Below are 57,671 nucleotides of genomic sequence, written 5' to 3'. Positions count from 1 at the left end.
CATAACCATATCGTTGACCAAAGAAGAAGGGGCAATTTCTAAACCTTTATCAGCGTAAATAAAGCATACAGATCATGAATATTTATATAGTAGAAGATGATATATTTCATTTAGAAGATATTAAAATCTCTCTAGAAGAGTTAGGGTATTTCTGTGTTGGTAGTTCAGATGATCCATTCGAAGCTCAAGAACAAATTGGAGAATTAAGGCCAGATGCAGTAATCTTAGATATTCATTTAAATGGTAAAGAGTCAGGTATTGCGCTAGGGTATAAAATTAAAACCTTGTATGAAATCCCAGTGTTTTTTGCTACTTCTGATAATGATAAGGATGTAATGAGTAAAGCTGCAACTATAAATCCGGCAGCTTATCTAACAAAACCTATAAATAAAGATGATTTACAAGCTGCATTGATTTTGGCTCAGAAACAAGAGATTAATTCAGAAAAGAACGGAACTAGTGAACCGGAGAATATATTTGTAAAGAGCGGAAATAAACTAATAAAAGTAAATTTAAACTCGATACTTTTTGCGCATACTGATTCTAAAAATTATTGTTCTATTGTTACTACAGATCATAAGAAATTATCTGTACGATACTCTATTTTAAAATTAAGTAAGAAACTACAAAGCTTAGAATTTGTACAAACACATAGATCTTATATCATAAATTGGAATAAGATAGACTCATTACATGAGTATGATCAAACCATAGAGATACAAGGTCATCATATTCCCATAGGGAGAACGTTTAAGGAGTATATTTATAAACGTTTAAAGGTGATCTAACCTCTCTACTATTATAAAGAATATTTCTTTTTTTCTTGTTAGTTAAATTGTTAAACAATGGATATCACCACTTAAAGCAATAGTTTTAGTAGAAACATTACAATCTCCCTGAGTTTTACAAACTATTGGTTTTGTAAAACAAGCGTCTCCAGTAGTAACTTGATCTGTTGTGTCTTGTGATCCTCCATTAAATTTATCAAGATGGTCTAATCTAGCGATCTTTATTTTATCCAGACTTATTTTTTTTCTTTGACTATTTTTCATTTCCCCAAAAAGTTAAAGTATATAATCCATCCTATTAATGGATATTTATTAATAAAAAAACCTCCAAATTTTATTTCAAATATTAGTGCCAATTGCGGTAGTACTGATACTACCAGCACCTGTTTTTGTAGAAGTTGTTTTTGTATCTCCAATTGTCGTTAAATCATTTGGATCGATAGGTACTGTACCATCTTGTAAATCGTGAAATGATCCTCCAACAATGTATCGTAGGTTATTTAGTTTAGCGATTTTAACTTTATCTAAGCTTAATTTATTTCTGTTTTTCATAGTATAGATATAAAAATTTTACTCGACACAGATAGAAATACTACTCCCAGCAGCTGTTTTAGTAGAAGTATGCGTGCCAATTTCATCACACATTTTGGTATGAGTTCCAGTAAGTTCCGTGATAGTTGGAATTTCAGTTGAAGTCGGAGGTAAAGAGCCACCCCAAATTACATGTGTATTATTTAATTGAGCAATTTTGACTTTGGCTAAACTCAATTTTTTAAGTTTTCCCCTTTTCATGTTGTTTTGATTTGTGTTTTCACAATCTACAATTTTAGTCATAATAATACACGTAAATATTCTTGAAATTTATAAATTTCAAGATAATAAAAAGTGTTTTACGTATTGACTATTAGGATTTTATGTGCTTTATGAAATAGGACGGATATATGCCTGTTTTTTTATGAAAAGCAGAAGAAAATGATTGCGCATTTTTAAAACCAACTTCTTCTGCAATAGCTTGTATAGTGTAAGATCGTAATGACTTATTAGTGCTAAGTTGATCAACAGCAAAATCAATTCTTAAATTATTCAGGTAATTTGCAAAATTTACATTTTTATAGACATTGATAATTTTGGATAAATATGCACTATTGGTTTGTAGTTCTTTCGCTAAAGAATTAAGTGTATAATGCTTTTTTGCAAATTGTTTTTTATCTTCAAAATCATGAAGTTTTTTTAAAATTGCTTCTATTACATCCGTGGGAATATCTATGTCAGGTCTTTTGCTTAAGTCTTCATTAATAAGCTCTGATTGATCTGTTTTAGGTTGTTTTTGTTCTTTTAATAATTTCTGAAAACGTATTTTGTTTAGATAACTTTTTCTAAAACCATAAATAGCAATTAATACTAAGATTATAGATAATGTAATTAAGAAATTGATTGTGTTATTTTTTAAAAAAGTATCTTTTTCAAATTGTTTTATGAGTTTTTCTTTTTCAGATTTTAGTTCTGCAGCATCGTATTTTTTTGTGATATTTCTTGTCAGGTTTACTTGATTTGCGTGTCTAATACTATCAAGCTCTAATTGTGTATTAATGTATTCTAGTTGTAACTCAAAATTATTTTCAGATTTTGCATAGACTCTTAAATAATCATAAACATTAATAATATCAGGGATTACATCTTTTGTTTTTCTTAGTATCGTATCCGCTTTTTTAAAATGAAAAATACTTTTTTCTTCATCTCCTAAATCCTTATAACTTCTACCAATATAGTAATCACAGGTTGCAATTCTTGTTTCTGAATCATCAAACTTGAGAATCAATTTTTTTCCTTTTTGTAGGCTATCTATGGCTTTACTATAATTGTTTAGTAAGTATTGATGTATTCCTGAGGTTACTAAAATATATGAGTAAACTGTAGAATCATTTGTTTTTAAGGTTTCATTTATTCCTTTATCTATAGTTGTTTTTGCAAGCTCTAATTCTTTGGTATGGATATAAGAATCTGCCAGTGCAAATAACACCCGATTGTAATTGAATTGATCGTGATGTTCGGGCTTTTGTTCTATGAAGTTTATATATTCATTAAAAATAGTTAGTGCTTCTTTACGATCACCAGACATATTTTTTAGTAATCCTATATTAAATTTAGCTAACAAATATATTTTATCATTACCACTTTTTTTAGCGGCTTCAGATGCTTTTATATATAGTTCTAGAGCTTCTATATATTGTCCTAGTTCATACTTAACTACACCTTTTTGTAAATAACTTACAGATGGGAATCTGAAATAATTTTTATCCTTGGTAATACTAATGACGCTATCTATATAGGCCACATTCTTACTAGGCTGATAAAGAGATAAGAATAGGTAAGCATTAGCCATATTTAATGTGTCAGACTTATAAATAGCACTATTAAGATGTGTTTGCGCAATTTTTATTTTTAAAGAGTCTACTTTTTCTTTTCTTATAAGATTTATGAGCTCTATATAATTATCTTGCGCAATCACAAATTCACCTGTCAATAACAATATGATTACATAAATTATAGATAGATTTTTGATCTTCATTAGTAGAACCCTTTTCAACAATGTTTTTTCGACAATAAATTATATCATACGAATGTAAAGATTTAATAGTGATCTAAAGAAATAATTATAGTGTTTTATAGATAGTTGAAATTTATAAATTTCAACTCTTAATTTATAAATGCCAATAATAAGTATTTGTATTCTAGCTTATATCCTGATTAGATTTGATAAAGTGAACATCGAAAAAAGCAAATACTATGAAACCCTATAACGTAGAGTCGGATGATGCTTATTTAAAAGATTTAGATATTGATCTTAAGGATTTGAAAAACACATCGCTAAGTAATCTTAATGCATCACTTACCATACAAAAACAGATAATTAAACATACCGATGACGGCATTGTCATTGGATTTTATATTAAATCCAAACACGCAGGTTTAGGATTAACCAAAAAAGTAAATTCTTTTTATAAAAATTCATTAACGTTTCCTGAACCACAAGAAACAAGACAGGTAAAAGAAAATAAAAAGGAACCGTCGACTCATTTATTTATTAAATGCGGAAATAAGTTAGTTAAAGTAGCAATTGATACTATTATTTTTGCTCATACAGATTCTAAAAACTATTGTTCTATTATCACTACGGATCATAAAAAATTGTCAGTGCGTCATTCCATAACTAGTTTATTAAAAGCATTAAACCGTAGTTTTTTTGTTCAAACTCATAGATCTTATATTATAAATTGGAATAAGATTGATTCGTTTTATGAGCAAGATCAAACTATAGAAATTCAAAATCATCATATTCCAATTGGTAGAACATATAAAGAAGAGCTCTATAAAAGAATAAGAATTATATAAAACTATAAAAAGATTCGTCAAACAGATGATTTTAGTTTGGCGAATCTTTTTCAATACACAAACAAGAGTTTTTTATTAATAGTAAGAAAAGCTTTCAGTTTCACTTCTTATTTTAAGATTAACTTTACTCCTAAACCAGCATAAGGAGTAAGCTCACCAATTTCGCTATTGATATGATAGATTTCATTTAACTTTACGTTTAAAGTAATTACAGGAGAAAGAAAAATATCAGCATCTATACCCGCATATGCTCCATAAATAATATTTTTTGTTTCTATAGTTAGTATTTGATTATTTTCTATAGAACTATCACCATCATTTATGATTTCATATCCAACTGTACCTCCAGCACCTAGAGAAAATGCAAAGGTTCTTGAATTATTTCTTAGGATATCAAAAAAGAATCCTGCATTAAATGAATATGTATTTACAGGAATATCTATATTGTTCTGTTCCAAAGTTGTAAAACTACCTTGTAAATTGAATTGGATATAATCAAACTCATTAACTTTGTAATCTCCCGAAATCATTCCGCTAAAACCATCTTGGACAATACCTCCATTTATAGAAAAAGCTACTTTATGACTCTGAGCTGATAATGAACTTGAATATGACCATAATACAAGAGGTAATAATAGTGTATACAGAAATTGTTTCTTAATTTTTCTCTGATTATTCATTCGTGTTATTTTGTTTTTCAAAATTTAAGGAAGCATTCAGAAAAACGAATTAAAAACTTATTGTAATGTCATGTATTGTTTTGAGGATTTTGGTTTAGATTTTATGGATTAATGTATAGTTTTTAGGGTTTTGTGTTTTAGATGTTTTGCTGTTAGATATCGATATTTCTATGTTTAAAAAAAAGAATCGTTCATCCACAAAATCGTGTCATTAGACCACTAACTAAAATAAATGATCAATTTTTCAAACATATTTGTACTTAAGAAGGAGTCTTTAAACTAAATATTGATTTATGAGAAATTTATATTTGAGAGTTTTTACAATATGTACGTGTTTGATTATTTCATGTACTAAAGAAATTGAAGCAGACCTAATTACAACTATCATAGAAGATGATTTCGAGGATGTAAATAATGTGTTATTAAAAATATTAGAAGAGAATCCTGATAACACTCTTAATTGGAGTAATAGTTTAGATAATATTAATAACTGGGAAGGACTTGTTATTGAGAATAATAAACTTATCGGACTTGATATAGAAAACAAAGGGATTAAGGTACTTACTCCAACAATTAATTTATTAGAAAATCTAACAGTTTTAAAACTTAAAAATAATGAGTTAAGCAATATTCCAAATGAGTTGTTTGACCTAAAAAGACTGGAAAATTTATCACTATCAGGAGGAACTAATTTGACAGTACAAGCGGATGATTTTTTACCGGGTTTATTTTCTTTATCTAATTTAAAGGAGCTTAGCTTAGATCGAATTGGTATTAACGAAATTGAAGGTATAGGATCTTTGAACCAATTAGAAAAGTTGATTTTAGAAGATATTCCTTTAGATGTTATTCCTAGCGATATAGGGCAACTTACACTTTTAGAGGAACTAAACTTTACAAATAATAATTTTTTCGAAATACCTGAAGGTTTTTTTAGATTAATAAATTTGAAAAGTATTTCTATTGTTAATAATAATAACCTTACTACGATACCGGAAGGATTTGGAGTTTTTACAAAATTAGATTCATTGACAATAACGGGAAGTGAAGGAATACAAAAATTTGTTAGTAGTATTTCTGAAGCTACGACACTTAAAAAACTAGATTTATCCAATAACAATATAGGTTTTTTAACTAATGAAGACGGTATTATTCCTGATGAAATAGGGATGTTATCTCAACTAACGGATTTAAATTTGGAGAATAACGATATTAATTCAATTAGTGCTAGAATAGGTGAGTTGGTAAATCTAAAAACAATTAATCTTCGTAATAATAAGATTATTGATATCCCTATGGAACTAGGCGCATTAACGATTTTGGATATATTGGATGTGTCTGGAAATTTAATGCTTAACGAAATTCCTGAGGAGGTTTGTAAATTACAAGATCTAGGAGCTATCATTATTAGCGAGGGAGAATGTGGAGATCTTAGAGTAAGTTCTGAATACGGTTTTAATACCACAGAAGTAGGTGTTAGTTCTCTATTTTTTATAGATGTTGTTTTGGATGCGGTTATTGATCCCATTTTTGTTGATGGTGACGGCCCGTTTGATTTAGATTTTGGAGAAATAGGTTTTGAAATCCATGAAGTGAATATTGAAGATGTTTTAAATAGAGAAGATACTCCAGATCAGGTTCTTGTTAACCAGACTGCGACACAGCAATTCATTAATGGAACTAATAATTTATCGTATGAACTTATATCACCTTCGGTACCAAATATAGATTTACCAGAAGGAAGAACATATCGTGTAAGATTATTTAATACAGAGTTTAGTAATGTAAAAACCTATTTACCTGCATATGAGCTAATGGTTTTAGAATAATATAATATTTTAATTTGATATCATCAGTCAATTATAAAAAACCCTCGTTAATTTTAAAATTAATGAGGGTTTTACATTTCTATTTGATCAAAAAACAACGTTTTTAGTTACAATTTCTATGTGGACAAAAGAATGGCATATTAGTGACCACTCCACAATAGCGTCCATCGTATCCACCACGTACTGTCTTCTGAGTTTCTTTGTTGAGTATTTTTACTCCTTCTAAGTTTAATATGTTTTTTTCATTATCTTAAAATACATAATTTACCAAATGGCGAACTAGGAACAGAAACACATTGGTAATTATAACTAGCAGTAAGATCTATACAATCATTATTATTATGGCATGGTAATAATCCTCCGTTAATTGTTTTTTGTTGTTCTTTAGTTAAAGATGTTCCTAAGTTTGATAAGTTATTTATCATGATGTAAAATATTAAGTTAGTTTATTACACGATGTAATAAGTGTATTTAATATATTAGTTAGAAAAGTGATATTATCTTAATAGTGGGTTTTTAGTTCGAACTTGTGGACGAACTACCATATAATGTGGAGTTTTCTAAAAGAATGGAATTGTAGTTATAAGTTTGATAAGTGTATCCGAAAACTTTAAGTAATCTTAGAATAAAAAAGAGAATTATTATTAGCTTTTAAAAATATAATTTGAAATAGGATATATAAAACTATTTAGATACTAAATAGGCTATTGTCATTACTCGTTGGTTTATTTTTATCAACTGTATTGGGTTTTGTTTTTACTTTGGGTGGAGTAGGAGGGTTATGCTTTTTTCGATCCTTACCAATTTGTTCTCCCATTACTAAAGAAGGTTTATTATCTTTTTTAGGTTTTGTAGTTTTTCCAAGATTTAGAAGACTGGTATGATTAGTTTTATCTTTGATTGGTTTAGGTTTAGGAACTTTTTTAGTTACTGGTGTTATAGGAACTTTAGTTGTACTAGGTTGTTGTTTTTCTTTTTTTAATTGTTCTGTAGATTCCTTAAACTGTTTTAAAGGTGATATTTTTTTCTTTTTTTTAGTAGAAACCCTAGTAATAGATTTGGTTCTGAGTTCTTGTTTGGGAATTTCAATATCGCCCAGAATTTTAGAAGGTTTAGAAACTTTTTTAGTATTGTTGATTTTGATTTTATTTGTAGTAGGAGTAATCGTTTTTTTTGCAGGAAACTCTTCTTCTTTTAATAAAGCTTCATCTTCTGCTTTGAACTCTAGCATTTCATCTAATGAAAAACCCTCTACAGGGACTTCAATGAAACCTTCGAAATTATCAAAATTCTCACTTGCATCAACCTGATGTATTAATTCCAGACATTGCGTTTCATTTGCATATCGCTGTTGATGAATTTGATTTGTAATAATAGGAAATTCCACTAACCATTTTTGTTCAGCTACCCAAGAGAATCTTAAAACATCATTATTATCATTGATGATACTAATAAATGAGTTTTCATCAGGTGATAAATCATTGAAATATCCAATTACTTCACCTTTATTAGCAGAGATGCCATTAAGGTGCTGTTTTTTTACGATATCTTTTAGATAGGTTTTCATGAAAATTATACTATTGTTTATAATTTTAATATTTCATTAATTTCTCTTGAAATAGTTCGCAAATGTTCATTTCCATTTAATGTGATTTTCTCGAGTGTATTTAAAGTTAAAAAGTCGTTAGTATCTATAATAGCATTTTTACTTTTTAAAATACATGTTTTAAGTTTGGTCAGTTTTGATACTACCTTGAAGTCTCTAACTTTATTTGCTTCTAGAAATAGGTACTCCAGATTTTTAAGAGAATTCAAAAAGTCTATATTCTCCAATTTTGACATAGACCTAAGATCTAATCTTTTTAAATTTTGGGCTCTTTTAATAAAGGATAAATCTTCTACAGGTGTTTTTACTAATCGAAGTTTTTCAATTGAATCAAGAGCATAACCATCTACGAAATCCTGTTTTTTAAGTCCAGCTAAGGCTAAATCTTTAATACCTTTTATATTCCATACATTTTTAATGTTCTTTCTGGACCAAGAGAAAAGTTTTTCTAGATTTGGAAAACTATTGAAATCTATTTTAGTTTTATCTCCATTATCCAAGGTAAGTATCCTAACATCAGTACAACTTTGAATTGGAGATATATCATCTATTTCTGTCCAAATCACTTTCAATTCATTAATAAAATTGAATTTTTCCATGTTTGGTAGGCTTTTAGCTTTCCAAAACCTTCCATCAATTAAAAGATTATAAAGTTCATTATCTTTCATATGATAAGAAAGATCTTTGAAATTAGTTTCGTTTAAAACACTGTAAACTGTTTCGTCAAGCTTGAATTTATAAATAGGAAATTTTTCGTTCATTATAAAAAAATATTAACAAGGTTTTTTAGCAGTATTACCTGTGTTTGGAGGTCTTTTGCTGTTCGCTACATTTTCGTTTCCAATACCTCCATTTTCTCTAATTGTTTCTGCCTCTCTATTCCAAACTTGCTGATCCGAAGCATTATTCATTTCTTGAATTGACAGACTATTCATATCATTAGCTTTCAAATAATCTTTTCTCATATGAGTCATAAGTCTAACTCTTAATGGACTTGTTCCTCCTTTAGTACCTGCGGAACCAGTATAATTTAGCCCATCGGCATCAGTAAAATTATAAACTCCTTTTAGAGAATTTGCATGCCCATTATTTTTGAGCCAATTATCTAGTGCTTCTATTTCCCACTTAGCAAGACGTCTTAAACCTAATGGATCTACCCAACTATTGCTATCATGAGTATATGCATACATCGTTGGATTATTTCCGGCCAATCTAATAGGATCTTGGGAAATATAAACGCCTTCTTCGGGATTGTAATAACGAAATCTGTTATAAAACAAATCTATTTCCAGATCTTCATATTGACCCTGAAAACGGAACGGACAATCCTGCAATGAACCTGTTACAAGGTTACGAATTTTTCCATAGATGTCATATTCTGCATGCCATGTTTTTTCTCCATTACTATTGTACATTTCTATAGGAGTCCCGAGATGATCTGTAATAATAGAATAGGTGTCATTTTCTGTTATTTTCGCCGCAGGTTTAAATCCACCTTGATCAAAAACCCAAGTAATAAGATTTTCTATAGGTTCTTTTTTATCTTTTGATAATAAACCAGATGCATCAATACTTAATTTAGGTTTGTTCTTAAGATTATAGTGCCATTCATGTAAGAGGACATTCCCATTCCATATAAAACGAGTAATTAAGTCAGGATTGTTTTCTGTTTTCTTTGATGGATGCTGTTTACTAATTTTTGTTGTTCTTCTTCCCAGTGCATCATATTCCATTTCAACAACACTTCGATCTGGACGATAGATACTTTTAAGCATTCCATTACCGTTCCAATCATATTTCCAAGTTCCTTTGGGAGAGGATTTCTTAATTAAGTTTCCTTCATCATCATATTCGTAGGTTTTATTTCCAGAGGTTAATAGTTGACCATTGGCACCATATGTACGATCTTTTTGAGTTTTTGTTCGGTATAGATTACCAACTTCATCTGGTAATTTATAATCATAGGATTTGTCTTCATATTGAGTCCAAGCCAAGTTATTGAAATCATCGTAATCAAAATTGACAATTCCTTGAGCTAGGTTATCTACAATTTTCTTTAGTTTATGATTGACATCCCAAGTGTAAGTTCTTCGTCTAGTTTCGACCTCTCGTTTTTGAACAATCTGTTGTTTGTGTCGTCCTGCCTGATCATAACTCCAATTAGTTTTTATTCCGCCTGGTAAAGAACGTTCAGTTTCCATACCCAGACTATTGTATTTAAAATTAGCTTTCCATATGTTATTATCGTGATTTTTAGCTTTTACGGATGAAACTTCTCCGAGTTCTGTATATTTAAGACGTATGGAAGCACCTAAACTACTTTGTGTTTTAGATTGCTGTCCTTTGTCATTATAGCTAAAGGATATCGTATGCCCATCCTGTTCTTCGGAAATAACTCTTCCGGCTTCATCTCTATTGATTTTTACTATTGAGTTTGGATTGACCGCTTGTGTTAATAATCCATCTTTATTATAATCAAATGTAGCCCAGGAATCATCATGATATTCAATTCTAGAAACACGGCCACCTTTATCATATTCATAGACACTAAACTTATGATTAGATTTTTCTTCTTTAATAATCTTTCCAGCCTTATCTCGTATAAAATTTCTAGTAATTTGATCAAAACCTTCTTCTCTAATAATATTTCCTAATGCATCTCTAGTAAAATGATAGGATTCTTTATGTTCATTGATTAGACCTATTAGTTTTTCTTCTTTATCATATCTAAACAAAACTTTTCGACCATCTTGTTCTCTTGATTTTATATTTCCCAATATGGTGTATTCGTAGTTTAGTGTACGATTGTTATCTATAGCTTGTAAAATTCTACCATAGCTGTCATAAGTAAGTTGAATATTTCCTTTGTCTGGAAGTCTTATTTTAAATACGTTGTCTAGGTCATCATACGAAAATTGCTGTTGATGTTTTGCAGGGTTGATCGTTTTAATACATCGTCCCCAAGCATCGTATTCCCAGAAAGATTCTTCTCCGTTTGGAGAAATCATGCGATTTAAGTTATGATCATTATCATAAAAAAGCTGCACTAGATTTTCATTTGCATCTGCAATTTTGGAAATTAAACCATGCTCATTATATTCAAAAGTTTGCATAGTTTGATCTGGATACATAATAGTATTCAACTTATTGTTTTTGAAGAACCTTGAAAAGATGCCTCCTTCTGGTGATGTTTGTAAAAGTAAATTCCCTTTATCATCATAAGAAGATTCTACTTCAGCTCCATCTGGGTAACGGACTGATGTTTGGTTGCCATGAGTATCATATGTGTATTGCGTTTGTAATCCTTCCTGATCTATTGTTTTTATTAGTTCGCCAAATTGATTATACTCATTGATAGTAATACCATCTAATGGATCAATAATTTTTACAGGAATGTTGTTTTCATGATGATAAATGGTTCTATTTCCATAAGAATCCCTTACCTCATTGTGTTTTTCATAATATTTAAATTTGTAGTCTAAAGTTCCTCCTTCTAACCAAGTACGAGTACACCTAGCACCAGTTTGATATGATTCATATTCCCAATAACAAGTAGCACCTTCACGATGCGTTTTAGAAACCATTAAATGATTCTTGTAAACTGCGATTACCGATTTACCAGAAGCATCTGTAATTTTCGCTAGATCTCCAGCTTCATTATATCCATAAGTTACCAGAGTTCGTTTTTCAGATCGATGATGTTGGGTGATTTCTATTATTCTTTGTGCTGTATCATAATGAATCTTGATTTTCCTATTAGCAGTGTCTACGATTTCATCGAGATAATCATCTTGATAATTAAATTGGATATTGGTTTGCCCATCCTTTATGATTTTGGAAATCTTATAAGTTCTCGAGTGATCAGTTAATACATAAGTAAGTTGATCGTTATAATCATAAAGGTGATAAGTAGAGGAGTTAATATAGGTTAGTTGAAGTTTTTCTGTTCTATTGAATTCTGATTTTTTTTCATTGTTAAGTAAAGAGAAAAAAGCAAGTCTTCCATCACCAAGGGTGAGTAGTATATCTTCTGGTCTTGTGGTAAGATGTATATCATAATTATGATGTACACCATGACCTAGAGGACCTTTATAAGCAGAGTCTGAGTACCAAATTCTTTTCCAGCTGATGGGAATATTTCCAGGGATTTCAAAATCAACATAATCGTAGATGTTTACACCGGTAATTACATCTACCGGATCGCCTTTACATACACTGTTTTTATTTGTATTCTGTGAACCGTTTTGAGAATTTTCAGGATTATTTGCCTTACCGTCTGTAGTCTCTTCTGGCTTTTGTTTAGGGGTTTCAGGAGAAGCGTTTGTTTTATGTATTTGAGTTGGATCTTTACCTTCATTAAAGGCTTTCATAACCTCTCTCATTTGTTGGTATCTTTCCTTAGAAGTTTTTGCTGTATTCCAAACGTGTTTTAGTTCTTTTGCATAGGGTAATGTACCATAAATGTTTCCGGTTACTTGGTTGAAAATTTCACCTTTAACACCAGACCACGCAGTTTTTAGATTAAGATTTTTTAAAAATTCAGGGTCGAATAATTTAGCTCCTTTTTTTAAAACTCCAGAGATAGGAACAATAGTTTTTACAACCATTTGACCAGCAGCCTCTCCAGCAGCAAAGTCATCTCCTGTGACCATTACGTCATTGAGTTTTGTATAATCATCAACATATTTTTGTTTTATGTCACTAGGTAGATTTTTTATCTGTTCTTTGATGAGTTGATTTTGTAATTCATTTTGTGCTAATCGATCATAAAATGCATCAGTATCTTTCCAATTCAAATATGCAAGATATCTGGGGTCTCTATAAAAAGCAAAAGCTGCCATATCATCAACAGATGTAGCTACTCCAACAACAAGTTTAGCTCCACCAACAACTGGTTCATAAAATCCTTCTTTTGCAGCTCCCCAGCCATACCCTCCTAATCTTTTAAAATAACCTTCTACGCTTTCTCCTGCTTCCAGATACACCGATTTTTGAGGCATTCCAGCTTCAAGATCTCTAGCCCATTGTGCTCTTGATGATGGATCTGGATTTTCACTTTTATTATCTAAAGCTTGAGCACTCGTTCTTTGACGATTTATTTCCTTTCCAGCGTTATCCCAAAAAGCTTCTTGTTCTTTTTTACTCTCATCAGTGATTACTTCTTCTCCATTATCTATAGCTTTTTGAGCTGGTCTTACAAAGTCTTCTGTTGAGTATTCATCAAGACTTTTTTTCTTCTTATCCGTTTCTGAAGGTTTTTGGACATCTGTTTGTTCTGAATCTTCAGGATTTTTATTTGCGAAATTATCATGTTTTTCTGATTCAGAGATATCTTCTAGATCGATTTGGACAATACCTTCCGGATAGGTTTTACAAGTAGTTTGACTAGAACTAAGTAAAAACCCTGAACTGCCATTCTTTACATTTTCTGTAACAGTATTGGTTTTCCATTTGTTCAATAGAGGGACACATTGACGTAATGTGTTTTTCGGACAGGTACAAGTACCAAAACGTTCGAAGATAACATCTTTATCAGTGGCAGCAATAGCGCCTGATATTTTTATGTTTTTTGGGTTAGCTATTAAATTAGCGGGTCCTTTTCCGAAAGAACATTTAATCTTTTGACCATTATAAACATATTGTCTAGCCATATATTTTAATTTATAGAAACTTCTCCGCCATCTACGGAACATTTTGATTTTCCAACTACTTTAGTTTTTCCACCAATAACACCAATTCCTAGAGCAGTTAGTGTTAAACCAATGGTTGCTTGTATATTTGCCATGACCGAGGCAGTAATAGAAACATGTTTACCGGTTACCCTTGCAGATTTACCACTTAGAGAGGCTGTAGACTTAGCTTTAGCTCTTAGACTACTTCCTGCGTTAAGAAGAATACTGGAAGTAGCACTAGCACTAAAATTACTACCGGCGCTAGCGGCAACATTGCTACCCGCATTCATCGTTAAATTATTACTAGCTTCTATGGCAATGTCAGTAGAGGAGAAGGTAATTTTATTAGGTGCATTAATGGTAATTTCACCATTACCACCCATCACAATGGTATTCCCGCTCGGATCAGCAATGGTAACACTACCATTTGCATCATTAAGTGTTACTTGATTACCACTTCGCGTTTTGATGGCTTTTAGATGATTATTACCACTTTTAAAACTTTCTGGAACAGAAGAAGCATTAGTCACACTACCTTTTACAATAGGTAGTTCTGCATTGTCGCCTTCGTGATCTACGATTACTTCATCTCCTTTTTCAGGTACAAAATACATTCCTTGCCCTGGTCCACCAGCTAGACTAGCTTGTCTAATCCAAGGAGAAGTTTCTCCTGTTTCTTTTTGCCAAGCATATTGTATTTTTACACGACCCATTCCTTCTGGATCCACGTTGTCCACTACAACAGCTGTCTGTGATTTACTTTTTGGATATGCTTTAATAGAAGTTTTTGGATATACATCCGTTTCTGCAGTGATAGCTTCAAAACTATTCTCATATCTGCCATTTTCTCCACAATTATGTGTTATTTTGGTGATTCTATAGCCTCCATATGAAGAGGTTTCTCCATCTATTAATATTTTGCTGCCAAGAGAAATACTTGGATTACTACTTTTTCCGGATACTTTTATTTGATTTACTTCATTAGCCTGTTTTTGATGTAATATTTGATCATCTATACGTGATTTCATCTGTGGATCATCATGAGCACTCACAAAAATCTGGGTTTCTTTTTGAAATAGTTTATTGCTTTTTTGATTAATTGTAGAAATAAAACCTTTAGAACTAGAATTCAATTCTGCGGTTTTTACTTCGTGAAAATTATCTGTTAGGTAATCATTGGTGAAATATTTAAAGTTGTTAGGTATAGCTTCTAATTTCATAGATAACTCTAATAGATCATAACCATATCGAAGTTTTATAGGTTCTTTGTTTTCAGGTTTTCCAAAAACTAACTTAGATCCATCATAATAAAACCATTCTCCATACTGTGCAGCTAGTCTACTCGCATACTGGAAAGCACTTTCTTCTTTTTGAACACTATAATGTATTGGAGTAACTTTTTTTGGAGAAATGTTATACTGTAGAATTCCTTTATCATATCCAGTAAACGTTTTTTCTAAAATCTCTGAAATTCCTATATCTTGATGAGATGCATAATGAGGACCATCATCCGTAATTATACTACAACTTTTGCCTAGTATATGGATGAGATCACCGGTTTTCTGATAGAATCCTTTTACGGTATTAATGGATGTAACGATACCTTTAAATTCTAATATCTCATTTTCAGAAAAGCCATTAACGGATTGTATTTTTAATAGAAAAATAGCGCCCAAAAAATTAATGCTCTCTCCAGAGATATGATCTGTAACTTCTTCTAGCACATCTTTTCTACAGACTAATTCAAAACTATGATGTGCATCTATTTCTTGAGAAAGAGAGAGTTTTTTAAATGCGGGAATGGGATCACCATCTATAAATATTTGTACTTGTGTGTCAGTTGCCATAATTATATTGATATCGGAATTATCCAGTTTACTAGTTTAATTTAAGATTATTAGAGGGAAATAATTTTGGAATGAGGATGAATGGTTACTAAAGCAGGACGTTTGTAGTAAATTTTGTGGTTTTAAAGAAATACTTTGTAATTATCTCATAGATAATAAATAATGATGTGTTTTTAAATAATATACTGAACACTTAGGATAAAGTATATAGTGAGATAACAATGTTCCTTTAAGATTTACTGTTGGTCAACAAAATCTCTTCAAATGTCCACAGCTTAATTTTATTAGATAAGAATAAAATTAAGTTTACCTCAGGTTTAATAATTATTTAAAATTAAAAGCAATGAAAACTCAAAACAATTTTTTGAAAAACTTAAGTAAAGTAGTATTAGTATTATCTGTTTTATTCATTTCATCTTGTGGTAGTGATGATGATGGAACACCTGCGGAGGAATTTGTTACACTTCCTGCACAAGTACTAACATCTTATACAGGTAACTTAGTATATACTCCTAGTGATGGTTCAGGTCCAATTATTAATACAAGTGGTACTGCTACTGTTGCGGTATCTGGTAATACATATACAATTAGTTTTAGTGATGGGGTACCTTCAATTAGTGGACTTGTTTTTTTAGCCGGTTCTGGAAATAATTTTGTGTCTGCCTCTGCAGGTCAATCTACAACTGGTATTTCAGTAGAAGATGGAGATTTAGCCGTAGGAGCGACCAATAATGGGAATACCTGGGCATTTTCTACAAATTAATAGTTTATTTTAATATCTCTAGGGAAAGGGTGGTTTTGGGGAAAACCACTCTTTCCATTTTTTGTATTTCTTATTGATGCTATATGTCTAACTCATAATTTACTTAAAAATGAAAAATATACTCACATCTAAAATTATTATCTCAACTTTAGTTTTACTTATTAGTGTTGGCTGTGGAAGTAAAAAGTCATTAAAGACAGAGGTCATAAAACCTCCAATTGTTACGTTGGATCCATCTGTTAAAAAAATAGGAATACTTAATAGAAGCATACCTTCTGACGATAATGTAGGATTAGATCAATTAGATAAAATATTATCTATTGAAGGAGCAAAACTCGATGAGGATGGAGCTAAGCAAGCCATTATTTCTTTAAAAACAGCATTACTTCAAAATCCTAGGTTTACAGAAGTAACGATCTTACCGATGTCATTAAAAGAAAATCCTGGAGGAGGTATTTTTCCATCACCCATAAGTTGGGACCAAATTGATAAACTTTGTAAAACGAATAATGTAGATGCGATTTTTACTTTAGCCATATATGATACTGATGCTAAAGCTTCATACACCGTAGAAAACAAGAAGATTGAAGGACCATTAGGACTAGAACTTCCTGGTGTAGAACATCAAGTAAATATAGATACTAAGATAAAAACGGGATGGCGTATATATGATCCTATTCGAAAAAAAATCAGTGATCAACTATCAGTTAATGAGAAAACGAAATCTGTAGGAAAAGGAATTAATCCAATAAAAGCAATTGAGGCTGCTACGAATAGAAAACAATCAGTCCTACAAATTAGTCAGAAAATTGGTAGTGATTATGCGTTGAGATTATTACCCTATAAGGATAATGTATATAGAGATTATTATGTGAAAGCGACGCCGAATTTTGAAATTGCAAAACGAAAAGTAGAAACAGGGCAATGGGATGGAGCAGCTGAATTGTGGGAAAAAGAAACTAGTAATTCAGATCCAGAAATTGCCGGACAGGCTTGCTTTAACATGGCTTTCTACAATGAAATAAAAGGAGATTATACCAAGGCTATTGAATGGGCTACAAGAGCCTATACAGATTACGAAAATAAAAATGCATTAAAATATATTAGTGACCTGAAAGAGAGGATCGAGAATAATAAAATTGTAGGAGGTTACTAACCTTTTTTTGATAATTAAAGTTTAACTATTATGGATTCTATTTTTTACCAAAAATAGAATCCATAATAGTTTTTAATCCTCTAAATGCCATGAATATAGCGAATGCAGCCCCAACTAATCCCAAAATTAATATGGGATAATAATAGGAATGATCTTGGTTTTTAAAAGCAGAGTGAATAATCACTGGACTAATAAACATAAAAATCAACGCAATTGCCATACGTTGTATACCTTTACCTAATAATTCTTTATCTGTTCTTTTAGGCTCCATAATTATCAATTGCGTTTCTAACAGTTCCATGTTTCTTTAATAATTCTGTAGCTAATGTTCTTTCTATTTTTAGCTCATCCATAATCATTCGTGTACCTCGATCTACTAGTTTATTATTACTAAGTTGCATATCTACCATTTTATTACCTTTTACTTTTCCTAGTTGTATCATAGTAGCTGTAGATATCATGTTTAATACTAATTTTTGTGCAGTTCCTGCTTTCATCCTAGAACTTCCAGTTACAAATTCTGGACCAACGGTTACTACAATTGGATATTGGGCTGTCTTGTCTAAAGGACTTCCTTCATTACAAGTAATACAACCAGTAATAATATTTGCGGCATTACATTGTTCTAAAGCTCCTATTACATAAGGTGTAGTTCCTGATGCTGCAATACCAATAACAACATCTTTTTCTGAGATTTTATTTGCTTCTAAATCCTTCCATCCTTGCTCTGTATCATCTTCTGCAAATTCTACAGCCTTTCTGATAGCCGGATCTCCACCAGCAATTAACCCAATAACTAAATCATATGAGACTCCGAAAGTAGGAGGGCACTCACTTGCATCCACAACACCTAATCGACCACTAGTTCCAGCTCCCATATAGAAGAGTCTTCCTCCGTTTTTTAGTTTTTCAACAATTTTAGAAACTAAACTTTCAATTTGCGGGATCGCATTTTTTACAGCATCTGGTACCGTTTTATCTTCTTTATTGATATTTGATAACAAATCAGAAATACTCATCTTTTCCAGATGGTTGTAGTTTGAAGCCTGTTCGGTTGTTTTAGTAAAACTCATGCTTCAAAAATACTGATTTTCCTGATCACTCTTCAATTGTAAATTGAAAACGATTTGCCTCAGATAGATTAAAATATCCTAAAGCAAAATTATCCGGATTCGTGGTGTTTATAATATTTCCTCGTATTTGCGCAGGAGGTGTTTGGAACGGATTTCCTCCATCTTGTTCACTTTGTTCGATTAGTATATTAGAATAGTTGTAGTATCGTTCGTCTATTCCAAGAATTTTTATAGTTACTTGTTCTCCGCCAACCATATCCTCATAGAAATAGGAAAAATTAAAAGATTCACCTTGATAGAAACGATCTTCGCTCGGAAGATATAAATTAAAATCAAAATCAAATAGATAGAAATCTTCTCTATTCCCTTCATCAGTAAAGAAAACAATAACTTCAGTTTCATCACCGTCGAATAAAGTTCCATCTCCTTGCTCCACATTATCAATCGCAACTGTCGGTATTAATTGTGTAGTGGCTTTATAGGTTTCTCCCTCATAGATCACCGTAAGTTCGTAATCTATATCAAATTCTGGTATTAAATTTGGGTCTTCTGGAATAAAGAATCCTGGTTCATTTAATGATTCTATAAAATTAACAACAGAATTGTCTGATAGATTGGTAATAAATACCGTTGCGTTACTTACGGTAGGAACACCGTCATTAAAGAAAGGAGCTGATAATGTAAGTCGCACTCCACCTAAGGCATCAACAGGAGTTTCATCTAAATAAATTTCAAAAGATGCGTCTATAACTAATTTTGGTTCTCCATTTGGAACATCAACATCAATAACATCTTCACAACTTGTGATTATAGAAAGTCCGATTATAAGATATAATAACTTTTTCATTGTGTTAAAATTTAAAATTATAGGTGATAGCTGGTACGATTCCAAATATGGAGGTTCTTACAGCCTCGTTTACCCGAGTTTCTGTATTTTGACTAAAGGCTATAGATGCAGCATTTCTGCGATTGTATAGGTTATAAATACTAAATACCCATTCACCTTGCCATTTACGAGTTTTATTTTTTCGTGGTGTTAAGGTAGCAGAAATATCCATTCGGTGATAAGATGGAAGTCGTTGATCATTTCTTAATCCATCATAAATTGGTACTACTAACCCTTGAAACTCAAACTGTCCAGATGGGTAATTAGTAGGTTGCCCTGTTTGGAATAAAAAATTAGCATTAAACGTCCATTTTTTGTTTAACTCATAACTCCCATTAAAAGAAATATCGTGTGTTTTATCAAAAGGTGTGTTATACCATTGGCCATTATTAATACCTGTTTCGACAGGAGTTCTTCCAACTGTCCGCTGTTCTGATTTAGACAATGTGTAGGCCAACCATCCTTTGAACTTGCCTTCATTTTTTCTTAATAAAAGTTCTAAACCATAAGCTCTAGCCTCACCATTAAGTATTTCTTGTTCAATGGCATCATTGGCGATTAGTTCTGCGCCGTCAATATAATCAATCCTGTTTTTGATGTCTTTATAGAAGACTTCTGTTTCTATAGAGTATGCATCATTTTTAATACTTTTAAAAAAACCTAAAGCATATTGATTGAGCAATTGCGGTTTTACATATTTCCCACTAGGAGTCCATACATCAAGCGGAGTAGGGGAACTAGTATTCGATAATAAATGTAGATACTGAGCCATTTTGTTATAACTAGCTTTTATCGAAGTATTATCGTTAAATATATACGCTAAGGCTAAACGAGGTTCTAGATTAGTGAAGTTTTTAATTTGATCACTTCTACTAATTCTTTCTGTGCCTATCGGATTAGCGGCTTCGTAAATTTGTAATTCTTCATTAAATAACAGAGGATTATCATTCTCATAAATATTTAATTCATCTTGACCCAACCTTGTAAAGTTACTAAGACGGATACCGTATTGTAATGATAACTTATTAGAGATCTTGTGTTCTGCATCAATATATACGCCTAATTCATTAGCGTATTTATCAATTAATTTATCTCTGATAATTCCAGAGTCATCTCTATTAGGCTTTATCTCACCAGGATTGAATCGATAGTATATATTATTGATTCCATAATTAAGTTGAAAATTATCGCTTAAATAATGTTTTAAATCATACTTTAAATTAAAATTTCTGATCCCAGAATCCCATTCAAAACCAACAAAGTCAAGTTCTAATCCATAAAAATAATCTGAATAGATAAGTGATAAATTAGAAAATAATTTATCCGAGAATAAGTGATTCCATCTTAGGTTTAAAACGGTATTCCCATATGTGTTTCTAAAACTTTCACTTATAGCAAAGACGTCCCTACCAAAGTATCCTGAGAGAAATAGATTATTATTTTCATTTATTTTGTAGTTCAGTTTAGTGTTGAGGTCATAGAAGTATGCAACATTATCATTACCGTCATCTACTAGTGGTAAGAAAAGATGTGCATATGATGCTCTTCCTCCAACTAAGAAAGCTCCTTTGTTTTTTACAATAGGACCTTCTGCTAATAACCTACTGGAAACAAGTCCAAGTCCACCATTAATATGATATTCTTTACTGTTTCCTTCTTTTTGATAAATATCTAAAACAGAAGAAACTCGTCCTCCATATTTTGCGGGAATTCCTCCTTTATAGAGTTTAATATCTTTAATTGCATCTGGATTAAATACGGAGAAAAATCCAAATAAGTGTGATGAATTAAAAATAGTGGCCTCATCTAATAAAATTAAGTTTTGATCCGCAGCACCACCACGAACATTAAAACCAGAAGCACCTTCACCACCACTAGTTACTCCTGGAAGGAGTACAATCGATTTAATTACATCTGCTTCACCGAGTACAACTGGGATTTGTTTGATCGTTCCTGCGGTTAGTTTATTAAGACTCATCTGAGGATTCTTAATATTTACTTTTTCAATATTTTCTGTTATTACTATTTCATCCAACATTTCGGAAGCTTCCGCTAGTTGAAAATTGAGTTTTTTATCTTCATTTAGTACAATTTCTTGTACAATATCTTTAAAGCCTAGGTAGCTGATTTGTAGTTTATAGGTTCCTTCTGGCAAAGTGATAGAGTAAAATCCATATTCATTGGTTACCACGCCTTTTCCCATTTCTGGAAAAAGTACATTAACACCAATTAATGTTTCATTACTAGATTGTTCCGAAATAGTACCGTTAATCGTAAATTTTTCTTGAGCTATCAAGGTACTATTAGCTAGTAAACATAGTAGTACCAGCCATATATTAAGAGTGAGATATTTTTTCAAAAGAAAGTTTTTTCAGTAGCATTTATAGAGTAGACGCTCTAATCTAAAATATGTTACGTATTTAGAGAATATAAATATATTGTAATATGTCGCTTCTAGTTAAGATTTCCAGCAAAAACTAATGGGAAACCATTCTTCGGTGTATAAAGTATTACTATTTGTGGATTTAATACTTGATTTGCGTTTAAGATATACTTGGTTGTTTTCTGAAAATACATAGTTAGTATCTATTTTTTTGGTTCTTAGAATAACTTTATTTTTCATTTGGGGCTTTGGTAACATTTCTTTCTTATATAAAATCATTGTATCAATTTTTGTGCCTAATTATGTTTGTAATCTTTTTTGTGCCTAAAAAAACCGGATGTATAGAATCTATTTTTGGTATTTGTATATTCTTGATATAGTAATTATTTTGGTTTAAATAGCTGTTATCTAGTAATATGGTTTTTGGTTTTTAGAGTCTATAACCTAATCCTATTTTTAAAAGATTTGCATTTCTATTAAATGCAATATCTGGTACATTATCTTCTTCAGAAAGCCTAATGAAATCATATTGAATTTGAGCAAAAAACTTTTTAGTGATATTATACGCCATTCCGACATTGAGATTAAATCCATTTAAAGTTTCAGTATCATTTAATTCTCCAGTATTTGTTGTGATTGATGAATCTAATATCATTACGGTGTATCCTATTCCAACTGAAGGGCGAAGTTTTTTAATTGATTCTATAGTTAACTCTCCAAATATTCTGGGTTGTAATATGTATGCCGTAGTTTCAGAGGTTTCGAACTTATCATTTATTAATATGTTACCATTTAGTGAAGCTCCTATCTTTACAGGTGTTAATTTAACAAACCTATAATCCGCACCAACATCAATAATTCCAACGTAATTGTCGCCAAGAAAGTTGTCGCCAAATGGAATTGGATAGTTGAGTTCAAAACTAATTTTAGAGTCTTGAGAAAATAATTGACAACAGGAAATTAGGATTACTACTAATAATGCGCTTTTTTTCATTGGAATAAAATTTATATTAATACTTTAAAGTCAATACGGAGCCTAATCAATAGGGATTATCTATTGATTTAATGTCTCTTTTTGAATGTTTTTTTGTTTAGTTAATTTATAGGAGGTTGTTTTTTATATCTGTTTTTATTTAGATTGAATACTCCAATTTTAGAGCCAATATTTATAGAAAATCCATTAATATTATCTAAAATGTTTGGTATTGGGTCGATTGGTGTTGAAAATCGATACTTAATTCCTGCTTCGAATTGTATAAATCTAGAGAGGTTATATAATATATTTACACCTGGTTCTACAATCAATGTTATATCTGTACTTTTGAATAAAGGCCCTGAACCTTCTACATATCCCATACCTATTAAAAAAGGAAACGAAAAATTGAATTTTGAAGTACTAAGTAAGATATTTTCTGAATGTAGCCCTCCATAGATAACTAATAAATCAAAATCTCCTCCAAAAGAACGATCTACAGAACTTAAATCAGAGAATAAAGCTTTTGCCGTTATTCCTAGTTCCATTTTTTTGTTAGCTACATAAGCTAATTTAATTCCGGCTGAGGTAGTCTCATTTTTTTTAATTTGACCATATCCCACGTCAACTCCTAGATATACACCGTGTACGATGTTTTTTCGATCGTTAAATTCTATATAATCTTTGTTGTCAGTTTCTTGACTCCTTGTTTGATTTGTTATTAGTATAATTAAAGCTACTAAAAATCTTCTTATATGTTTCATAAACAATGGTTTCATAGATTATATTTAAATTTTGGGATACTCATTTGGATGAGTTTTGATCCTAAGATGCATTGAGACTAGGTTATTCTATTCTTTAGGAGCATTTTTTCTGTATCTATTCTTACCTAGATTAAATACGCCAACTTTTACACCTATTCCTGCAGAAAATCCATTGATTCGATCTATACCATTAGGATGGATATTAAATTTACTAGAGAATCTATATTTTACACCTGCTTCTAGTTGTACAAACCTAGAAACATTAAATAGTAGATTTATTCCTGGTTCAGCTACAAAAACAGCATCCCAGTCATACTCATTCTCGTTAAATTCATCATCTTCATCTAATTGACCGTCTATATAACCAACACCTCCAACTCCAATTAGTAAAGGGAATGATAAATTTACTCTTGATTTACTGAAGAATATAGGTTCTAAGTGCATTCCTGCATATCCTCCAATTAGGTCTTCATCGTTAGAAATGGATATTCCTGGTAGATTTTGTTGAGAGTAAAAACCTTTCATACCAAAACCTACTTCGAATTTTCTGTTAGCTACATAAGCTAATTTAAGTCCTATTAACCCAGTGTCTTCTCCATCAATTTCTCCATAACTAGCACTAAAACCAAGGTAGACTCCATGGACAATATTTTTACGGTCATTAAATTCTAAATAATTGCCATCGTTTTTTTCTTGTGAATACGTATTAACTATATTAATTAATAAAAAGGTAATAAGTATTTTGATTGTTTTTTTCATGAGTATTGATTTGTTTTTTTATTAGATTGATAAATGATTTTGGTTATTCTTTTAATATGATTACTCCTTTTCTACCAGTTATTTGAAAAGTTCCTTTGTTTGTTTCTATGCCATATGTTGCTTGGATTTCTCGTAGTCTTTTTTTACTGTCAATTACTTTGTTTTTTATATTCTTGAATGTTTTAGGAATTCGTAATAAACCTTGCTCTAAAGAAGCATTAAAATCAAAATTAAGTTCTGAAATATTGATGTTAACTTCTGAAGATTTTTGATCTATAGTTATATCTGCATTCGATTTTACGATTTGTTCTACTCTAAAGTCTGCCACATCCATCGTAAGATTAATATTATCAAACAACTTTTCAATTATAATATTAGTAAATTCCAATTCACCTTTAATCGTTTCAATAGCATCTACTGAAACTTTGTCTTTACTAGAGTATATTTCTAGATCATTAACTTTTTTTATAGCGATTGTTGATCCGCTGCTTATTACTCTAAGGTTTTTAGAAGTTTCGTGATCAAATTCACTATTTTTTAGATCAATCTTACCGTAGGTAATGGATTTTGTATGTAGTTTGCCAAATTTCATTTTAATATTAGCATTCACAACATCATTATTAATCCACATATCTCCATGTTGTAAATCAGTCTTTAATTTTCCATTCCAATCACTGATAATAATATCTCCGAATTTATTGGTTAATTGTATCTCTGCATTTATTGGAAGATTAATTTGATAATCAATTTGTATATTTCCTTTGTCAAAATCAAAGGGATTAACACGATTAAATATTTTAGAAAAAAAACTGTCGCTTTTTTCCTCAATATTTGAAAATATGGTTAGGAAATCATCAGATGTGTTTATAAAGGGTTGTATTCTTTCTAAAAGCTCCTCTGCATCTTCTTTATCTTTTTTAGTAACCGTAATATCAATAGTAATTTTGATTTTATTTTGGTTCCATCCGTTGATTATGATATTCCCATATTTGTTTTCTAATTGTAATTCTCCGGCATTTGAAAAATCGTAGGTTTTTTCTATTGATTTAGATAACTTTTCCTGACCATTTATATAATGCCCGGCAAAAAGTATTAAGACTAATATGGTTAGTTTCTTATAAAATATATCCTTCATTTTCATCGGATTTTTTCGAATCTTTAATTTGTTCTAGAAGATTCTCTATTAATTCAATTCTTTTTTTGTAGTTCTGAACTATGGCTTCAAGGATATACTCGTTATTTAGATTCTCTTTCATTTCTTCTTTTAGCAATAGATATTCTTTATCTAATTCATCCATGAAAGAAAGAAAATCTTCTTTATCGCTTTCTGTTAGTTTCGAATTCTTTTTTACTAACTCAACCTGAAATGAAACAAGTCCTTTATAATAGGTGTCAATATCCTGTAGTTCTTGATTAACTGCTTGATTTTGCTTTGTTATGCTGTTTGTAGAACTTGTATATAGATTCATTAAAGAAAACACTCCAAGAACGATAAGAATACTTGCCGCTATTTTCAGAAAAGGAGAATTCCAATGTTTTAAGGTTTTTATCTTTTTAGTTTTAGAAGTAGTATCCAGCTCTAATTCGATACGTTCCCAAAGTTTAGCTTTATCTGCTTTATGTTCATCAAACTGAAGTTTGTTTTCTCTTATATGTTTTTCAAAATCATCCATTTTATGCTTGTGTATTTATGATTTGAATTAATTTTTTCTTCGCTCTATGATATTGTGATTTAGAAGTAGAGCTAGAAATCTCTAATATCTCTGAAATCTCAATATGGTCATATCCCTCTATTAAGTACAGATTAATAATCTGTTTGTACCCATCTGGCAATTTTGTAATACCCTTTTTTATTTTTTCTATATCCCTAGTGTTAATAGATTCTTTAACTTCTTCTGTAATATGATATTCATGCTTATCTATTGGAGTAATTGGTATCTTTTTTAATTTTAAATGATTAATACTTTTATTAATTACTATTCTTTTTAACCAAGAACCAAAGGTGCTTTCGTATCTAAAAGATGTCAAGTTTTTAAAAGCATCAACAAAACTATCTTGTATAATATCTTCTGCATCTTCTCTTATACTTACTATTCTCATACTTACATTGTACATGGCATCTACATATAACTCATATAGCTTATACTGCGAATTTCGATCACCAGATTTGCTTTTTTCTATCAAATCTTTATGTGTATAAAGAATATTAGTTTTCAATTAATTAGAGTTGATTGTAAGTTTCTTTAAAGTTACTTTTCTTTTCTAGTTATTACTATTGACAAGACAAAAAGTAAAGGGTTGCATCTTTTTTATTTTTTTATTTTAAAAAATTAAAAAAGCCTGTAAAACATTTGTTTTACAGGCTTTTTAGATTATAAGATTGATTTATATATTATCCTATGATTTTGTTTAATGTATTACTAGGTCTCATTGCATTAGAAACCTTAGTAACATCTGGCCAATAATAACCACCCATATCAACAGCGCTTCCTTGAGCATCATTTAATTCTTGAATAATTATTGATTCATTCTCTCCTAATTCCTTGGCGATAGAAGCAAATTCATCTTTTAGATCATTATCTTTTGTTTGTTCAGCAAGTGCTTGTGCCCAATATAAAGCAAGATAAAAGTGACTACCACGATTGTCAAGTTCGTTTACTTTTCTTGATGGAGATTTTTTATTCTCTAAAAACTCTTCTGTTGCTTTATCTAATGCCTCAGCAATTATGAGCGATTTTGGATTGTTATTAACTTCTCCTAAGTGTTCTAAAGAAACCGCTAATGCTAAAAACTCACCTAGAGAATCCCAACGTAAGTGTCCTTCTTTATTGAATTGTTGGACGTGTTTAGGAGCAGATCCACCCGCACCAGTCTCAAATAAACCTCCACCATTCATCAACGGAACGATAGAAAGCATTTTTGCACTAGTTCCAAGTTCTAAAATAGGGAAGAGGTCCGTATTATAGTCACGTAATACATTTCCGGTAACAGAAATAGTATCTTTACCATCTTTTATTCTTTCTAAAGAGAACTTTGTAGCTTCTACTGGAGACATAATTCTAATGTCTAATCCTTCTGTATTGTGTTCTGGTAAGTAAGTATTTACCTTTTCGATCAGACTAGCATCGTGAGCTCTTGTTTTATCCAACCAAAATATTGCAGGAGTGTTTGTTGCTCTTGCTCTACTTACTGCTAATTTTACCCAATCTTTTACAGGAGCATCTTTGGTCTGACACATTCTCCAGATATCTCCTTGTTCTACAGGGTGTTCTATTAAAACAGTACCTGCACCATCTACAACACGAACGGTACCCGTTCCTTTTATTTCGAATGTTTTATCATGAGATCCGTATTCTTCGGCTTTTTTAGCCATTAAACCAACGTTAGGGACAGTTCCCATAGTTGTAGGATCGAAAGCTCCATGTTTTTTACAGAAATCTATAGTTTCTTGATATATTCCCGCGTAACTACTATCAGGTATAACAGCTTTAGTATCTTGAGTATTACCTTTTGCGTCCCACATTTGTCCAGAGTTACGGATCATTGCAGGCATGGAAGCATCGATAATAACATCACTTGGTACATGGAGATTGGTAATACCTTGATCAGAGTTAACCATCGCTAGTTGAGGACCATTTTCATAACAAGCTTTGATATCCTCCTCTATTTCTGCTCTCTTGCTAGCATCTGATATTTTCTTTAGTTTATTAACAAGGTCGCCAAAACCATTATTGACTTCAACACCTATTTCTTCTAGAATTTCACTATGCTTTTCGAATACATCTTTAAAGAATACTTCAACCGCATGACCAAAAATAATGGGATCTGACACCTTCATCATAGTCGCTTTCATATGTAATGAAAATAAGACATTTTTCTGCTTGGCATCAGCAATCTGTTCTTCTAGAAAAGAAATCAGTGCTTTTTTATTCATTACTGTAGCATCAATAATTTCTCCTGCAAGTAATGTTGTCTGTTCTTTTAATACTGTCGTATTACCATTATCATCAACGAATTCAATTTTAACATCTCCAGCATTAGAAATTGTAACTGACTTTTCATTAGACCTAAAATCACCATTGGCCATAGTGGCTACGTGTGTTTTGGAATCACTACTCCATTCACCCATCGAATGCGGGTTTTTTCTTGCATATTGTTTTACTGGTTTAGGGGCTCTACGATCAGAATTTCCTTCTCTTAATACTGGGTTTACAGCACTTCCTTTAATTTTATCATATTTAGCTTTTGTCTCCTTTTCAGTATCACTTTCTGGTTCTTCAGGATAACTAGGGATATCAAAACCTTGTAATTGTAACTCTGCTATAGCTGCCTTTAATTGAGGAACTGAAGCACTAATATTGGGTAACTTGATGATATTAGCTTCTGATTTTAAAGCTAATTCGCCAAGTTCAGCTAATGCATTTGCTTGTTTTTGTTTATCCGAAAGGTTCTCAGGAAAAATAGCTAGAATTCTTGCTGCAAGAGATATATCTTTAGTCTCAACTTCGATATTTGCGGCTTTGGTGAACTTTTTTACGATAGGTAAAAAAGAATAGGTAGCTAACGCAGGTGCTTCATCAGTTTTTGTGTAAACAATTTTTGAGGATTCAATTCCCATATTTTTTGATTTTGAATAAGATATTTATCAGAACTTTTGGTAAAATACCTTATGTATTATACTATCTATTAAGGAAACAATTAGTCGTTTAATTTTTCTTGGACAAATAATATTAACCTTTCTAAAAATATTCGAGGAACACTACGTGTATAAAAATATTATTCGCTGTAAGATTTTCCGAGCGCGAAGATACAAATATAGGGTAGTAAATGCAACCGGTACATTGTTAGTTTTGAGTTAAAGAGATTGAATTAGAAATCTTTGAAAAAGAATGGGGGTAAAAAATGGTTGTCGTAAAAAAAGTAGTTTAATTTGAGAATAATTTTAAATATAAAAAGCCATATCATAATACGAATATCTTGATATGGCTTTCGTTCAGAAATAATAATTTAGTTAGCTGTTTTACCCGCTATTAAATAATAACTTGCGTTAATTTATACCAAAACTGTTACCTCTGTTTTTGAGTAGTTTTAATTTACGAAAGAAAATACAATCATACTAGAAAATACTACTCAAGTGACTATTGCGAACGCTGTTGTATCTAAATTACTTATGTAATTTTTTAGTTTCTCATCCGAATAGTCTAATGCCACTTAAAATTAAAAAGGTGTCAAAACTTAATTTTTTCTTATGAATTTCATTCTGAAATGATTTTAAAGAGAATCCTTAAAGTGATTTCAACGATGTACTCAAAAAAATAACTTTCGTTTTATATTTATCCTAATCTTAAGATGGTTTATGTAAAATGTTCAAAGAACGAGTTTAGAAAAATATATTAAGAATCCTTGTGTCATCTCTTTATACTATATTATTTCTATATACTAAAGTTAAGAAAAAAGATTCAAGTGATTGGCATCTTGTATCTTTTTAGTTATCAACTGGTTATGAACCTAGTTTATTAACTTTTGTTCATAAAAAAAGGTTGCCATATGACAACCTTTAATATTATATAAGATGAAAGAATTAGCTTCTTTTTTCTTTAATACGAGCTTTCTTACCTGTAAGTTCTCTAAAGTAAAAGATACGTGCTCTACGAACTTTACCTCTTTTATTAATTTCGATTTTCTGAAGAGCTGGTAAATTAATCGGAAAAATACGTTCAACACCTACTGTACCAGACATTTTTCTGATAGTAAAAGTTTCACTAGAACCAGAACCTCTTCTTTGGATTACAACACCTCTAAAAAACTGAGTACGTGTTTTGTTTCCTTCTTTAATTTCGTAATATACTGTAATAGTATCACCTGCTGCAAATTCAGGTAACTCTTTTCTTGTTACAAACTCGTCTTGTACGAATTTTACTAAATCTTCCATTTTTGAAGTAGTTTACTTATGTTTTATTAAAGCAACATTCACGATTCTCGCCAGAGGTTGTTTCAATCAGGCTGCAAAAATAACTATTATTTAATGATTTGCAAGTATTTTTGGTAATATTGTTTGTAAAGATGATATTCAATTAATTGTCTAAATTTCAGTGAAATATCTTTTGTCTTTAGTTGAAACGCTTTATAGATTTATTAACATTAAAAATCAGAAACTAATCGTCTAATAAGTCTGGTCTTCGTTCTTTTGTTCTCTGGTATGCTTGTTCTTCTCTCCAAGCTTCAATTTTTGGAAAATTTCCGGATGTCAGTACTTCAGGGACTTTCCATCCTTTGTAATCTGCAGGTCTTGTATATATTGGAGGAGCTAATAAGTCATCTTGAAAAGAATCTGTTAACGCAGAGGTTTCATTACCTAATACTCCGGGGATTAATCTAATGATTGCATCACATAGTATTAAAGCACCTAATTCTCCGCCAGATAGTACGTAATCTCCAACTGATATTTCTTTAGTGATGAAATGATCTCTAACTCGTTGGTCAACACCTTTATAGTGGCCACAAAGAATTATTATATTCCCTTTTAGAGATAGTTGATTTGCAATTCCTTGGTTTAACGTGTCTCCATCCGGAGTCATATAAATGATTTCATCGTAAGTTCTTTCGGCTTTTAGTTTAGAAATACATTTATCTATTGGCTCTACCATCATTACCATGCCGGCACCACCACCAAATTGGTAATCATCAACCTGTTTGTAATTATCAGTGGTATAGTCTCTAAGATTATGGAGCTGTACTTCTACTAAACCTTTTTCTATTGATCGCTTCATAATTGAAGCTTCAAAAGGGCTTTTAAGAATATCGGGTACAACGGTTATTATGTCTATGCGCATCTTTTCTTATTAAGAATGCAAAGATGCAAAACAAATATGGTAAAATCCAGATATTTGGATTACTTAGCTCCGGTTTTACGTTGTTTGTTGATTTCATCCTGAAGTTTACGCATCACTTTTTGTTCTCTTTCTAAAGCTCTGCGTCTATGATCTTCAAACTCAGCTTCTGTTTCAGCTAAAGCTTTTTTAGCTTGTACAGTAACAGAATTACTATTTTTAAACTTAAAAACAAAGAAAGCAAGAAGCGCTACAAGTGCACCAACAATAGTCCACATCATAGTTTTATAACTACCTTTTGTGAACGGTATTCCTAAAAATGTCATACTATCTTTTTCTTCTGTAACCGTAGTAAGGTTTTCATTGGTTTTGGCTAGAGAAGCTTCAAGATTAGAAATGGAGGTTAGCTGTTCTGTTATTTTTTGATTAGAACTGTTTAATTTATCTTCTAATGTTTTAAGTGAATCTATTGTATTTCCTTTTAGTTTATCTAACCATACACGCTTAACAACTTTATATTCTTGATATTTTCCTGATTTTTTAATGACTACATCAAATTGAGTTTTAATATTTTCATTTTTTAATGCTTGTTCTGCAGTAAGATTATCTTCTTGTGCCTGAATGGTTTCAAAGATGGGGAATAGAGCTATGAAAACTAATAGGTACTTTGGTAATTTCATGTGTGAGTTTTAGTTGTTTTTAATGGTTGATTAAAACCTTGAGTATATTACATAAACTTTATTTTACTTGCTTAAGGAAGTTATCAATATACTTTTCAAGATTCTATTCTTTTTTACGTTAGTCTTTAATTAATTGTAACGGTAATAAATATACGATATTGTGGGTAATTTAAAAGATTTAAAAAGGAGTATAGTTAATCATATTTCTTAGTGTTTTGAAATTTACGAAAAGTTTTGTTTTTCAAACCATTTGTTTGTTAGGTTTATAAAACAAAAAAGTCATTATCTTGAGGATAACGACTTTTTAAGAATTATTATAATAGTTGGAATTACTAGTAATATGTAAAACGTCTTACTTTTGCTATATATTTGGATAGTCTGATTACTTGATGACTATATCCATATTCGTTATCATACCAAACATAAAGCACAGCATTATTACCTTTAGTATCTACAATTGTTGCATTGCTATCATATATTGATGGAGCGGATGATCCAACGATATCACTAGATACTAATTCGTTATCCAATGAATACTTAATTTGTTCAACTAGGTTTCCTTCTAAAGCGTATTTTTTAATAATAGCATTCATACTTTCTTTAGAGGTGTTTTTCTCTAAATTAAGATTAAGAATAGCTAAAGATCCGTTTGGTACTGGAACTCGAATAGCATTAGAAGTTAGTTTACCTTCAAAACTTGGTAATGCCTTAGAAACAGCTTTGCCAGCTCCAGTTTCAGTAATTACCATGTTTAATGCAGCTGCACGTCCTCTTCTATATTTTTTATGCATATTGTCCACCAAATTTTGATCATTGGTATATGCGTGTATTGTTTCTAAGTGTCCATTTATTACTCCAAAACTTTCGTCTACTGCCTGTAAAATTGGTGTAATTGCATTTGTAGTACAAGAAGCAGCTGAGAAAATATTTACTTTATCTGGATTGTGCTCTTGGTGATTTACTCCATGAACAATATTAGGAATCCCTTTTCCTGGTGCGGTAAGTAATACTTTGTCTATTCCTTTTGCTATTAAGTGTCTGCTTAAAGCTTCTTTATCTCTAAATGCTCCAGTATTGTCAATTAATAAGGCATTATCTATTCCATAAGAAGTATAATCTATATCTTCTGGATTGTTAGCGCTAATAATTTTTACTGTAGTGCCATTTATTATTAAAGAACTGTTTGCAATATCTGTTTCTACTAATCCAGCAAATTCTCCGTGTACTGAATCATTTCTTAATAAAGAAGCTCTTTTTTCTAAAACATCTTCTGTAATTGATCCTCTAGTTACGATAGCTCTTAATCTTAATTGACTGCCTTTTCCGGTAATAGTCATAAGTTCTCTAGCAACTAAACGCCCGATTCTTCCAAATCCATAAAGAACTACATCTTTTGGAGATATATTTTTAAATTTCTTAGCATCTTTTAGTTTGTTCATTACGAAACTAGTCGCAGAATCATATTCATTACCCGCAAGGTGATACTCATAAGTAAGTTTGCCGATATCTAATTTTGCAGGAGGTAAATCCATCAGTTTAATTGCTTGTGCAATTTCTACAGAATCAAAAATCGAAATTGGTTTTTGAACAAACTCACCAGCGTATTCATGCAGATTAAGGATTTCGCTTACATTTTTATCAATTAATTGATTACGAAATAGTACTAACTCAATAGAATTATCGTACCAAAGGTCACTCACAGTTTTAATAAATGCTACCGTAGCACGGCGTCTGTCTGCCTGAAAGGCAAGTTCTTTCTCATAAACTTCGTTAGAACTCATAATGTGTTGTGTTTTTAGAATCTTGAAATTTCGCGCAAAAGTATGAATTTCAAACGTTTTCGTAAAGTTTTTTAAATAAAAAAATCCCATTACTTTTTGTTAGTAATGGGATTGTTGATTTTACTTCACGTTCCTTCTAATTTTGGAAAACAAACTCTCTCTTTTCTCCATTACGATCAATTAAGCTGATAGTAATGTCTTCTTCTGGATATTTGCTTTCTATAATTTGTTTTACTTGTAAAACATCTTTTACCTTTTTGCTGTCTATCTCACTTATAATTAAGCCTTCTAGATTATATCGTTGCATTTTTGGACTTAGTGCTTTGCTGATGATTACTCCATGGTCCAAATCAAATTTCTTTAAATAGTCTGGATTTGGATTCGCTACTTCTACACCGACATCTTCAATGCTATATCTTTGGATAACATATTTGGACAAAGTTACAGGTACATTAAGTTCTTCATTTTCTCTAATTATTTTCACATTAATAATGTCATTAGGACTTTTGCTATTTACATAACCTGTTAGGTCGGCAAACTTCTTAATTCTTAATCCATCTATTTCCTTAATAACATCACCTTCTTTTAATCCAGCCTTCTTAGCGCCACTATCTTCACCTACATTTGTAATGATAACACCTTGAGTTTCATTAATGTTATATTTTTCCATTACCTGTTTAGTAAGATTATCTCCGTTTATACCTAATATTCCTCTTTGTACATCTCCAAATTCTAATATATCTTCCACAATTTTTCGAGCATTATTAGAGGGTACAGCAAAAGCATATCCTACATAACTTCCGGTTTGTGATGTAATTGCTGTGTTTATACCTATTAGTTCTCCTCGTATATTTACTAAAGCCCCACCGCTATTTCCTGGATTGATGGCTGCATCTGTTTGTATAAATGATTGGAAATTACCATCATATTCATTTAAATCTCTTGATTTGGCACTAATTATACCAGCAGTAACCGTAGATGTAAGGTTAAAAGGGTTACCAACTGCCAACACCCATTCTCCAATTTTTGCTGTATTTGAATTTCCGAAAGGGATATAGGATAATTTTTCATCGGAGTCGATTTTAATTAATGCAATATCTGATTGTGGAGCAGTGCCTATTACCTCTGCCTTATATGATTTATTATTGTTTAATGTAACTTCTAAATCAGTGGCACCATCTATTACATGATTGTTTGTAACTATGTATCCATCTTCTGTAATAATAACACCAGATCCAGCACCTTGAATCTTTCTTTCGGTAGTTCCTCCATTTCTAAAGTATTCCATCAGATTCCTTGGTGTCTTGGAAATTCCATATTGTTTAACGTGAACAACGGCATTTACTGTTTTTTCTGCAGCAACAGTAAAATCAACATTGGTGCCCGCGGTATTTATGTTAGTTGCAGTATACGTGGTTGGGATTAAATTTGTTTTTTGTGTGGTCTCATTTTTAGTAATAACAACCGCTTCAGGTTCGAGAAACATTTTATATGCTCCCAATGTCATTACTCCTGCTAAAATAGCTACAACCAATAAGCTAAAAAATCTTTTCATCTTCTTTTCTTTTTTCGTTTAATTTGACTAGTACTATAATATAGACTCTTAATAACTATTAAAATTACAACTATAGTATATTTTTTTTAGATATTTAACGGACCATTAACAACGATTATATGTTTACTTTCTTTGTACCTTTGCTCTTTATAATTGAATAAAATAATGAACCTTACTTTTTATAAATATCAAGGTACCGGTAATGATTTTGTAATCATTGATAATAGAGAATCAATTTTGTCCAAAAATAATACCAAATTATTCGCAAGACTTTGTGACAGAAAATTTGGAATAGGAGCAGACGGTTTAATGTTGCTAGAACTTCCTCAAAATGAAGAAGATGATTTTACTATGGTGTATTTTAATGCAGACGGTAATGAGAGTACCATGTGTGGTAATGGAGGAAGATGTTTGGTAGCTTTTGCAGCTTTTTTAGATGTAGTTGACGACAGGGCTACTTTTACCGCAATTGACGGAAAGCATAAGGCAGAAATAAAGAATGGGGTAGTTTATTTGCAAATGCAGGATGTTTCCAAAATCGAACAATATGATTCACATTTGTTTTTAGATACCGGTTCTCCACACCATGTAACTATGGTAAATGATTTGGTTTCTTATGATGTTCCCAATATTGGTCGTGAAATTAGAAATGGATCTCCGTATTTTGAGGAGGGAAGTAATGTCAATTTTGTGCAAAAAGAATCTGATGATTTATTTTCTGTACGTACTTATGAAAGAGGGGTAGAAGATGAGACTTTATCATGTGGGACAGGTGTAACTGCAGTTGCATTATCTATGCATAGAACAAAAATGACGGATAAAGAAGAAGTTAGTGTAAAAACTCCTGGAGGTGAATTAAGGGTAACTTTTAAGGAAACTATTAATGGTTATGAAGATATATTTCTTATTGGTCCAGCAGAACAAGTTTTTAAAGGAGAGATCACATGTTGACATTAAAAGGTGAGCATATTTATCTGAGGGCATTAGAACCTGAAGATTTAGATTTTGTTTATTTAATTGAAAACGATGAGCAAATATGGGAGATGAGTACAACTCAAACTCCTTACTCTAGATTTTTGATTAAACAATATTTAGAGAATGCACATCAGGATATTTATGATGCCAAACAATTACGACTCGTTATTTGTTCATATGATGGAGCTACATTAGGACTTATTGATTTGTTCGATTTTAACCCGACTCACAATAGGGCAGGAGTAGGTATTCTAATAGCAGAAAAAGAGCACCGCGGAAAAGGATATGGTAAAGAAGCTCTACGCATTATTAAGAATTACGGTAAAACACACTTACGGTTACATCAATTATACGCTAACATTGCAGAAGATAATGTTGCAAGTATAAGGTTGTTTGAGAAAGAAGGGTTTATAAATATAGGAGTAAAGAAAGAATGGAACCTTGTATCTGGTATGTACAAGGATGAATTATTATATCAACATATATATGTACATTAAAAGAATATTATTAATAATAGCCTTAATTGGTTTAATAGGTGGTGGGTTGTTTGCGTATTATGTGTATCAGGCAGTTTTTTCTCCTAATACAAATTTTGATTCTGAAACAACAACAGTATTTATACCTTCGGGAACAACATATCCAGAATTAAGAAAAATTATACATCCTTTATTAAAAGACCCCTCCAGTTTTGATAAAATAGCTGCCAAAAAAGGGTATACTAATAAAGTGAAAGCAGGAAGGTATATCCTTAAAAAAGGATTAAACAATAATGAACTTGTAGGTTTATTGCGAAGTAAAAACACACCAATTCAACTAAGTTTTAATAATCAAGAAAGATTGGAAAACCTAGCGGCTAGAGTTGCTCAACAGATAGAGGCTGATAGTTTGTCTTTATTAAAAGCTTTTAAAGATGCGGATTTTATAGCTGAACAAGGTTTTACAATTGATAATGCACTAGCAATGTATGTTCCGAATAAATATGAGTTTTTTTGGAATACATCTGCTGAGCAGTTTAGAAGCCGAATGTTGAAAGAGTATAAACGGTTTTGGAATGATAATAGGACAAGTAAGGCGAAAAGTATTGGTTTAACATTTAATGAAATAACTACTATTGCTTCTGTTGTCCAAAAAGAGACAGCTAAGGTAGATGAACGACCAAGGGTGGCAGGAGTTTATATGAATAGATATAAAAATGGATGGAAACTCGATGCAGATCCAACAGTTATATACGCATTGAAAAAACATAGAGATGACTGGGATATGGTTATTAAAAGAGTACTTTATAAAGATTTAGAGTTAGACAGTCCTTATAATACTTATAAGTACAGCACCTTACCTCCAGGACCTATTACTATGCCAGATATTTCTTCTATTGATGCAGTGCTTAATTATGAAAATCATGAGTACTACTTCTTTGTGGCTAATGTAGAAAACTTTGGATATCATAAGTTTGCTAAAACAATGGCTCAACACAATAGAAATAAAAAACAATACATCAATTGGATTAATAAACAAGGAGTAAATAGATAGAATTTCTAAGGTTCTTTTTGTAGGAAAAAATCATTCCGGATTGTAGATAAAAACGTTTTCTAGTGTTAACTTATCAACATTTTCTTTTCGAATCTTGTTAATTACCTAACAAACTTGTTGTGTGATTTTAATCGATCAAAACTCTTACTTTGACGTTTAAGTGCAATATTTAAGAGTTTTTTTGACTTTTTAGTACTTTTTTTAACTCTTTTTTATGTGTAAACACCTGTTTTTCAGTATTATAATAAGTTTAACATGTTATAGTGCTTGGTTTAAAAAAAAGCTGTATATTTGCACCGCAAAAATTTAAGTAGAGGGGAACATCTTTTTGATGTCTACTTAGAAATTTTTTATATGATAAAAAGGATAATTGGACTTTTTTTAATTCTTACAATCGGGGGAATCGTTTTAGTAAGTTTTAAACCAAAAAATAGCACAGATCTAAGCTCGTATAGTACCGCTGGATTAGATCTTTATTATATCGCTCCTAATTTTAATGAAATAGAGGATGGTCTTGATTACAATGAAATTAACGATGATCTAATAAGTAATTTCGTTTATCCAGAGTTAGGTAAGTCATATGTAGGTTTTAAAGAAGCTGTAGCTTTTAAAGAGTCTAGAGGAGACTACGGTGTTGTAAATCAATTTGGATACATGGGAAAGTATCAATTTGGTATAGGGACTCTTCAGTTGATCGGTATAAAAAATAAAAATATTTTTCTTTCTACTCCAGAATTACAGGAAAGAGCATTTTATGCAAACCTTTCTAGGAATAAATGGATTTTACGCAGAGATCTTAAATGGTTTGCTGGTAAAAGAATGAATGGTATTATGATTACGGAGTCTGGTGTACTTGCTGCAGCACACCTTGCAGGACCAGGTGCAGTAAAAAAATATCTTCGCAGCGGTGGAGTAGATGGTTTTGCTGATGCTTTTGGTACAACAATCCGATATTACATGAAGCGTTTTTCTGGGTTTGATACATCGTTCGTTGTTCCTAATAGAAAGGCAAAAGCTTAATTTTTACTAGAAATCTCTTTGGATAATAAATATTGTAGGTTTTTTGTGTAATTCAATTTGCTCATTCTTCCATTCTTCTACAGTTTTAGTTTTTATATACTCTGTAGTTAACGTGATATCACTTGCGATACATAATCTAGTATTTTGATTAAGAATGGCTAATAAGTCGGCTAACATTTTATCATTTCTGTAAGGAGTTTCTATAAAAATTTGAGCTTGATTTTTTTCAAGAGAATTTTTTTCAAGAAACTTAATGGTAGATTTTCTTTCGTTTTTATCAATTGGCAGATAACCGTTAAAGCTGAAATTTTGTCCATTCATACCACTACTCATCATAGCCAGAAATATAGATGATGGTCCAACTAGAGGTGTTACTTGAATTCCTTTTTCGTGTGCTAACCTTACTACTTCTGCTCCTGGGTCAGCAATACCGGGACATCCAGCATCTGATAATAATCCAATAGATTCTCCATTGAGGCAGGGAGCTAAGTAATTTGGTATTTCAGAAGCATCAGTGTATTTGTTTACTGAATGAATAATTAAGGATCGTTGTGATTTGCTAGGGCTTACTTTTTTTATAAAGCGTCTTGCGGGTTTTTCGTTTTCAACGATGTAATGATTTACTTGTTCTAGTACTTTTTTTATAGAGATAGGTAGTACTTCTAATGGTACGTCGTCTCCTAATCTAGTTGGGATTAAATATAATTTTCCTTTAGGATCTAGGGGTTTTGATTCCATAATGTTTATTTAGTAGCTAATTTTTGATTAATTGAATTTTGTGTGCTATTCTTAGGGTTTGTGATCCAGATGATGAATTTGGATATGCTTTGGAAATAATGTGGGTATTGGTGAAAAGTTAATTTTGTTTTCAAAGAATAGTATATTTAAATTAGGTTAACTGTTTCTAAATATACAAAAACTTTGTTTTCTAGGCTAGGTCTCTTTTTATAGCTTTGTAACAATATGGTCACATGCTTTATCTAGCATTTGATAAACATTTTCAAAACCCTGATCTCCTACATAATACGGATCTGGAACATCTAGATTTTGATACGGTTGTAATTCGTTTAAAATTAACTTTACTTTTTTACGATCTTCTTCATTACGAGAAAGTTTTATTATGTTTTGGTAGTTAGAATTATCCATTGGATAGATGAAATCGTAATGATCAAAGTCACTGACTTTAAACTGAGCAGCTCTTTGATTTGTAATATCTATCCCATGTTTTCTGGCAGTTTCAATAGATCTTCTGTCTGGTTGTTCTCCAATATGGTAATTGCTTGTGCCGCTTGAATCTACTTGAAATTTTTCAGAATCTAGTTTAGATGCTAGAATGCCTTCTGCCAAGGGAGACCTGCATATGTTTCCTAGGCATACCATTAAGATCTTAACTTTCATGTAAATCAGGATTTTAGAGGGTAAGCTTCTTGCCTAAATCTTCTACGTATTTTCTAAATTGCTTATCTGTAGAGGAAAGGTTGTCAACAGTTTTGCAAGCATGAAGTACAGTAGCGTGATCTCTTTTTCCTATTTGTGTTCCAATACTTGCTAATGAAGCCTTTGTTAGCTTCTTAGCAAAGAACATGGCTAACTGTCTTGCTTGTACTATATGACGTTTACGTGTTTTGGATTGTAATGTTTCTACATCCATTTGAAAATAGTCACTAACTACTTTTTGTATGTAGTCTATGGATACTTCTCGTTTTGTGTTTTTAACATAATTGTCTACAATAGCTTTTGCAAGATCTATTGTGATATCCTTTTTGTTGAAGGAGGAGTGAGCAATTAATGATATAATAGCGCCTTCTAATTCGCGGATATTGGTTTTTATGTTGTTTGCTAAAAACTCCACAATATCTTCAGGCATCTCTACACCGTCACGATAAAGTTTGTTTTTTATAATTGAGATTCTTGTTTCAAAATCTGGTTGATGCAGCTCTGCAGATAATCCCCATTTAAAACGTGAAAGTAATCGTTGTTCAATATCCTGCATGTCTACAGGAGCTTTGTCACTAGTAAGAATTACTTGTTTACCGTTTTGATGTAGGTGATTAAATATATGAAAGAATACATCTTGTGTTCCAGCTTTTCCCGATAATAGTTGAATGTCATCTACTATTAATACATCGATGATTTGATAAAAATGAATAAAATCATTTCTATTATTCTTTTTTACAGACTCGATGTACTGCTGAGTGAATTTTTCAGCAGAAATATATAAGACTGTTTTTTCGGGATAATTATCTTTAATGTTAACTCCAATGGCATGAGCTAGGTGGGTTTTACCTAATCCTACTCCTCCAAAAATTAATAAAGGGTTAAAAGAAGTACCTCCAGGTTTGTTAGCAACAGCCATTCCTGCTGATCTTGCTAGTCTGTTAGAGTCTCCTTCTAAGAAATTTTCAAAATTATAACTTGGATTTAACTGAGATTCAATTTTTACATTTCTAATTCCAGGAATTACAAATGGGTTTTTTAATTCAGGATTTTTGCTTTTGATTGGCACATCAACTTCCTGAGAGCTCACTGCTTTTCTATTAGCACTAGGAATCTTTTCAGTAAATGGTTTTTTGTTACCATACGTATTTTCCATTTTAATAATGTATACCAACTTTGCAGTTTCTCCTAGTTCTCTAGTTAAAGATACTTTAAGAAGGTTTACGTAGTGTTCTTCTAGCCACTCATAAAAAAACTTACTGGGTACTTGAATACTCAAAGCGCTATCCGTAAGCTTTACAGCTTTAATAGGTTCAAACCAGGTTTTAAAAGCTTGCGGGGTAATGTTATCCTCTATAAAAGACAGACAATTATCCCAAACTGATTGCGCAGTTATATTCATTAGAGTGGTTAGATTACTTTTATTAGGTTATTAACGGAAAATTGTTGAAAAAGTTCCTTCTTTTTTTGCAAGACAAATATGTGAACAAAAAATGTAAAAAAAAAACGATTTTGGGGTTGAATTTTAATTATTTTTTTCGCATACTTAGATAATTGCAATTTTATATTAATCATACTTTTTTAATAAAATAAATGTCAATCAGTTCAGAAACATCATTTAAAGTTAGGTATTCCGAAACCGATCAAATGGGAGTAGTCCATCACGGTAACTACGCACAATATTTAGAGTTAGCCCGTATTGATTGGCTATCAAGACTGGGTGTTTCCTATAAATCAATGGAAGAAAGCGGTATTATGCTTCCTGTTTTTACATTAGATTTTAAATTTAAGAAATCTGCATTCTTTGACGACGAATTAACTGTTAAAACTTTTTTAAAGAAAATTCCTACAGTTCGTATCATTTTTGACTACAAAATTTACAATCAAGATGAAGAATTGTTAACAATTGCTTCTTCAACATTGGTATTTGTAGATGCCGAAACCAGAAAACCAATTTTATGCCCACCTTACTTACTAAACATAATAGAAAAAGAGTTTAATCGTCTACTCGTTTAATTTCTACTTCGTACAACGTAGAGAAAAGATCATTTATTTCATTAGCTATTGTTTTTCTTACAGAAATAAACATTTTACAGTCTAATTCTAATTTTTGATTGGTAATTTTAAGTTGACGCTCCTTTATAATTCGCATCACTTTGTTCATGTTTTTATATTCGAAAGTGATACAGAATTTAATATCGATTGTTTTTTCTAAAATATTAGAAGATTGAAGAGATAATTGTGCTGCTGTTCTATAAGCGTTAATTAACCCTCCAACACCAAGCTTAACACCACCAAAATATCTAACAACTACTATTAAGATATTTGTGACTTGAAAGGATTGAATTTGTCCATAAATAGGTTGGCCTGCTGAGTTAGAAGGTTCTCCATCATCATTACTTCTGTATTTTATGTTTTCGGTGCCAAGTTGCCAAGCATAACACCAATGTCTAGCAGCATGATGTTGTTTTTTTAATGATTCTATGATTGATTTTACTTCTTCTTCCGAAATTATAGGAAATGAGTATCCAAAGAATTTACTGTTCTTGTCCTTAAATAAAACCTCTTCTCCTGGCTCAGTTATTGTCTTGTAAGTGTCTGTAGTGTTCAATTCTTTTGATATTAAATAGAAAAAGTAACTAATAAAATACTTATAACTGCTAGTATAATCCCTATCCAGTTTCTTTGAATTAATTTTTCTTTAAAAAAGAAAATTCCAGCAAATGTAGACACTAATAAAATGGCAACATTGTTAATTATAAAGATAGTAGAACTATCCATATTAGGATTACGTAATGCTTGAATCAAAAAATATATTGAAAAATAGTTTGGGATACCTAGGCAAATTCCTGCGATAATATTTTTAATGGATACTTTTAATTTAGAAGTAATTGCTTTATAAATTAATACAAATACTCCTATTATTGCTGCAAAACCAAAAATAGATGATGAAAAAATTGCTGTATCTATTTCAGAAACGTAATTCTTTTCCATAAACTTTAGACTTGTATCTATGATACCACTTCCTATAAAAACTAGAAAAGGGTAAATTAGATTTTCTTTTTTTATAGAAATCCCATCGTTAGTTTTTATCGAGGTCATATAAACAGCAACTAAAGCTAATGTGATTCCTACTATTTTTAATATTCCAGTACTTTCTTTATATATAAGTATCCCGAATACAACAGGAATAGCAACACTCATTTTAGTTGCTACAGCTGCTACTGATATACCACTCTTCTGAGTGGTAATTGCCATTAAGTTGAAGATTAATATAAAGATAAGCCCTAAGGCAATCGTTCCATAAAACCAATCAAATTTTATGATAGTTGTTATGGTGATCGGTTTAGGGTATGCGACTAATCCAGATAATGAAGCAACAATATAATTAATGATAATTGCCTGTAATGTGTCTACGTTGTATTTAGAGAACAGCTTAAAAGTTATTAAAATCCAACTAGAGGCGAGTATACTTAGTAATAGATATATCAAAACAAATTAGATTTTATGGTAAATAGATTTGTAACATCTTCCTTTTTGGGGTCATTATTCCATATATTAATTCCTAGCTCCTGAGCTGCAGTTGTATTAGCAAAAGTGTCATCAATAAAAAGAGTTTCTGATGGATTTAATTGATGTTTGTCTAATACGAACTCGAAAATATCTAAATTAGGTTTTCTTAAATTGATCTCATGTGAAAGATAGAATTTGTGAAAGCAAGATTTAAAATCATAATAAAATGGGATATTCTCCTTTATCCAATTTATGTGTAATTCGTTTGTATTGCTTAATAAAATCAACTTATATGTTTTATTTTTAAATAATTTTTGAAGGAACTCTAAACGATGTTCTGGAAAATCGTTTAGAATAGCATTCCAGGCATTTATTATTTTTCTTTCAGAAACATCGGGAAGTAACTTTTGATAATGGTTTATAAAATCTGTAGTTGTAATTTCTCCGGTTTCATAGGATTCATTTAAGTGTTCTAGATCTTTTGTGAAGAGAGGTAATCCAAGTTTTGTAAGTTCCCTTATTGTAGCTGACTTATCTAGATTTATAAAGACATCACCAAAATCAAAAATAATAGTTTTAATCATTATAATATATTCTTAAGGTGTCGTCAATTATTTTTTTCTCTGAGGTTCGTTTAGATTCAAGTGCAGGAGCTTTTACTCCTTTTAGAAAACTATTCATTCCTGTAAATACCCTTGCTTCATCCCATAAGTTTTCATTGATAAATGATTGAATGGTGTAATTACCTCCCTCGATAATTACAGATTGAATCTCGTGAGAATGAAGGATGTTACAAATTTGTTGAGGAACATTGTTCTTAGAATCAATCATCTCATATGTTAAAACAGTATCCTCATTTTCTTGTTTGTAATCACTAGTTGTAATTACAATTGTTTTTACGGTTTTATCTAAAATAGAAGAACCTTTTGGGATTTTGTTATAAAGGTCAATTATTATTCTTACAGGGTTGGTGCCGGACCAATCTCTAATAGTAAGTCTTGGGTTATCTTCTATTACTGTTTTGTTTCCAACAAGGATAGCTTGTTCTTCTGCTCTCCATTTATGAACTAATTGTCTTGAGTAAGAATTTGTGATCCACACGGGAGCTCTTTTTGTTGTTTTTTCTGGAGCAATAAATCCATCTATAGTTTGTGCCCATTTGAGAATAATATAGGGGCGTTTTTTATTGTGGAATGTAAAAAAACGCTTGTGATGTTTTCTACATTCAACTTCTAAAACACCTAGAGTCACATTGCATCCAGCATTTTTAAGTTTTTCGATACCTCTTCCAGAAACTTTACTATGTGTATCTATTGTTCCTATAACTACGTTTGGTATTTGATGCCTTATAATAAGATCGCTACAAGGAGGAGTTTTTCCAAAATGAGAACATGGTTCCAGAGTTACATATAGAGTGGCTTTTTTTAATAAAGCTGTGTCTTTTACCGATTGTATTGCATTTACTTCAGCGTGACTACCTCCATATGGACTAGTGTAGCCTTCTCCTATAATCATATTATCAAGAACAATAACGCAACCAACCATCGGGTTTGGTCTGGCATTGCCTAATGCATTTTTTCCAATTTGAATGCAACGTCTTATGTATTTTTCGTGTAGTGTATTCACTCTAACTATTTTAAACTTACTTCTTGTTCTTTATTGATCTTATACGGATAAGAAAAATTTCCGAAATGATATTTAATGTTTCCTTCATAACGAATAAGAAGAGAATCTGTCTGTACCATTTTAATTACACTATTAAGAAGGCTATTTTTGTTTTCTTCATAAATCTTAGAAAGTGAAAATGTTCCTTCTAATGGAATCGTAAATTCTTTTTTAGATGGGACATCAAATTCTTTAGAAGAAATAGAACCTACATCTATGTTATCAACAAAAACTCTGATGTCATCAATAGAAAGTTTACCATTTAAGTTATTAGGGTTATTAAAAACTGCATCTGCTTGTATTGTTATATTACGCATACTGACATTTTTAACATCAATATTTGTAATATATTTAAACTCGGGTTTTTTAGATATAGAACAGCTAGAAATTATGAGAAATATTGTTGATAATAATAAAAGCTTCTTCATTGATTACTGTATGGATTTAACGTATATTTCATCTATATAAAAAGATGAAAGTCATTAATTTTTAGATTAACAAAAGTAGTATTTAAATATTATAATGAGTACGATAAAAATTCGTTCAGTTGCACCAGAAGATAACCAAGCTTTAGCTCAAGTAATTAGAGATGTTTTGATTGAGATGGGAGTTCCTAAGGTCGGGACAGCTTATGAGGACGAAGCATTAGATGTAATGTATGAAACTTATGATGCTCCTCGAAAAAAATATTTTGTTGTAGAAGATGATGGTAAGATTATTGGCGGTGCGGGAATTGCCCAATTAGAAAAAGGAAGTTCAGAAATATGTGAGCTTCAAAAAATGTATTTTCTACCAGAAGCAAGAGGAAAAGGTTTAGGTTCGCAAATGATGAGTAAATGTCTCGATTTTGCAAAAGAACAAGGGTTTGTTAAATGTTATTTGGAGACTATGCCTTATATGAAAGAAGCTAGAAAGTTGTACGGAAGAGTAGGATTTAAAGCTTTAGATGCACCGATGGGGGATACAGGACATTATAGTTGTCAAGCTTGGATGATTAAAGATTTGTAGGTTTGAAAATTAAAGATCTTAGAAAAGATTTTATAGATTCTTTGGCAGGGCTTTATAATAGAGAAGAAGTAGAATCTTTTTTTTATATGCTTTCCGAAAAGTATTTAGATATGAGGCGTGTTGATATCGCTTTGGCTTTAGGTAATGAGGTTAATGATGATAAAATATCTTGTTTTGCTACTGCAAAAGAAAGATTGTTTAATCAGGATCCTATTCAGTATATCATTGGGGATACAGAATTTTATGGATTGTTATTTAAAGTTAATAAAAATGTATTGATTCCTAGGCCAGAAACTGAAGAGTTGGTAGATTGGATTATAAAGAATCAAGAAGGTGAAAAAAGAAATCGAAAACTAAAAATTATAGATATAGGTACCGGTAGTGGTTGTATTGCGATTTCTCTTGCTAAAAACATACCAAATTCAGAAGTATATGCCATAGATGTTTCAGAAAAAGCATTGGAGATTGCAAGGTTAAATGCTGCTGATAATGATGTGGAGGTAAATTTTATTAAAGCAAATGCTCTTGAATTGGATAGTTTAGATGGTGATTATGATGTTATAGTCTCTAATCCTCCATATGTTAGAGAACTTGAAAAAAAAGAAATACAGCCTAATGTGTTGGATAATGAGCCTCATTTAGCACTTTTTGTTTCAGATGAAAACCCCTTAATTTTCTATAAAAAAATTACCGAATTAGCCAAGAGTTCATTGGCTTTGGGTGGTTTGTTGTATTTTGAAATTAATCAATATCTTGGAAAAGAAACTAAAGTAATGATCCAAGAACAGGGATATCAAGCTGTTAATCTTCGTAAAGATTTATACGGGAATGATCGAATGATACAAGCAGGTTTAATTAAAAATAATATAAAAAATCTATGAATGATTTAACTTCTATTTGTGTTTTTTGTGGAAGTAGTGAAGGGAATGATGTTGACGTTGTGGAGCAAGCTTTGCAATTAGGGCAACAGCTAGCTCAAGAAAATATAGTATTGGTATATGGTGCTGCAAAGATTGGTATTATGGGTAAAGTAGCCGAAGGTGCACTTGCTCATAATGGTAAAGTAATTGGTGTTATTCCTGATTTTCTTAAGCTAAAGGAAGTAGTCCATTTAGGATTAACAGAATTGATAACTACTGATAATATGCATGAACGTAAAATGAAAATGCATAAGCTTAGTGATGGTTTTATCACATTACCTGGAGGTTTTGGAACATTAGAAGAATTATTTGAGATTATTACTTGGTCTCAATTGGGTTTACATCAAAAACCGATTGGTCTTTTGAATACCAATGGTTTTTATGATCACCTGTTGTTAATGTTAGAAAATATGGTTCATAATGGTTTCTTAAAAAAGAGTAATTATGATTTATTGATAGTAGAAGATGATATTGATCGTCTTTTGCAAAAAATGAAAGCGTTTAAACCTATTCAGGTACCGAAATGGTTAAAACCTGAAGGGACATAAAAAATAAAGTAAAATACGGATAGCAGCGTAATGAGTATAGAGCAGCAAATCAATAAAATAAGAGAAGAGTTAAGGCAACATAATTATAATTATTATGTGCTTGATGCAGCAACGATAAGTGATTATGAATTTGATATGAAGCTGAAAGAGCTTCAGGAGATGGAAGAAAAACATCCTGAGTTTTATGATCCAAATTCACCAACATTAAGGGTTGGTGGAGAAGTTACTAAGAATTTTAATACAGTTGTTCATGAACAACGGATGTATTCGTTAGATAATTCTTATTCTAAGGAAGATTTGTTGGATTGGGAAACTAGAATTAAGAAGTTGGTGGATGGAGATGTAAGTTATACGTGTGAGCTAAAGTATGATGGTGCTTCGATTAGTTTGACGTATGAAAACGGAGAATTAATTCGGGCAGTGACGCGAGGTGATGGGATCCAAGGAGATGATGTTACCACAAATGTAAAAACGATTAAATCAGTTCCTTTAAAACTTAAAGGTGATTATCCGGTTAAATTTGATATACGGGGAGAAATCGTATTACCTTATGAGGGTTTTGCAAAGATGAATCAAGAACGTGTCGCTGCGGGAGAAGAGCCTTATGCGAACCCAAGAAATACAGCTTCAGGAAGTTTAAAATTACAAGATAGTAGTGAGACCGCTAAACGTCCTTTAGATTGTTTATTGTATAATCTTGCTGGAGATCGATTAGGTATTTCTTCACAATATGAAAGTCTTGAAAAAGCTAGGCAATGGGGGTTTAAGGTGCCTCAAGAATCTCGTTTAGTTAATTCTATAGATGAGGTTTTAGAGTTTGTTAATCTTTGGGATCAGAAAAGAAGAGATTTACCTTATGAGACTGATGGCGTTGTAATTAAAGTAAATAATCTACAACAACAAGAAGAGTTAGGATTTACGTCTAAAGCTCCGAGATGGGCTATGGCGTATAAGTTTAAAGCAGAACAGGCGGTTACTAAACTTAATGAGATTACATATCAAGTAGGTAGAACAGGAGCAATTACACCTGTGGCTAACTTAGAACCTGTTCAATTAGCAGGAACAACTGTAAGAAGAGCTTCATTGCATAATGCAGATCAAATTCAGAAATTAGATATCAGAGAAAATGATACTGTTTTTGTAGAAAAGGGAGGTGAGATTATACCAAAGATTGTAAGTGTTGATTTTACTAAAAGAGACCATAATTCTATTCCTACTCAGTATATATCATCTTGTCCAGAATGTGGTACGGATTTGATAAGGAAAGAAGGAGAAGCACAGCATTATTGTCCTAATATTTATGGTTGTCCTCCGCAGATTGTTGGAAGAATACAGCATTATATTTCTCGTAAGGCTCTTGATATAGAAGGTTTAGGAGGTGAGACAGTTGCTCTTTTGGTAAAAGAAGGTCTGATTACTAATTATGCGGATTTATATGAATTAACAAAAGAACAAGTCATTCCTTTGGAGAGAATGGCTGAGAAAAGTGCGGATAATTTAATAGAAGGAATTTTAAAATCTAAAGAAATTCCATTTGAGAGAGTCTTGTTTGGTTTGGGGATTAGATATGTTGGAGAAACCGTAGCAAAAAAGTTGGCTAAACATTATAAAACTATAGATGCAATTATAGCTGCTACTGAGGAAGAATTGGTTAATGTAGATGAAATTGGTATTAAAATTGCCCAAAGTGTGCGAGAATTTTTTAATTCAGAATCTAATAAAACGCTTGTAGAAAAGCTTTTAAGTCACGGAGTCCAATTGCAAATTTCTGCAGATAAATTGGCTAATCAAACAGAGACTTTAAAAGGTCAAACTTTTGTAGTATCTGGAGTTTTTGAAAAAGTATCTCGGAATGAACTCAAAAAATTAATAGAAGATAACGGAGGAAAAGTTTCTAGCTCAATTTCTTCAAAGACAACATATGTCGTTGCTGGAGCGAATATGGGGCCAAGTAAACTAGAAAAAGCAAACAAACTCGGAATTGTGATTATAAGTGAAGATGATTTTCTTAACTTAATTGAATAATGAAAATAAGAACCCTCATAAAAATATTACTGTTAATTACCGGTAGTTTATGTGTTTTGAGTACAATACTACAAAATCAAACCATAGAGTTGTATTCAAAACCAATGACAGTGCCTTTGTTTTTTATGTTGTATTGGTTTAATGTAAAAAAGGTTGATGCTCTGTTTGTACTGGTATTATTTCTTTGTTTTATGGGGGATATATTTTTACTAACGGGAATAGAGAATGGGTTTAGGTATGTTTTATTGAGCTATACCTTAAGTTATTTCATTCTTTTTTATTTCTTGTTTAAAAATCATAAGCAAATAGATTATAATAAAACAGACTTGGTCTATCTAGGAGTTTTTTTAGTAGTCTGGACGGTTATTGTCTATCAAATTTATGCTGTCACTAATCAGTCGATGGGGGATATAAGGCCTTTTGGAATTGTGTATATTATCATTCTATATTTTTTATTAATTGGAGCAGTATTTCAATATGTTAATATTAGATCTCCTAAGTCTCTTTGGTTTACAATTGCTATTTTAAATTTTATTATAAGTGATGCTTGCTTCGCATTAGATAAGTTTTATGTTCCTTCTTTAGAGCTTAAGATAATTAATGCTATCTATCAGTTACTGGCGGTTTTCTTTTTGGTAAAGTTTAAGATTTCTAGTTCGGATTCGCTAAAAATTAAAACATAGCTCTTTGTTTGCTTTTAATCATTTAATTGAAATTTAGTATATTAACAAAAGGAAAAATTGTTTAATATAGTGTATGATGGGGATTTCTCCCTTTTTTTTATACCACCTAAATCGAATGAATGAGGGAAAACTACTAAAATTTATAATTTCTTTTTTGGTTGTGCTACAGGTTTTAGGATTCTTATTTCAGAATTCTTTGTTGTGTAGTGCCAGTACATCTTTATTGTTTATATCAATAGCATTTAAGTATATACTAGAAAGTAAGAAAATAAAACCGGTGCATATTCTTGTGCTATTTTTATTTTTCATTTCGGAGTTAATGCACTTAATAACTGAAATAGGAACAATAAAACACAGGATGCTTGTCCGTATAATTGGATACATTATGTTGTTTTATTTTCTTTACTATAATCATAAATCTTTTAAGTATAATCGCAGAGATGTTTTTACGCTAGTTCTAGGAAGTCTATTATATACAGTAATTTTTTTTATTACATATTCGGTAGTTAGAGAGCCAATGGGGAATTTAAGTTTAATCGGTTTTCTACATTTATTATTGTTGTATGTTTTGCTTATCGTAGGGGCAATGCATTATATAAATATAAGATCAGAAAAGTCTTTATGGTTCTTTTTGGCAATTTTAAACTTTTCATTTAGTGATTTTGTTTTATTGATTGATGAGTTTTATCTTCAATCTAGCGAGCTAAAAGTTATTCGCTTAATATGTCAGCCTTTAGCTCTTGTTTTTTTAGTGAATTATATGATTACAAAATATGAATATTTGAAATCTGAAGAGTTTGAAGGCTTTTAGAAAGTATAAAGAAGTATAGTTGGATAAAATAAAATTAGCATATAGATTATTGTATATTTCAGGAGTTATGTTATTACTGACTTCTATTTTTCATGAGCCTTGGTTAGTCTATACCAAAACTCTTGTCGTTATTTCATTGTCTTTTTTTTATTTAGTTGCTGCAAAAAAAATAAGATATCTAGTTTTAATAGCGCTAATGATAGTTTTAATATCAGAGGTATTGTCTGTTATAGATTTCAAAAAATATTTTAGAGTAATTAATGTTCTGATGTCATTTTATTATTGTTTTAATATGATGTTATTATGGAAGAGTTTAAAGAAAGTGAAAATACAACTGAAAAGAATTTTTACCATTCAATTAGGGATTACTATGAGTTTAATTACTTATGTAGTTTACTCAGTAGCAGATATGATTTCTCTAAATGTTGGGGATGATCAATTTTATCTCAATATCCTTATAATTTTGTTTATATTATTTATTGGTTTTTGTTATTATATCTACTTAAACAGTAAAACTGTAGTGAGTTCATCTTTAATGATAGCGGCATCTTGCTTTCTTATTGTAAATATTTTGACGATATTAAATAAAATGTATGTATACCTCGATGTGTTTGTAGTTATTACAAATGTTTTACAATTATTTGGGCACTATTTTTTGGTTAAGTTTTTTGTGGAGCAAGAGGACTTGAAACCAGATGATGTAGAATTTTTTTAATTTAATTGTTGATATTTAGTATTTTGAAATGATATTAATATTCACTAAAAATAACATTTGCAAATATTGAGACCCATTAGCCCGTCATATGTATTGTTTTATTTTTCTTATGTTGTGGTTATTTTGGTTGCTTTTTTTTGTGAAAGAATACATTTGATATATGTCAAGCCATTAGTTCCAGTTTCTCTTATAGTTATTTATATTATTAAGACTAAGGTTGTAAATGTTTTTTATATCCTTAGTATGATTGCTATTGCTATTAATGATACATTAGTTTATGCTGATTTTGATAAGTATTTTAATGTAGTTGGGATGTTGATCATTTCTTTTTATTTGATAAATATATTTTTATTAAGAAGTTATATCTCTCTAGCTGATATTAAATTAAAGAAGTTAGCTTCTTTTCCTATTATTATAAGTTTTATTTTAATATCATATTTGATTTTTTCGGTGTCTCAATTAGTGCTTCCTGTTCTTATGGATTCTATTGTTACTTTCTTCGCAATTCTTTTTGCAGTCCTTCTTTTTGTAGGGGTCTGTTTCTTTATTTATATTACAGATAGGTATCAAGGCAATTTTAAACTTTTTATATCAGCGAGTTGCTGTTTGTTTGTGAATGCTTTGTTATTAATTAATCATTTTTATTATTATGCTAGGGAGTTTACAATATTAGCAAATATTGCAGAGATTGCAGGGTTGTATTTTTTCTTGCAATTTTTAATAGAAGCAAGACTGCTAGATAGAGAGGATAACTATTTAAAGGATGTCTAAACCTTTAGATGAATCGAGGAATAAAACAGATTTATCACTAATGTTAATTATATAACTAAAAGTTAAATTATTTAGTTTTTTTCAATTTTCTTATGCTCTTCTACATGAATTTAAGATGTAAAATAGCTACATTTGTCACTTAATCTTTTTTATAAATGATTTTAAAGGGTCTTAAACGTAATGCACTAAAAAAAAGCATTGAATCTCATATCAAGTCTAGAAAATCTAGAGCAAAAGAGGTTTCTAGTATTAAAAGTTTAGCAGTTTTAATTGATGCCTCTCAATCTGTTAATGTATTGTCATTAGTTAAGTTAGCTAATGAATTAGGCGTTAAATCTGATAGGTTAAAAGTAATGGGATATAAAGAAGATCAGAAAGAAATTTCTGATGATAAAGATGCAGCCTATTATAATGATAAAAGTTTTGGTGTTGGTGGAGCTGTTAAAAGTAATTCTTTAAAAGATTTTATAAATGAGGAATATGATGTTTTGATCAACTTTTATTCAGAAAGTAAACAAGAATTAGATTATGTAGCGGCAGCTTCTAAGGCCAAGTTTAAAGTTGGTTTTGCAGAAATTGATAACCGCATAAATGATTTAGTTATTGGTTCTGCAGATCAGAACATAAATCTCTTTATTTCCGAATTAAAAAAATATTTAAAAATTTTACAGATTATATAATATGAGTGCTTTTCTGAAAGGAACTGGTGTTGCATTAGCTACACCTTTTAAGAATGATGGTTCAATTGATTTTGATGGAGTTGAATCTTTAGTAGAATTTTGTGTTAATGGTGGAGTAGAGTATCTGGTAGTATTGGGTACGACTGCAGAATCAGTTACGCTTTCTAAGGACGAAAAAAAGGCTTTAGTAGATCATATTGTTACTGTAAATAAAAAGAGATTACCTTTAGTAATTGGTATAGGAGGAAATAATACTGCGTCAATTATCCAAGAAATAAAAGACACGGAATTGTCAGCTTTTGATGCGATATTATCTGTGGTTCCTATGTATAATAGACCTACTCAAGAAGGTATATATCAACATTTTAAAATTATTAATGATCAATCACCATTGCCAGTTTTATTATATAATGTTCCATCCCGAACAGGAACCAATATGGCTGCCGAAACGACTTTGAAATTAGCGCAATTAGATAAAATTGTTGGAATTAAAGAAGCAACGGGTGATTTTACACAAGTGTTAAAGATTTTAAAGGATCGTCCAAAGGGTTTTCTTGTTATTTCTGGGGATGATGCTTTAGCATTACCAGCAGTTACTGCAGGTGGAGATGGAGTTATTAGTGTAATTGGTCAAGGGTTTCCAGAAGAGTTTTCAGAAATGATCCGTTTGGGACTTTCTGGAGATACACAACAAGCTTTTGAAATCTTATATAAATTATTACCAATTTTAGATTATGCTTTTGAAGAAGGTAACCCTGCTGGAATCAAGAATATTCTAAAAAACAAAGGGGTTTGTGATGATCATTTGCGTCTGCCTTTAATTCCAGTCTCTAAAAATTTAGCAGATAGAATAGATGATTATATAAAGAATAATTAATAAGCTTTTATGGCCAAGAAAATAAAAGATCCTGGTATTGGTCTTTCGTCTAATAAAAGAGCGAAACGATTTATTAATAAAGATGGTTCTTTTAATATAAAACATCTCAATAGACGTACATCCATTTCTAGGAGTTATAATTACTTGATAAGTATATCTTGGTTTAAATTCTTTTGTTGGGTGTTTTTAGGCTATGTGTTTATAAATTCAGTATTCGCTATTATATATGTATTAGTTGGAATCTCTGCGATAACAGTTCCAACCGGAAGTATTATAGGAGATTTTATGAAAGCCTTCTTTTTTTCTGCTCAGACTGTAACTACTGTAGGGTACGGAGCAATGGCTCCAAAAGGAGTAGTTTTTGGTGTTATTTCTTCGATTGAGGCTTTGATAGGGTTGTTAAGTTTTTCTTTTATTACTGGGTTGTTGTATGGAAGATTTTCTAAGCCTAAATCAAGTATTAGGTTTAGCGATATTATGGTTTTAAGAGAACATAATAATGTCAATAGTATTATGTTTAGATTAATGAGCAGGAGTACAAATGTTATGATTCGTCCAAAAGTTGAGGTTACATTGGCGTTATCTCAAAAAACCGAAAATGATAAATATGTAAATAACTTTTACAATTTAAAATTAGAAAGAAATGAAATTACATATTTACCAACAACTTGGACAGTAGTTCATCCAATTAATGAATCGAGTCCTTTATCAGAATTTAAAAAAGAAGAATTACCTCAATTACACGGAGAAATTTTAATATTAGTTACGTATTATGATGAGTCTTTTGCTCAAGAAGTACATCAAGTGCATTCTTATATGTTACACAATTTAAATATTGACAAAGCTTTTATCCCAGCTTTTCATTATGATGAAGAGGGCTTTACTGTTTTAGATCATGATAAAATAGGAGAAACAAAAACCTTGTAATGAATAAATTAAGTAACGTTCTTTTTTTCTTTTTTCTTTTGCAACAACCCCGTCTTTTTTTAGTTCTTTAATAGATGAATTAAAGTTTTTGTAATACGGCAGAAATATCTATTTTTGCCAGATGTTTTTTAAGATATGAAGAAATTTTTGTTTTTGCTGATTTTAGTGATAGCTTTTGGTTCCTGTAGTGAGTATCAAAAAGTACTCAAAGCAGAAGAAGTTGGACCTAAATATAAATTAGCAGAAGAGTTATATAAAGAAGGGAAGTATAAAAAAGCATTACGACTTTTTGAACAGATTGTACCTCAGTTTAGAGGAAAACCACAAGCAGAAAGAGTGATGTATTATTATTCTGATACGTATTATAATTTGGAAGACTACTATCTTGCAGGTTATCAGTTTGAAAGATTTGCTAAGTCGTATCCTAATAGTGATAAAAGAGAAGAGGCTTCTTATAAAGGAGCAAAAAGCTATTATTACCTTTCTCCAAGATATAGTTTGGATCAGACGGAAACAGATGAAGCTTTAGAAAAATTACAAACATATATAAATGCTTTTCCAGATAGTGAAAATCTTGAGGAAGCTAATAGCTTAGTTGCAGAATTAAGAAATAAAAAGGAGAAAAAAGCTTTTGAAATAGCAAAACGCTATCATCATAGAGAGAATTATAAAGTAGCTATTAATGCCTTTGATAACTATTTAATAGATTATCCTGGTTCTACTTTTAGAGAAAAAGCATTATATTACAAGCTAGAATCTCAATATTTACTTGCAATTGGGAGTTATGATGTACTTGTAAAAGAACGACTTGAAGTTGCTAATGGTTTTTATAATAATTATAAAAAGTATTATAAAGAAGGAGAGTTTACTGCGGATGCAGAAGAAATATCAGAAGATATCAAGACACGATTAGAACAATATAAATAGAAAATTTAGGAGAAGATGGATTTGAAAAAAAGTAATGCGCCTGTTAATACTACTACAATTGATAAGAATTTAGTAGATCAGCCTACAGGTAATATTTATGAGGCAATTTCTGTAATATCTAAAAGAGCCAATCAAATTAATACTGATATAAAAAAAGAGCTTTTAGAAAAGTTAGATGAGTTTGCTACTTACAATGACAGTTTAGAAGAAATCTTTGAAAACAAAGAACAGATAGAAGTTTCTAAATTTTATGAAAGATTACCTAAGCCACATTCTCTTGCAGCGCAAGAATGGTTAGATGGTAAAATATACTTCAGAAATACAAAGACAGATTCTGAATCGTTATAAGTATGTCATCAATATTAGGCGGTAAAAAAATTCTTATAGGTGTTACCGCTGGTATTGCTGCATATAAAACAGCTTCATTGGTGCGTCTTTTTATTAAATCAGGCGCACAAGTAAAGGTTGTAATGACTCCTGCAGCAAAAGATTTCGTAACGCCACTTACACTTTCTACATTATCTAAGAATCCAGTGCATTCATCCTTTTATGATGAAGAAGATGAGAACGCAGAATGGAATAACCATGTAGAGTTGGGGTTATGGGCGGATATCATGCTTATAGCACCAGCCACAGCTAATACTTTATCTAAGATGTCAACTGGTAGTAGTAACAATCTACTTTTGGCGACTTATCTATCTGCAAAATGCCCTGTGTATTTTGCTCCGGCAATGGATTTAGATATGTACAATCATCCATCAACACACGAAACCTTCAAAAAGCTTCAGTCTTTCGGTAATATCATGATTCCAGCAGAATCAGGAGAGCTAGCAAGTGGATTAGTAGGACAAGGTAGAATGGCGGAGCCTGCTACTATAATTCGTTTTATAGAAGAGGATATTTTAGGAAAATTACCTTTAAAAGGGCAAAAAGTTTTAATTACAGCAGGCCCAACATATGAGGCTATCGATCCAGTTCGTTTTATAGGAAATCATTCTAGTGGACGTATGGGGATAGAGTTAGCAAAAACAGCGGCTTATCTAGGAGCAGAGGTGTCATTAATATTGGGGCCTTCTTCACTTAAGGTTTCTCATGACTTTATAAATGTAATACCTGTTGTAAGTGCAGCTTCTATGTATGAAGCGGTAACTAAAGAATTTGAAAATTGCAATATAGCTATAGCTTCTGCGGCGGTTGCAGATTACAGACCAAAGAATGTTT

59 protein-coding genes (2 of these 59 cut by a window edge) are annotated in these 57,671 nt (G+C 31.0%); 25 read left to right on the top strand and 34 right to left on the bottom strand.

The annotated features are described in order from the left end of the window. A protein-coding gene (locus J8L88_RS18455) for an ATP-binding protein (protein WP_211061508.1) crosses the window boundary here: on the top strand, positions 1–58 show its 3' end. The gene continues 2,069 nt to the left of window position 1, outside the view; 58 of the gene's 2,127 nt are visible here — the last part of the coding sequence; the start codon falls outside the window, past its left edge; the stop codon is at positions 56–58. Between the two features lie 16 nt (positions 59–74). Further along, the gene (locus J8L88_RS18450) at positions 75–788 is read left to right on the top strand and encodes a LytTR family DNA-binding domain-containing protein (protein WP_027393537.1); all 714 of its coding nucleotides are present in this window, start codon (positions 75–77) and stop codon (positions 786–788) included. Between the two features lie 42 nt (positions 789–830). On the opposite strand, the gene J8L88_RS18445 is transcribed toward J8L88_RS18450, so the two are convergent. The 4 genes from J8L88_RS18445 to J8L88_RS18430 form a co-directional block, all read right to left on the bottom strand. After that, on the bottom strand, positions 831–1,052 hold the full coding sequence (locus tag J8L88_RS18445) for a hypothetical protein (RefSeq protein WP_027393538.1): 222 nt from the start codon (positions 1,050–1,052) through the stop codon (positions 831–833). 75 nt (positions 1,053–1,127) lie between these two features. After that, positions 1,128–1,340, bottom strand: coding sequence for a hypothetical protein (locus J8L88_RS18440; RefSeq protein ID WP_027393539.1), 213 nt, complete (start codon positions 1,338–1,340; stop codon positions 1,128–1,130). 18 nt (positions 1,341–1,358) lie between these two features. Next, the gene (locus tag J8L88_RS18435) at positions 1,359–1,580 is read right to left on the bottom strand and encodes a hypothetical protein (RefSeq protein WP_155839696.1); all 222 of its coding nucleotides are present in this window, start codon (positions 1,578–1,580) and stop codon (positions 1,359–1,361) included. A gap of 112 nt (positions 1,581–1,692) precedes the next feature. Next, a complete protein-coding gene (locus tag J8L88_RS18430; protein ID WP_211061507.1) occupies positions 1,693–3,357 on the bottom strand; it encodes a tetratricopeptide repeat protein in 1,665 nt (554 codons plus the stop codon). 218 nt (positions 3,358–3,575) lie between these two features. Here J8L88_RS18430 and J8L88_RS18425 point away from each other — a divergent pair, with 218 nt between their 5' ends. Beyond that, a complete protein-coding gene (locus J8L88_RS18425) occupies positions 3,576–4,181 on the top strand; it encodes a LytTR family DNA-binding domain-containing protein (protein WP_051336157.1) in 606 nt (201 codons plus the stop codon). Between the two features lie 107 nt (positions 4,182–4,288). Here J8L88_RS18425 and J8L88_RS18420 read toward each other — a convergent pair whose 3' ends face one another. Continuing rightward, the gene (locus tag J8L88_RS18420) at positions 4,289–4,861 is read right to left on the bottom strand and encodes a conjugal transfer protein TraO (protein ID WP_027393542.1); all 573 of its coding nucleotides are present in this window, start codon (positions 4,859–4,861) and stop codon (positions 4,289–4,291) included. Positions 4,862–5,154: 293 nt separating this feature from the next. Here J8L88_RS18420 and J8L88_RS18415 point away from each other — a divergent pair, with 293 nt between their 5' ends. Continuing rightward, positions 5,155–6,690 carry a leucine-rich repeat domain-containing protein gene (locus J8L88_RS18415; protein WP_211061506.1) on the top strand — a complete coding sequence of 512 codons (1,536 nt, stop codon included), beginning with the start codon at positions 5,155–5,157 and terminating at the stop codon, positions 6,688–6,690. 245 nt (positions 6,691–6,935) lie between these two features. Here J8L88_RS18415 and J8L88_RS18410 read toward each other — a convergent pair whose 3' ends face one another. The 5 genes from J8L88_RS18410 to J8L88_RS18390 form a co-directional block, all read right to left on the bottom strand. Next, positions 6,936–7,115: a hypothetical protein gene (locus J8L88_RS18410; protein WP_035085607.1), complete on the bottom strand. Its 180-nt coding sequence runs from the start codon at positions 7,113–7,115 to the stop codon at positions 6,936–6,938. Between the two features lie 263 nt (positions 7,116–7,378). Then, the gene (locus tag J8L88_RS18405) at positions 7,379–8,257 is read right to left on the bottom strand and encodes a hypothetical protein (RefSeq protein WP_211061505.1); all 879 of its coding nucleotides are present in this window, start codon (positions 8,255–8,257) and stop codon (positions 7,379–7,381) included. A 17-nt stretch (positions 8,258–8,274) separates the two neighbouring features. Then, positions 8,275–9,057 carry a leucine-rich repeat domain-containing protein gene (locus J8L88_RS18400; RefSeq protein WP_211061504.1) on the bottom strand — a complete coding sequence of 261 codons (783 nt, stop codon included), beginning with the start codon at positions 9,055–9,057 and terminating at the stop codon, positions 8,275–8,277. Positions 9,058–9,069: 12 nt separating this feature from the next. After that, positions 9,070–13,947: a DUF6531 domain-containing protein gene (locus J8L88_RS18395; protein WP_211061503.1), complete on the bottom strand. Its 4,878-nt coding sequence runs from the start codon at positions 13,945–13,947 to the stop codon at positions 9,070–9,072. Positions 13,948–13,952: 5 nt separating this feature from the next. Further along, positions 13,953–15,815 carry a type VI secretion system Vgr family protein gene (locus J8L88_RS18390; RefSeq protein ID WP_211061502.1) on the bottom strand — a complete coding sequence of 621 codons (1,863 nt, stop codon included), beginning with the start codon at positions 15,813–15,815 and terminating at the stop codon, positions 13,953–13,955. 343 nt (positions 15,816–16,158) lie between these two features. Here J8L88_RS18390 and J8L88_RS18385 point away from each other — a divergent pair, with 343 nt between their 5' ends. Beyond that, a complete protein-coding gene (locus tag J8L88_RS18385; protein ID WP_118385860.1) occupies positions 16,159–16,578 on the top strand; it encodes a hypothetical protein in 420 nt (139 codons plus the stop codon). A gap of 109 nt (positions 16,579–16,687) precedes the next feature. Further along, positions 16,688–17,734 carry a DUF6340 family protein gene (locus J8L88_RS18380; RefSeq protein ID WP_211061501.1) on the top strand — a complete coding sequence of 349 codons (1,047 nt, stop codon included), beginning with the start codon at positions 16,688–16,690 and terminating at the stop codon, positions 17,732–17,734. 37 nt (positions 17,735–17,771) lie between these two features. On the opposite strand, the gene J8L88_RS18375 is transcribed toward J8L88_RS18380, so the two are convergent. The 16 genes from J8L88_RS18375 to J8L88_RS18300 form a co-directional block, all read right to left on the bottom strand. Further along, entirely contained in the window at positions 17,772–18,005 is a 234-nt protein-coding gene (locus tag J8L88_RS18375; RefSeq protein WP_027393550.1) for a DUF6095 family protein, read from the bottom strand. Continuing rightward, on the bottom strand, positions 17,995–18,807 hold the full coding sequence (gene murQ, locus J8L88_RS18370) for an N-acetylmuramic acid 6-phosphate etherase (RefSeq protein ID WP_027393551.1): 813 nt from the start codon (positions 18,805–18,807) through the stop codon (positions 17,995–17,997). Before murQ ends, J8L88_RS18375 begins: the two co-directional genes overlap by 11 nt. A 25-nt stretch (positions 18,808–18,832) precedes the next feature. Then, the gene (locus tag J8L88_RS18365; RefSeq protein WP_027393552.1) at positions 18,833–19,654 is read right to left on the bottom strand and encodes a DUF4249 family protein; all 822 of its coding nucleotides are present in this window, start codon (positions 19,652–19,654) and stop codon (positions 18,833–18,835) included. Between the two features lie 4 nt (positions 19,655–19,658). Next, a complete protein-coding gene (locus J8L88_RS18360) occupies positions 19,659–22,052 on the bottom strand; it encodes a TonB-dependent receptor (protein ID WP_211061500.1) in 2,394 nt (797 codons plus the stop codon). Positions 22,053–22,506: 454 nt separating this feature from the next. Further along, positions 22,507–23,070 (bottom strand): outer membrane protein, encoded by a 564-nt coding sequence (locus J8L88_RS18355; protein ID WP_211061499.1) that lies wholly within the window; start codon positions 23,068–23,070, stop codon positions 22,507–22,509. A 101-nt stretch (positions 23,071–23,171) separates the two neighbouring features. After that, positions 23,172–23,813 carry a hypothetical protein gene (locus J8L88_RS18350; protein WP_027393555.1) on the bottom strand — a complete coding sequence of 214 codons (642 nt, stop codon included), beginning with the start codon at positions 23,811–23,813 and terminating at the stop codon, positions 23,172–23,174. Between the two features lie 87 nt (positions 23,814–23,900). Further along, positions 23,901–24,572 carry a hypothetical protein gene (locus J8L88_RS18345; protein ID WP_118385864.1) on the bottom strand — a complete coding sequence of 224 codons (672 nt, stop codon included), beginning with the start codon at positions 24,570–24,572 and terminating at the stop codon, positions 23,901–23,903. A gap of 43 nt (positions 24,573–24,615) precedes the next feature. Next, on the bottom strand, positions 24,616–25,707 hold the full coding sequence (locus J8L88_RS18340; protein ID WP_162897333.1) for a hypothetical protein: 1,092 nt from the start codon (positions 25,705–25,707) through the stop codon (positions 24,616–24,618). Beyond that, positions 25,688–26,245 (bottom strand): hypothetical protein, encoded by a 558-nt coding sequence (locus J8L88_RS18335; protein WP_118385866.1) that lies wholly within the window; start codon positions 26,243–26,245, stop codon positions 25,688–25,690. The genes J8L88_RS18340 and J8L88_RS18335 overlap by 20 nt, the downstream gene beginning before the upstream one ends. Position 26,246: 1 nt before the next feature. Then, positions 26,247–26,789, bottom strand: coding sequence for an RNA polymerase sigma factor (locus J8L88_RS18330; protein WP_027393559.1), 543 nt, complete (start codon positions 26,787–26,789; stop codon positions 26,247–26,249). Positions 26,790–26,964: 175 nt separating this feature from the next. Continuing rightward, the gene (locus tag J8L88_RS18325; RefSeq protein WP_211061498.1) at positions 26,965–29,190 is read right to left on the bottom strand and encodes an NADP-dependent isocitrate dehydrogenase; all 2,226 of its coding nucleotides are present in this window, start codon (positions 29,188–29,190) and stop codon (positions 26,965–26,967) included. A 963-nt stretch (positions 29,191–30,153) separates the two neighbouring features. Further along, positions 30,154–30,504, bottom strand: coding sequence for a 50S ribosomal protein L19 (gene rplS / locus J8L88_RS18320; protein ID WP_027393561.1), 351 nt, complete (start codon positions 30,502–30,504; stop codon positions 30,154–30,156). Positions 30,505–30,727: 223 nt separating this feature from the next. Next, a complete protein-coding gene (gene trmD, locus J8L88_RS18315) occupies positions 30,728–31,405 on the bottom strand; it encodes a tRNA (guanosine(37)-N1)-methyltransferase TrmD (RefSeq protein ID WP_027393562.1) in 678 nt (225 codons plus the stop codon). Between the two features lie 59 nt (positions 31,406–31,464). Continuing rightward, positions 31,465–32,082 (bottom strand): tRNA (guanine-N1)-methyltransferase, encoded by a 618-nt coding sequence (locus J8L88_RS18310; RefSeq protein ID WP_211061497.1) that lies wholly within the window; start codon positions 32,080–32,082, stop codon positions 31,465–31,467. A gap of 332 nt (positions 32,083–32,414) precedes the next feature. Continuing rightward, a complete protein-coding gene (locus J8L88_RS18305; protein ID WP_118389842.1) occupies positions 32,415–33,863 on the bottom strand; it encodes a glyceraldehyde-3-phosphate dehydrogenase in 1,449 nt (482 codons plus the stop codon). Positions 33,864–33,999: 136 nt separating this feature from the next. After that, positions 34,000–35,418 carry a trypsin-like peptidase domain-containing protein gene (locus J8L88_RS18300; protein WP_211061496.1) on the bottom strand — a complete coding sequence of 473 codons (1,419 nt, stop codon included), beginning with the start codon at positions 35,416–35,418 and terminating at the stop codon, positions 34,000–34,002. Between the two features lie 165 nt (positions 35,419–35,583). Here J8L88_RS18300 and dapF point away from each other — a divergent pair, with 165 nt between their 5' ends. The 4 genes from dapF to J8L88_RS18280 all read left to right on the top strand — a co-directional run bounded on the left by dapF (position 35,584) and on the right by J8L88_RS18280 (position 38,943). Next, positions 35,584–36,369, top strand: a complete 786-nt coding sequence (dapF, locus tag J8L88_RS18295) for a diaminopimelate epimerase (protein WP_027393566.1) — start codon at positions 35,584–35,586, stop codon at positions 36,367–36,369. Continuing rightward, positions 36,363–36,890 (top strand): GNAT family N-acetyltransferase, encoded by a 528-nt coding sequence (locus J8L88_RS18290; protein ID WP_027393567.1) that lies wholly within the window; start codon positions 36,363–36,365, stop codon positions 36,888–36,890. The genes dapF and J8L88_RS18290 overlap by 7 nt, the downstream gene beginning before the upstream one ends. Then, positions 36,880–37,923, top strand: a complete 1,044-nt coding sequence (mltG, locus tag J8L88_RS18285; protein ID WP_211061495.1) for an endolytic transglycosylase MltG — start codon at positions 36,880–36,882, stop codon at positions 37,921–37,923. The genes J8L88_RS18290 and mltG overlap by 11 nt, the downstream gene beginning before the upstream one ends. A 354-nt stretch (positions 37,924–38,277) precedes the next feature. Continuing rightward, positions 38,278–38,943 carry a peptidoglycan-binding protein LysM gene (locus tag J8L88_RS18280; protein WP_118385870.1) on the top strand — a complete coding sequence of 222 codons (666 nt, stop codon included), beginning with the start codon at positions 38,278–38,280 and terminating at the stop codon, positions 38,941–38,943. Positions 38,944–38,949: 6 nt separating this feature from the next. On the opposite strand, the gene J8L88_RS18275 is transcribed toward J8L88_RS18280, so the two are convergent. The 3 genes from J8L88_RS18275 to dnaA all read right to left on the bottom strand — a co-directional run bounded on the left by J8L88_RS18275 (position 38,950) and on the right by dnaA (position 41,782). Further along, a complete protein-coding gene (locus J8L88_RS18275; RefSeq protein ID WP_118385871.1) occupies positions 38,950–39,681 on the bottom strand; it encodes an SAM-dependent methyltransferase in 732 nt (243 codons plus the stop codon). A gap of 207 nt (positions 39,682–39,888) precedes the next feature. Next, positions 39,889–40,341 carry a low molecular weight protein-tyrosine-phosphatase gene (locus J8L88_RS18270; protein WP_211061494.1) on the bottom strand — a complete coding sequence of 151 codons (453 nt, stop codon included), beginning with the start codon at positions 40,339–40,341 and terminating at the stop codon, positions 39,889–39,891. 13 nt (positions 40,342–40,354) lie between these two features. Further along, on the bottom strand, positions 40,355–41,782 hold the full coding sequence (gene dnaA, locus J8L88_RS18265; protein WP_027393572.1) for a chromosomal replication initiator protein DnaA: 1,428 nt from the start codon (positions 41,780–41,782) through the stop codon (positions 40,355–40,357). Between the two features lie 191 nt (positions 41,783–41,973). Between dnaA and J8L88_RS18260 the strand changes: the two genes are divergently transcribed. Next, positions 41,974–42,396 (top strand): thioesterase family protein, encoded by a 423-nt coding sequence (locus J8L88_RS18260; protein ID WP_027393573.1) that lies wholly within the window; start codon positions 41,974–41,976, stop codon positions 42,394–42,396. On the opposite strand, the gene J8L88_RS18255 is transcribed toward J8L88_RS18260, so the two are convergent. The 5 genes from J8L88_RS18255 to J8L88_RS18235 are packed head-to-tail and all read right to left on the bottom strand — an operon-like array spanning position 42,377 to position 45,875. Beyond that, positions 42,377–42,991, bottom strand: a complete 615-nt coding sequence (locus J8L88_RS18255) for a YigZ family protein (RefSeq protein ID WP_211061493.1) — start codon at positions 42,989–42,991, stop codon at positions 42,377–42,379. The genes J8L88_RS18260 and J8L88_RS18255 overlap by 20 nt on opposite strands. 11 nt (positions 42,992–43,002) lie before the next feature. Further along, a complete protein-coding gene (locus J8L88_RS18250) occupies positions 43,003–43,872 on the bottom strand; it encodes a GRP family sugar transporter (RefSeq protein ID WP_027393575.1) in 870 nt (289 codons plus the stop codon). Then, on the bottom strand, positions 43,869–44,477 hold the full coding sequence (locus tag J8L88_RS18245; protein WP_211061492.1) for an HAD family phosphatase: 609 nt from the start codon (positions 44,475–44,477) through the stop codon (positions 43,869–43,871). Before J8L88_RS18245 ends, J8L88_RS18250 begins: the two co-directional genes overlap by 4 nt. Next, entirely contained in the window at positions 44,470–45,519 is a 1,050-nt protein-coding gene (gene ribD, locus J8L88_RS18240) for a bifunctional diaminohydroxyphosphoribosylaminopyrimidine deaminase/5-amino-6-(5-phosphoribosylamino)uracil reductase RibD (RefSeq protein ID WP_371813694.1), read from the bottom strand. Before ribD ends, J8L88_RS18245 begins: the two co-directional genes overlap by 8 nt. Before the next feature lie 5 nt (positions 45,520–45,524). Then, positions 45,525–45,875, bottom strand: coding sequence for a hypothetical protein (locus tag J8L88_RS18235; RefSeq protein WP_051336160.1), 351 nt, complete (start codon positions 45,873–45,875; stop codon positions 45,525–45,527). A 205-nt stretch (positions 45,876–46,080) separates the two neighbouring features. Here J8L88_RS18235 and J8L88_RS18230 point away from each other — a divergent pair, with 205 nt between their 5' ends. From J8L88_RS18230 to coaBC, 14 genes are all read left to right on the top strand, one after another. After that, the gene (locus J8L88_RS18230) at positions 46,081–46,566 is read left to right on the top strand and encodes a GNAT family N-acetyltransferase (RefSeq protein ID WP_027393579.1); all 486 of its coding nucleotides are present in this window, start codon (positions 46,081–46,083) and stop codon (positions 46,564–46,566) included. A gap of 2 nt (positions 46,567–46,568) precedes the next feature. Beyond that, entirely contained in the window at positions 46,569–47,447 is an 879-nt protein-coding gene (gene prmC / locus J8L88_RS18225; protein ID WP_211061491.1) for a peptide chain release factor N(5)-glutamine methyltransferase, read from the top strand. Beyond that, positions 47,444–48,034 (top strand): TIGR00730 family Rossman fold protein, encoded by a 591-nt coding sequence (locus J8L88_RS18220; RefSeq protein WP_027393581.1) that lies wholly within the window; start codon positions 47,444–47,446, stop codon positions 48,032–48,034. Before prmC ends, J8L88_RS18220 begins: the two co-directional genes overlap by 4 nt. Before the next feature lie 30 nt (positions 48,035–48,064). Further along, positions 48,065–50,059 carry an NAD-dependent DNA ligase LigA gene (ligA, locus tag J8L88_RS18215; RefSeq protein WP_118385876.1) on the top strand — a complete coding sequence of 665 codons (1,995 nt, stop codon included), beginning with the start codon at positions 48,065–48,067 and terminating at the stop codon, positions 50,057–50,059. Next, on the top strand, positions 50,059–50,742 hold the full coding sequence (locus J8L88_RS18210) for a lysoplasmalogenase family protein (RefSeq protein ID WP_108805329.1): 684 nt from the start codon (positions 50,059–50,061) through the stop codon (positions 50,740–50,742). Before ligA ends, J8L88_RS18210 begins: the two co-directional genes overlap by 1 nt. Positions 50,743–50,857: 115 nt before the next feature. Continuing rightward, the gene (locus J8L88_RS18205; protein ID WP_118385877.1) at positions 50,858–51,553 is read left to right on the top strand and encodes a hypothetical protein; all 696 of its coding nucleotides are present in this window, start codon (positions 50,858–50,860) and stop codon (positions 51,551–51,553) included. Between the two features lie 19 nt (positions 51,554–51,572). Continuing rightward, a complete protein-coding gene (locus tag J8L88_RS18200) occupies positions 51,573–52,268 on the top strand; it encodes a hypothetical protein (protein WP_027393585.1) in 696 nt (231 codons plus the stop codon). A 153-nt stretch (positions 52,269–52,421) separates the two neighbouring features. Next, the gene (locus J8L88_RS18195) at positions 52,422–53,039 is read left to right on the top strand and encodes a hypothetical protein (protein WP_162897335.1); all 618 of its coding nucleotides are present in this window, start codon (positions 52,422–52,424) and stop codon (positions 53,037–53,039) included. A gap of 155 nt (positions 53,040–53,194) precedes the next feature. After that, complete coding sequence (locus tag J8L88_RS18190; RefSeq protein WP_233557616.1) at positions 53,195–53,719, top strand: hypothetical protein; 525 nt, start codon at positions 53,195–53,197, stop codon at positions 53,717–53,719. Position 53,720: 1 nt separating this feature from the next. Then, a complete protein-coding gene (gene dapA, locus J8L88_RS18185; RefSeq protein ID WP_211061490.1) occupies positions 53,721–54,596 on the top strand; it encodes a 4-hydroxy-tetrahydrodipicolinate synthase in 876 nt (291 codons plus the stop codon). Positions 54,597–54,605: 9 nt separating this feature from the next. Beyond that, positions 54,606–55,523, top strand: a complete 918-nt coding sequence (locus J8L88_RS18180; protein ID WP_027393589.1) for an ion channel — start codon at positions 54,606–54,608, stop codon at positions 55,521–55,523. Between the two features lie 135 nt (positions 55,524–55,658). Further along, a complete protein-coding gene (locus J8L88_RS18175) occupies positions 55,659–56,450 on the top strand; it encodes an outer membrane protein assembly factor BamD (RefSeq protein WP_118385879.1) in 792 nt (263 codons plus the stop codon). 15 nt (positions 56,451–56,465) lie between these two features. Further along, on the top strand, positions 56,466–56,798 hold the full coding sequence (locus J8L88_RS18170) for a DNA-directed RNA polymerase subunit omega (protein WP_027393591.1): 333 nt from the start codon (positions 56,466–56,468) through the stop codon (positions 56,796–56,798). A gap of 2 nt (positions 56,799–56,800) precedes the next feature. Continuing rightward, positions 56,801–57,671, top strand: the 5' portion of a protein-coding gene (gene coaBC / locus J8L88_RS18165; RefSeq protein WP_118385880.1) for a bifunctional phosphopantothenoylcysteine decarboxylase/phosphopantothenate--cysteine ligase CoaBC. It continues 344 nt past the right edge of the window; only the first 871 of its 1,215 coding nucleotides appear in the window; its start codon is at positions 56,801–56,803; its stop codon lies beyond the right edge, outside the window.

The organism is Aquimarina sp. MMG015, assembly GCF_018100855.1.
Classification (GTDB): Bacteria; Bacteroidota; Bacteroidia; order Flavobacteriales; family Flavobacteriaceae; genus Aquimarina; species Aquimarina latercula.
This window is presented reverse-complemented; position numbering and strand designations above follow the sequence as displayed.

Coding starts and splice junctions, on each gene's coding strand:
- J8L88_RS18395 (WP_211061503.1), bottom strand. CDS start 13,947: ATGGCTAGACAATATGTTTATAATGGTCAAAAGATTAAATGTTCTTTC.
- J8L88_RS18450 (WP_027393537.1), top strand. CDS start 75: ATGAATATTTATATAGTAGAAGATGATATATTTCATTTAGAAGATATT.
- J8L88_RS18390 (WP_211061502.1), bottom strand. CDS start 15,815: ATGGCAACTGACACACAAGTACAAATATTTATAGATGGTGATCCCATT.
- J8L88_RS18410 (WP_035085607.1), bottom strand. CDS start 7,115: ATGATAAATAACTTATCAAACTTAGGAACATCTTTAACTAAAGAACAA.
- J8L88_RS18355 (WP_211061499.1), bottom strand. CDS start 23,070: ATGAAAAAAAGCGCATTATTAGTAGTAATCCTAATTTCCTGTTGTCAA.
- J8L88_RS18305 (WP_118389842.1), bottom strand. CDS start 33,863: ATGAGTTCTAACGAAGTTTATGAGAAAGAACTTGCCTTTCAGGCAGAC.
- J8L88_RS18405 (WP_211061505.1), bottom strand. CDS start 8,257: ATGAAAACCTATCTAAAAGATATCGTAAAAAAACAGCACCTTAATGGC.
- J8L88_RS18400 (WP_211061504.1), bottom strand. CDS start 9,057: ATGAACGAAAAATTTCCTATTTATAAATTCAAGCTTGACGAAACAGTT.
- mltG (WP_211061495.1), top strand. CDS start 36,880: ATGTACATTAAAAGAATATTATTAATAATAGCCTTAATTGGTTTAATA.
- J8L88_RS18440 (WP_027393539.1), bottom strand. CDS start 1,340: ATGAAAAACAGAAATAAATTAAGCTTAGATAAAGTTAAAATCGCTAAA.
- J8L88_RS18245 (WP_211061492.1), bottom strand. CDS start 44,477: ATGATTAAAACTATTATTTTTGATTTTGGTGATGTCTTTATAAATCTA.
- J8L88_RS18325 (WP_211061498.1), bottom strand. CDS start 29,190: ATGGGAATTGAATCCTCAAAAATTGTTTACACAAAAACTGATGAAGCA.
- J8L88_RS18310 (WP_211061497.1), bottom strand. CDS start 32,082: ATGAAATTACCAAAGTACCTATTAGTTTTCATAGCTCTATTCCCCATC.
- J8L88_RS18365 (WP_027393552.1), bottom strand. CDS start 19,654: ATGAAAAAGTTATTATATCTTATAATCGGACTTTCTATAATCACAAGT.
- J8L88_RS18380 (WP_211061501.1), top strand. CDS start 16,688: ATGAAAAATATACTCACATCTAAAATTATTATCTCAACTTTAGTTTTA.
- J8L88_RS18210 (WP_108805329.1), top strand. CDS start 50,059: ATGAAAATAAGAACCCTCATAAAAATATTACTGTTAATTACCGGTAGT.
- J8L88_RS18290 (WP_027393567.1), top strand. CDS start 36,363: ATGTTGACATTAAAAGGTGAGCATATTTATCTGAGGGCATTAGAACCT.
- dnaA (WP_027393572.1), bottom strand. CDS start 41,782: ATGAATATAACTGCGCAATCAGTTTGGGATAATTGTCTGTCTTTTATA.
- J8L88_RS18175 (WP_118385879.1), top strand. CDS start 55,659: ATGAAGAAATTTTTGTTTTTGCTGATTTTAGTGATAGCTTTTGGTTCC.
- dapF (WP_027393566.1), top strand. CDS start 35,584: ATGAACCTTACTTTTTATAAATATCAAGGTACCGGTAATGATTTTGTA.
- J8L88_RS18180 (WP_027393589.1), top strand. CDS start 54,606: ATGGCCAAGAAAATAAAAGATCCTGGTATTGGTCTTTCGTCTAATAAA.
- J8L88_RS18230 (WP_027393579.1), top strand. CDS start 46,081: ATGAGTACGATAAAAATTCGTTCAGTTGCACCAGAAGATAACCAAGCT.
- J8L88_RS18235 (WP_051336160.1), bottom strand. CDS start 45,875: ATGCGTAATATAACAATACAAGCAGATGCAGTTTTTAATAACCCTAAT.
- J8L88_RS18260 (WP_027393573.1), top strand. CDS start 41,974: ATGTCAATCAGTTCAGAAACATCATTTAAAGTTAGGTATTCCGAAACC.
- J8L88_RS18220 (WP_027393581.1), top strand. CDS start 47,444: ATGAATGATTTAACTTCTATTTGTGTTTTTTGTGGAAGTAGTGAAGGG.
- J8L88_RS18280 (WP_118385870.1), top strand. CDS start 38,278: ATGATAAAAAGGATAATTGGACTTTTTTTAATTCTTACAATCGGGGGA.
- J8L88_RS18425 (WP_051336157.1), top strand. CDS start 3,576: ATGAAACCCTATAACGTAGAGTCGGATGATGCTTATTTAAAAGATTTA.
- J8L88_RS18435 (WP_155839696.1), bottom strand. CDS start 1,580: ATGAAAAGGGGAAAACTTAAAAAATTGAGTTTAGCCAAAGTCAAAATT.
- J8L88_RS18415 (WP_211061506.1), top strand. CDS start 5,155: ATGAGAAATTTATATTTGAGAGTTTTTACAATATGTACGTGTTTGATT.
- J8L88_RS18375 (WP_027393550.1), bottom strand. CDS start 18,005: ATGGAGCCTAAAAGAACAGATAAAGAATTATTAGGTAAAGGTATACAA.
- ligA (WP_118385876.1), top strand. CDS start 48,065: ATGAGTATAGAGCAGCAAATCAATAAAATAAGAGAAGAGTTAAGGCAA.
- rplS (WP_027393561.1), bottom strand. CDS start 30,504: ATGGAAGATTTAGTAAAATTCGTACAAGACGAGTTTGTAACAAGAAAA.
- J8L88_RS18275 (WP_118385871.1), bottom strand. CDS start 39,681: ATGGAATCAAAACCCCTAGATCCTAAAGGAAAATTATATTTAATCCCA.
- J8L88_RS18340 (WP_162897333.1), bottom strand. CDS start 25,707: ATGAAGGATATATTTTATAAGAAACTAACCATATTAGTCTTAATACTT.
- J8L88_RS18385 (WP_118385860.1), top strand. CDS start 16,159: ATGAAAACTCAAAACAATTTTTTGAAAAACTTAAGTAAAGTAGTATTA.
- J8L88_RS18170 (WP_027393591.1), top strand. CDS start 56,466: ATGGATTTGAAAAAAAGTAATGCGCCTGTTAATACTACTACAATTGAT.
- murQ (WP_027393551.1), bottom strand. CDS start 18,807: ATGAGTTTTACTAAAACAACCGAACAGGCTTCAAACTACAACCATCTG.
- J8L88_RS18270 (WP_211061494.1), bottom strand. CDS start 40,341: ATGAAAGTTAAGATCTTAATGGTATGCCTAGGAAACATATGCAGGTCT.
- J8L88_RS18420 (WP_027393542.1), bottom strand. CDS start 4,861: ATGAATAATCAGAGAAAAATTAAGAAACAATTTCTGTATACACTATTA.
- J8L88_RS18430 (WP_211061507.1), bottom strand. CDS start 3,357: ATGAAGATCAAAAATCTATCTATAATTTATGTAATCATATTGTTATTG.
- trmD (WP_027393562.1), bottom strand. CDS start 31,405: ATGCGCATAGACATAATAACCGTTGTACCCGATATTCTTAAAAGCCCT.
- J8L88_RS18335 (WP_118385866.1), bottom strand. CDS start 26,245: ATGGATGATTTTGAAAAACATATAAGAGAAAACAAACTTCAGTTTGAT.
- J8L88_RS18300 (WP_211061496.1), bottom strand. CDS start 35,418: ATGAAAAGATTTTTTAGCTTATTGGTTGTAGCTATTTTAGCAGGAGTA.
- J8L88_RS18205 (WP_118385877.1), top strand. CDS start 50,858: ATGAATGAGGGAAAACTACTAAAATTTATAATTTCTTTTTTGGTTGTG.
- J8L88_RS18190 (WP_233557616.1), top strand. CDS start 53,195: ATGATTTTAAAGGGTCTTAAACGTAATGCACTAAAAAAAAGCATTGAA.
- J8L88_RS18445 (WP_027393538.1), bottom strand. CDS start 1,052: ATGAAAAATAGTCAAAGAAAAAAAATAAGTCTGGATAAAATAAAGATC.
- dapA (WP_211061490.1), top strand. CDS start 53,721: ATGAGTGCTTTTCTGAAAGGAACTGGTGTTGCATTAGCTACACCTTTT.
- J8L88_RS18345 (WP_118385864.1), bottom strand. CDS start 24,572: ATGAAAAAAACAATCAAAATACTTATTACCTTTTTATTAATTAATATA.
- J8L88_RS18350 (WP_027393555.1), bottom strand. CDS start 23,813: ATGAAACATATAAGAAGATTTTTAGTAGCTTTAATTATACTAATAACA.